The sequence below is a fragment of the Paenibacillus sp. VMFN-D1 genome (genome assembly GCF_003386155.1).
GTDB classification, from domain to species: Bacteria; Bacillota; Bacilli; order Paenibacillales; family Paenibacillaceae; genus Paenibacillus_AQ; species Paenibacillus_AQ favisporus.
In genome coordinates this window covers 629156-686062 of record NZ_QRDU01000001.1, presented here as the reverse complement: position 1 = coordinate 686062, position 56907 = coordinate 629156, and the positions used below count along the sequence as shown (strand labels likewise).

Annotated in this window: 61 protein-coding genes (2 of these 61 only partly in view); 10 read left to right on the top strand and 51 right to left on the bottom strand. The window is 54.0% G+C overall.

What is annotated here, in order from left to right; translation table 11 throughout:
• The 5 genes from C7820_RS03340 to leuC form a co-directional block, all read right to left on the bottom strand.
• Positions 1 to 188, bottom strand: partial view of an N-acetylmuramoyl-L-alanine amidase family protein gene (locus C7820_RS03340; protein WP_116229747.1) — the beginning only. Its footprint begins 1252 nt before the window's first position; only the first 188 of its 1440 coding nucleotides appear in the window; the start codon lies at positions 186 to 188; the stop codon falls past the left edge of the window.
• A 281-nt stretch (positions 189 to 469) separates the two neighbouring features.
• Positions 470 to 1144 (bottom strand): GerMN domain-containing protein, encoded by a 675-nt coding sequence (locus C7820_RS03335; RefSeq protein ID WP_116231609.1) that lies wholly within the window; start codon positions 1142 to 1144, stop codon positions 470 to 472.
• 31 nt (positions 1145 to 1175) lie between these two features.
• Positions 1176 to 2678, bottom strand: coding sequence for an N-acetylmuramoyl-L-alanine amidase family protein (locus C7820_RS03330; protein WP_116229746.1), 1503 nt, complete (start codon positions 2676 to 2678; stop codon positions 1176 to 1178).
• A 299-nt stretch (positions 2679 to 2977) separates the two neighbouring features.
• The gene (leuD, locus tag C7820_RS03325) at positions 2978 to 3580 is read right to left on the bottom strand and encodes a 3-isopropylmalate dehydratase small subunit (protein WP_116229745.1); all 603 of its coding nucleotides are present in this window, start codon (positions 3578 to 3580) and stop codon (positions 2978 to 2980) included.
• Between the two features lie 14 nt (positions 3581 to 3594).
• Positions 3595 to 5019: a 3-isopropylmalate dehydratase large subunit gene (gene leuC, locus C7820_RS03320; protein WP_116229744.1), complete on the bottom strand. Its 1425-nt coding sequence runs from the start codon at positions 5017 to 5019 to the stop codon at positions 3595 to 3597.
• 204 nt (positions 5020 to 5223) lie between these two features.
• Between leuC and C7820_RS03315 the strand changes: the two genes are divergently transcribed.
• The gene (locus C7820_RS03315) at positions 5224 to 6135 is read left to right on the top strand and encodes a LysR family transcriptional regulator (protein ID WP_116229743.1); all 912 of its coding nucleotides are present in this window, start codon (positions 5224 to 5226) and stop codon (positions 6133 to 6135) included.
• 78 nt (positions 6136 to 6213) lie between these two features.
• On the opposite strand, the gene C7820_RS03310 is transcribed toward C7820_RS03315, so the two are convergent.
• On the bottom strand, positions 6214 to 7032 hold the full coding sequence (locus C7820_RS03310) for a carbon-nitrogen family hydrolase (protein WP_116229742.1): 819 nt from the start codon (positions 7030 to 7032) through the stop codon (positions 6214 to 6216).
• A 176-nt stretch (positions 7033 to 7208) separates the two neighbouring features.
• Here C7820_RS03310 and C7820_RS03305 point away from each other — a divergent pair, with 176 nt between their 5' ends.
• The 7 genes from C7820_RS03305 to mtnB all read left to right on the top strand — a co-directional run bounded on the left by C7820_RS03305 (position 7209) and on the right by mtnB (position 14670).
• Positions 7209 to 8420: a pyridoxal phosphate-dependent aminotransferase gene (locus C7820_RS03305; RefSeq protein WP_116229741.1), complete on the top strand. Its 1212-nt coding sequence runs from the start codon at positions 7209 to 7211 to the stop codon at positions 8418 to 8420.
• A 383-nt stretch (positions 8421 to 8803) separates the two neighbouring features.
• Complete coding sequence (proB, locus tag C7820_RS03300) at positions 8804 to 9907, top strand: glutamate 5-kinase (RefSeq protein ID WP_116229740.1); 1104 nt, start codon at positions 8804 to 8806, stop codon at positions 9905 to 9907.
• Between the two features lie 37 nt (positions 9908 to 9944).
• Positions 9945 to 11192 (top strand): glutamate-5-semialdehyde dehydrogenase, encoded by a 1248-nt coding sequence (locus tag C7820_RS03295; RefSeq protein ID WP_116229739.1) that lies wholly within the window; start codon positions 9945 to 9947, stop codon positions 11190 to 11192.
• A gap of 46 nt (positions 11193 to 11238) precedes the next feature.
• Positions 11239 to 12099, top strand: coding sequence for a pyrroline-5-carboxylate reductase (gene proC / locus C7820_RS03290; RefSeq protein WP_234489343.1), 861 nt, complete (start codon positions 11239 to 11241; stop codon positions 12097 to 12099).
• Entirely contained in the window at positions 12096 to 13319 is a 1224-nt protein-coding gene (locus C7820_RS03285; RefSeq protein ID WP_116229738.1) for a 2,3-diketo-5-methylthiopentyl-1-phosphate enolase, read from the top strand. The genes proC and C7820_RS03285 overlap by 4 nt, the downstream gene beginning before the upstream one ends.
• Positions 13316 to 13990 (top strand): 2-hydroxy-3-keto-5-methylthiopentenyl-1-phosphate phosphatase, encoded by a 675-nt coding sequence (locus tag C7820_RS03280; protein ID WP_116229737.1) that lies wholly within the window; start codon positions 13316 to 13318, stop codon positions 13988 to 13990. The genes C7820_RS03285 and C7820_RS03280 overlap by 4 nt, the downstream gene beginning before the upstream one ends.
• Positions 13991 to 13992: 2 nt before the next feature.
• Complete coding sequence (mtnB, locus tag C7820_RS03275; RefSeq protein WP_116229736.1) at positions 13993 to 14670, top strand: methylthioribulose 1-phosphate dehydratase; 678 nt, start codon at positions 13993 to 13995, stop codon at positions 14668 to 14670.
• Between the two features lie 99 nt (positions 14671 to 14769).
• Here the strand turns inward: mtnB and C7820_RS03270 are convergent, their stop codons facing one another.
• Together C7820_RS03270 and C7820_RS03265 are read right to left on the bottom strand one after the other, a co-directional pair.
• A complete protein-coding gene (locus tag C7820_RS03270; RefSeq protein WP_116229735.1) occupies positions 14770 to 15312 on the bottom strand; it encodes a hypothetical protein in 543 nt (180 codons plus the stop codon).
• Positions 15313 to 15326: 14 nt separating this feature from the next.
• The gene (locus tag C7820_RS03265; protein WP_116229734.1) at positions 15327 to 15842 is read right to left on the bottom strand and encodes a hypothetical protein; all 516 of its coding nucleotides are present in this window, start codon (positions 15840 to 15842) and stop codon (positions 15327 to 15329) included.
• A 188-nt stretch (positions 15843 to 16030) separates the two neighbouring features.
• Between C7820_RS03265 and C7820_RS03260 the strand changes: the two genes are divergently transcribed.
• A complete protein-coding gene (locus C7820_RS03260; protein ID WP_116229733.1) occupies positions 16031 to 16411 on the top strand; it encodes a hypothetical protein in 381 nt (126 codons plus the stop codon).
• A gap of 134 nt (positions 16412 to 16545) precedes the next feature.
• Here C7820_RS03260 and C7820_RS03255 read toward each other — a convergent pair whose 3' ends face one another.
• From C7820_RS03255 to C7820_RS03125, 27 genes are all read right to left on the bottom strand, one after another.
• Positions 16546 to 17457 carry a phosphotransferase gene (locus tag C7820_RS03255; protein ID WP_116229732.1) on the bottom strand — a complete coding sequence of 304 codons (912 nt, stop codon included), beginning with the start codon at positions 17455 to 17457 and terminating at the stop codon, positions 16546 to 16548.
• Between the two features lie 291 nt (positions 17458 to 17748).
• Positions 17749 to 18975: a hypothetical protein gene (locus tag C7820_RS03250; protein ID WP_116229731.1), complete on the bottom strand. Its 1227-nt coding sequence runs from the start codon at positions 18973 to 18975 to the stop codon at positions 17749 to 17751.
• A 41-nt stretch (positions 18976 to 19016) separates the two neighbouring features.
• Complete coding sequence (locus tag C7820_RS03245) at positions 19017 to 19472, bottom strand: hypothetical protein (protein WP_116229730.1); 456 nt, start codon at positions 19470 to 19472, stop codon at positions 19017 to 19019.
• Positions 19469 to 20002: an RNA polymerase sigma factor gene (locus C7820_RS03240; protein ID WP_258875105.1), complete on the bottom strand. Its 534-nt coding sequence runs from the start codon at positions 20000 to 20002 to the stop codon at positions 19469 to 19471. Before C7820_RS03240 ends, C7820_RS03245 begins: the two co-directional genes overlap by 4 nt.
• Before the next feature lie 210 nt (positions 20003 to 20212).
• Positions 20213 to 21100, bottom strand: a complete 888-nt coding sequence (locus C7820_RS03235) for an NAD-dependent epimerase/dehydratase family protein (RefSeq protein WP_116229728.1) — start codon at positions 21098 to 21100, stop codon at positions 20213 to 20215.
• A 286-nt stretch (positions 21101 to 21386) separates the two neighbouring features.
• A complete protein-coding gene (locus C7820_RS03230) occupies positions 21387 to 22079 on the bottom strand; it encodes a DnaD domain-containing protein (RefSeq protein WP_116229727.1) in 693 nt (230 codons plus the stop codon).
• Between the two features lie 20 nt (positions 22080 to 22099).
• A complete protein-coding gene (gene asnS, locus C7820_RS03225; RefSeq protein ID WP_116229726.1) occupies positions 22100 to 23395 on the bottom strand; it encodes an asparagine--tRNA ligase in 1296 nt (431 codons plus the stop codon).
• 44 nt (positions 23396 to 23439) lie between these two features.
• Positions 23440 to 24648: an acetate/propionate family kinase gene (locus C7820_RS03220; RefSeq protein ID WP_116229725.1), complete on the bottom strand. Its 1209-nt coding sequence runs from the start codon at positions 24646 to 24648 to the stop codon at positions 23440 to 23442.
• Positions 24645 to 25517, bottom strand: a complete 873-nt coding sequence (locus C7820_RS03215; RefSeq protein WP_076170885.1) for a 3-hydroxyacyl-CoA dehydrogenase family protein — start codon at positions 25515 to 25517, stop codon at positions 24645 to 24647. The genes C7820_RS03220 and C7820_RS03215 overlap by 4 nt, the downstream gene beginning before the upstream one ends.
• Before the next feature lie 124 nt (positions 25518 to 25641).
• The gene (locus C7820_RS03210) at positions 25642 to 27144 is read right to left on the bottom strand and encodes an AAA family ATPase (protein ID WP_116229724.1); all 1503 of its coding nucleotides are present in this window, start codon (positions 27142 to 27144) and stop codon (positions 25642 to 25644) included.
• The gene (locus C7820_RS03205) at positions 27144 to 27668 is read right to left on the bottom strand and encodes a hypothetical protein (protein ID WP_116229723.1); all 525 of its coding nucleotides are present in this window, start codon (positions 27666 to 27668) and stop codon (positions 27144 to 27146) included. Before C7820_RS03205 ends, C7820_RS03210 begins: the two co-directional genes overlap by 1 nt.
• A 466-nt stretch (positions 27669 to 28134) precedes the next feature.
• Complete coding sequence (locus C7820_RS03200) at positions 28135 to 28653, bottom strand: cell wall elongation regulator TseB-like domain-containing protein (protein WP_076170879.1); 519 nt, start codon at positions 28651 to 28653, stop codon at positions 28135 to 28137.
• Positions 28654 to 28694: 41 nt separating this feature from the next.
• Positions 28695 to 30029, bottom strand: coding sequence for an amidohydrolase (locus C7820_RS03195; protein ID WP_116229722.1), 1335 nt, complete (start codon positions 30027 to 30029; stop codon positions 28695 to 28697).
• A complete protein-coding gene (locus C7820_RS03190; RefSeq protein ID WP_116229721.1) occupies positions 29983 to 30669 on the bottom strand; it encodes a redox-sensing transcriptional repressor Rex in 687 nt (228 codons plus the stop codon). The genes C7820_RS03195 and C7820_RS03190 overlap by 47 nt, the downstream gene beginning before the upstream one ends.
• A 116-nt stretch (positions 30670 to 30785) precedes the next feature.
• A complete protein-coding gene (gene dinG, locus C7820_RS03185; RefSeq protein WP_116229720.1) occupies positions 30786 to 33647 on the bottom strand; it encodes an ATP-dependent DNA helicase DinG in 2862 nt (953 codons plus the stop codon).
• Between the two features lie 153 nt (positions 33648 to 33800).
• Positions 33801 to 34430 carry a tetratricopeptide repeat protein gene (locus tag C7820_RS03180; RefSeq protein ID WP_105442119.1) on the bottom strand — a complete coding sequence of 210 codons (630 nt, stop codon included), beginning with the start codon at positions 34428 to 34430 and terminating at the stop codon, positions 33801 to 33803.
• A 134-nt stretch (positions 34431 to 34564) separates the two neighbouring features.
• Positions 34565 to 34948, bottom strand: a complete 384-nt coding sequence (gene panD, locus C7820_RS03175) for an aspartate 1-decarboxylase (protein WP_116229719.1) — start codon at positions 34946 to 34948, stop codon at positions 34565 to 34567.
• A 3-nt stretch (positions 34949 to 34951) separates the two neighbouring features.
• A complete protein-coding gene (panC, locus tag C7820_RS03170; RefSeq protein WP_116229718.1) occupies positions 34952 to 35839 on the bottom strand; it encodes a pantoate--beta-alanine ligase in 888 nt (295 codons plus the stop codon).
• Positions 35836 to 36708, bottom strand: a complete 873-nt coding sequence (gene panB, locus C7820_RS03165; RefSeq protein WP_116229717.1) for a 3-methyl-2-oxobutanoate hydroxymethyltransferase — start codon at positions 36706 to 36708, stop codon at positions 35836 to 35838. Before panB ends, panC begins: the two co-directional genes overlap by 4 nt.
• Positions 36709 to 36980: 272 nt before the next feature.
• Complete coding sequence (locus C7820_RS03160; protein ID WP_116229716.1) at positions 36981 to 37955, bottom strand: biotin--[acetyl-CoA-carboxylase] ligase; 975 nt, start codon at positions 37953 to 37955, stop codon at positions 36981 to 36983.
• On the bottom strand, positions 37942 to 39207 hold the full coding sequence (locus C7820_RS03155) for a CCA tRNA nucleotidyltransferase (RefSeq protein ID WP_116229715.1): 1266 nt from the start codon (positions 39205 to 39207) through the stop codon (positions 37942 to 37944). The genes C7820_RS03160 and C7820_RS03155 overlap by 14 nt, the downstream gene beginning before the upstream one ends.
• A gap of 31 nt (positions 39208 to 39238) precedes the next feature.
• The gene (bshA, locus tag C7820_RS03150; protein WP_116229714.1) at positions 39239 to 40402 is read right to left on the bottom strand and encodes an N-acetyl-alpha-D-glucosaminyl L-malate synthase BshA; all 1164 of its coding nucleotides are present in this window, start codon (positions 40400 to 40402) and stop codon (positions 39239 to 39241) included.
• A 199-nt stretch (positions 40403 to 40601) separates the two neighbouring features.
• Positions 40602 to 41315, bottom strand: a complete 714-nt coding sequence (gene bshB1, locus C7820_RS03145; RefSeq protein ID WP_116229713.1) for a bacillithiol biosynthesis deacetylase BshB1 — start codon at positions 41313 to 41315, stop codon at positions 40602 to 40604.
• On the bottom strand, positions 41312 to 41734 hold the full coding sequence (gene mgsA / locus C7820_RS03140) for a methylglyoxal synthase (RefSeq protein ID WP_116229712.1): 423 nt from the start codon (positions 41732 to 41734) through the stop codon (positions 41312 to 41314). The genes bshB1 and mgsA overlap by 4 nt, the downstream gene beginning before the upstream one ends.
• Positions 41735 to 41752: 18 nt before the next feature.
• Entirely contained in the window at positions 41753 to 42553 is an 801-nt protein-coding gene (gene dapB / locus C7820_RS03135) for a 4-hydroxy-tetrahydrodipicolinate reductase (RefSeq protein WP_116229711.1), read from the bottom strand.
• A gap of 115 nt (positions 42554 to 42668) precedes the next feature.
• Positions 42669 to 43205: a tetratricopeptide repeat protein gene (locus tag C7820_RS03130; RefSeq protein ID WP_116229710.1), complete on the bottom strand. Its 537-nt coding sequence runs from the start codon at positions 43203 to 43205 to the stop codon at positions 42669 to 42671.
• A 50-nt stretch (positions 43206 to 43255) separates the two neighbouring features.
• The gene (locus C7820_RS03125; RefSeq protein ID WP_076170120.1) at positions 43256 to 43585 is read right to left on the bottom strand and encodes a nucleotide pyrophosphohydrolase; all 330 of its coding nucleotides are present in this window, start codon (positions 43583 to 43585) and stop codon (positions 43256 to 43258) included.
• A 187-nt stretch (positions 43586 to 43772) separates the two neighbouring features.
• Between C7820_RS03125 and C7820_RS03120 the strand changes: the two genes are divergently transcribed.
• Entirely contained in the window at positions 43773 to 44642 is an 870-nt protein-coding gene (locus C7820_RS03120; RefSeq protein WP_076170119.1) for a YitT family protein, read from the top strand.
• 85 nt (positions 44643 to 44727) lie between these two features.
• Here the strand turns inward: C7820_RS03120 and C7820_RS03115 are convergent, their stop codons facing one another.
• The 16 genes from C7820_RS03115 to trpB form a co-directional block, all read right to left on the bottom strand.
• Positions 44728 to 45609, bottom strand: a complete 882-nt coding sequence (locus C7820_RS03115; protein WP_116229709.1) for a sporulation protein YpjB — start codon at positions 45607 to 45609, stop codon at positions 44728 to 44730.
• A gap of 61 nt (positions 45610 to 45670) precedes the next feature.
• Complete coding sequence (locus C7820_RS03110) at positions 45671 to 46294, bottom strand: DUF1405 domain-containing protein (RefSeq protein WP_116229708.1); 624 nt, start codon at positions 46292 to 46294, stop codon at positions 45671 to 45673.
• Positions 46295 to 46446: 152 nt separating this feature from the next.
• The gene (locus C7820_RS03105) at positions 46447 to 47322 is read right to left on the bottom strand and encodes a menaquinol-cytochrome c reductase cytochrome b/c subunit (protein ID WP_076170116.1); all 876 of its coding nucleotides are present in this window, start codon (positions 47320 to 47322) and stop codon (positions 46447 to 46449) included.
• A gap of 19 nt (positions 47323 to 47341) precedes the next feature.
• Positions 47342 to 48013 (bottom strand): menaquinol-cytochrome c reductase cytochrome b subunit, encoded by a 672-nt coding sequence (gene qcrB, locus C7820_RS03100; RefSeq protein ID WP_076170115.1) that lies wholly within the window; start codon positions 48011 to 48013, stop codon positions 47342 to 47344.
• A 15-nt stretch (positions 48014 to 48028) separates the two neighbouring features.
• Entirely contained in the window at positions 48029 to 48571 is a 543-nt protein-coding gene (locus tag C7820_RS03095) for a Rieske (2Fe-2S) protein (protein ID WP_181908922.1), read from the bottom strand.
• Between the two features lie 170 nt (positions 48572 to 48741).
• A complete protein-coding gene (locus C7820_RS03090; protein WP_116229707.1) occupies positions 48742 to 49182 on the bottom strand; it encodes a DUF2487 family protein in 441 nt (146 codons plus the stop codon).
• Between the two features lie 151 nt (positions 49183 to 49333).
• Positions 49334 to 49513, bottom strand: coding sequence for an IDEAL domain-containing protein (locus C7820_RS03085; protein ID WP_076170113.1), 180 nt, complete (start codon positions 49511 to 49513; stop codon positions 49334 to 49336).
• A gap of 24 nt (positions 49514 to 49537) precedes the next feature.
• The gene (locus tag C7820_RS03080) at positions 49538 to 50044 is read right to left on the bottom strand and encodes a gamma carbonic anhydrase family protein (RefSeq protein ID WP_116229706.1); all 507 of its coding nucleotides are present in this window, start codon (positions 50042 to 50044) and stop codon (positions 49538 to 49540) included.
• A gap of 44 nt (positions 50045 to 50088) precedes the next feature.
• On the bottom strand, positions 50089 to 51216 hold the full coding sequence (locus tag C7820_RS03075) for a hypothetical protein (protein WP_116229705.1): 1128 nt from the start codon (positions 51214 to 51216) through the stop codon (positions 50089 to 50091).
• Between the two features lie 93 nt (positions 51217 to 51309).
• The gene (locus C7820_RS03070) at positions 51310 to 51897 is read right to left on the bottom strand and encodes a histidine phosphatase family protein (protein WP_116229704.1); all 588 of its coding nucleotides are present in this window, start codon (positions 51895 to 51897) and stop codon (positions 51310 to 51312) included.
• Between the two features lie 38 nt (positions 51898 to 51935).
• The gene (locus C7820_RS03065; RefSeq protein ID WP_116229703.1) at positions 51936 to 52538 is read right to left on the bottom strand and encodes an anti-sigma factor; all 603 of its coding nucleotides are present in this window, start codon (positions 52536 to 52538) and stop codon (positions 51936 to 51938) included.
• Positions 52535 to 53128 carry an RNA polymerase sigma factor gene (locus C7820_RS03060; RefSeq protein ID WP_076170192.1) on the bottom strand — a complete coding sequence of 198 codons (594 nt, stop codon included), beginning with the start codon at positions 53126 to 53128 and terminating at the stop codon, positions 52535 to 52537. The genes C7820_RS03065 and C7820_RS03060 overlap by 4 nt, the downstream gene beginning before the upstream one ends.
• Before the next feature lie 496 nt (positions 53129 to 53624).
• Positions 53625 to 54722, bottom strand: a complete 1098-nt coding sequence (locus C7820_RS03055; RefSeq protein WP_116229702.1) for a prephenate dehydrogenase — start codon at positions 54720 to 54722, stop codon at positions 53625 to 53627.
• A 24-nt stretch (positions 54723 to 54746) separates the two neighbouring features.
• Positions 54747 to 55847 carry a histidinol-phosphate transaminase gene (gene hisC / locus C7820_RS03050; protein ID WP_116229701.1) on the bottom strand — a complete coding sequence of 367 codons (1101 nt, stop codon included), beginning with the start codon at positions 55845 to 55847 and terminating at the stop codon, positions 54747 to 54749.
• A gap of 28 nt (positions 55848 to 55875) precedes the next feature.
• The gene (gene trpA, locus C7820_RS03045) at positions 55876 to 56682 is read right to left on the bottom strand and encodes a tryptophan synthase subunit alpha (protein ID WP_076170106.1); all 807 of its coding nucleotides are present in this window, start codon (positions 56680 to 56682) and stop codon (positions 55876 to 55878) included.
• On the bottom strand, positions 56679 to 56907 hold the 3' end of the coding sequence (trpB, locus tag C7820_RS03040) for a tryptophan synthase subunit beta (RefSeq protein WP_116229700.1). 971 nt of this gene lie beyond the right edge of the window; only the last 229 of its 1200 coding nucleotides appear in the window; its start codon lies beyond the right edge, outside the window; its stop codon occupies positions 56679 to 56681. The genes trpA and trpB overlap by 4 nt, the downstream gene beginning before the upstream one ends.

Below are 56907 nucleotides of genomic sequence, written 5' to 3'. Positions count from 1 at the left end.
CTCTCTCCGACCACACGAAATGGGATCATCGTATTACCCTTCACATTTTCAACCACTGCATTACCTGTTAGCTTCAGCTCATTGTCATTCAAAAAAATCTTTGTGCTCCCTGCCGCAGCCTGTCCATTATGAGGAAACGCCAAAATGAAGACAAATATAAACGCAAACAAAAAACCAAACTTCTTCATTATTCACCCCTACCATTCTCAAATTTTTCAACTGCTTTTTGACGTTTCGGCTTCGGCATCTTCGACATCACCAGACATTTATTAGACGCGAGCACCCCTGAAAAGTTGCGAATATATTCCTCTATATGCAAAAGTTTTACTATGACTTTGGATGGACAAAACCGGGATTTTATGTATTATCGATTCAAACACCCCTGCTGAAAAGCATGGTTTCCGCAAAAAAAGCATGCCGACTCCCAATAGGAATCGGCATGCTTGTTCGTTATGATTGAAACGATGATCTACTCGCCTCTCTTGATCGGATGGTCGAGATCCATGTGGCCCATCAGACTCTCCACGGCTTGGCCGTCGACGAGGATGTCGATCGCTTTGATTTCGTCGAATTGAAACATCGTTTGCTTGAGCGAGTCGAGGGCAAATTGTTCCCCGCCCGATCCCAGCCGGGCTTCGTCCGGGATATGAATATCCATATGAAGGAGTCCCGTATCCGTGTCCAGCGACATTTTGGTCAATTCGATTTTATTCCACAGCGGAACGAGGTCGGGGCTGCCGCTGTCTTGAAGCGCTTTGAACGCCTCAACGTATTTCTCAAGAGGAACCTGGTATCTGATCTCCTTCTGGGCTTTCTTCAGCTCCATTTCCTGCGGGTCGGTGTAATATACATCAACGGTCAATTTCTGAAAACTGGGCTGATCCTTAGCTGCCTCACCGGTTGATTCACCCTTGGTTTCCCCGGTCTCTCCACTGCTGTCATTGCCCGAATTGCTGCCTGCCGTGCTGTCATCCGGAGCAGTACCTTCCGTAACCGGCGGCGATGTGCTCTCGTCCGCTTGAATTGAGCTCGGTTCGGAAGCGCTCGCTGGCGGAGGAGGAGCCGTCTTCGCTTTCTGACCGCAGCCTGCTCCCACAATCATCACGGCGGACAGAAGAACTGCGCACCATATTTTTTTATTCACCATAACACTCCTTTCTGACAAGTTCCGAATTCTATAAACCCAAATATTCCTTAATGCCGTTCACGATCCCCTGCGCGACGGACTGCTGAACGTTTTCGGAGAACAAGGTTGCCTCATCCTTCGGATTGCTCAGATAACCAGCCTCCAGGAGAACAGCCGGCATTTTGGTCTCCCGAATGACGTGGAAGTTGCCGTATTTCACTCCCCGGTCCGCCAGGCCGGTAGCCTGAACCAAATACTTGTGCAGCACGTTCGCCAGCGATTTGCTTGCATCACGCTGATAATAGGTTTCGCTGCCGCTCGCCGCAGACGAGCCCGCGCTGTTCGCATGGATGGATACAAATACGTCGGCATTCAGATCGTTGGCTATTTTAACACGGTCCTTCAACTCGAGGAAAGTGTCATCACTTCTCGTCAGAACAAAATCGATATTCGGCTCGCTCCCGAGAAGCTGTCCGACCTTTAGGGCTACCGCCAGGTTGAAGTCCTTCTCTTTCGTTTTCGAATAGCCGATCGTCCCGGGATCCTTCGCACCGTGCCCGGCGTCGATCACGACGACCTTCTTCCCGCTGCCCCCGACCGGAACCGTCGGCGTCTCCGAAGCTAAATTCAAGTCGACGATAAACATCCCGCTTCCGGACGGATCCGGGTATGCGGCATAGTTTTTGGCATAGTTCAAATCAATCACGATCCGAACGGTGGACGGACTGCTGCTGAACAACGAATACCGGATCCCGGAAACGTCGGGATACCCGCTGACGTCCAGCTTCCCTTGAGCGTCGGCGCTCAAGGGAAGCGTCTCGCCGAGTGCTCCTGAGAATTGGGTCTGCGGCAGATCCACGACGATGCGGTCCGGATTTTTCATCGTAAACACTTTCGGGACCACATTTCCGTTGCCGGAGGTAGCGATCATCAGGCGGTTGTCGCTAAAACTGATGCCAGTCAACTCGGCAATCCCCTCCTGGTCGGTCACGCCGGATCCTTCAGAACCGCCTGACGGAGCGGTGCCTTCCGGATTGCCGCTCCCCGTATCAGGAACCGGTATCGTGCCTCCACTGCCTGCTCCTGTTCCCGGATCGGCTCCCGACGGATTCGATCCATCCGTCGACAGGTACACAGTTTTGTTGACGCTATCCCAACTGACCGCAAGCCCCATCTGTTCGCTCACGAACCGGATCGGCACAACGACGCTGCCCTTCTGCAGGAGCGGCGGCTGATCCAGGCTCACCTTTTTGCCGTTCACGGTTGCCGATTGCTGCTTCACGACAAGCAGCATCTTGGTGCTGCCTTTCTGAATCGTGACCTTCTGCGACTTCTGCTCCCAATCTACGGCAAATCCAAGATTTTCACCGACCACGCGGAAGGGAACCATAATGCTCCCGTTCACGTTGACAACCCCTGCGTCCGCAGGCATGTCCAGTTGTTTCCCGTCCAGCACGATCTCCGTGCCGCTTGCCGCCGATACCGACGGCGCCTGGGCGCCGACAATAAAGGCGAACATCAATAAAAACAGTAAAAAGCCGAATTTCTTCATGTTCCACCTCTGACAAACTGATTTTTTGCTGCTGCTCGTGACAAGCCGCAGAATGTATGTATGAAAAAAAACATTAACGGTATTTGACCTGTAACAATTTCTGTGTGCTCATCTTATATTCCTGCTTGATTTTACAAATTTTTACCTGTTTTCTTTCCCGATTTATCCAAATATCGACCTCCCCTGTCTCCTTCGGCTCCTCGGGTATACTCCAGCGCCCAGCAAAAAAGCCCCCACACTCCTTATCGGAGCATGGGAGCTTATAATGAAGGGCAGTGTTGCCCATCCGGCTGGATAAGTTACGCGAACAAGCGATCCGCGTGCTTTTGCTCATAGGCGGAGATGGCATCTTCATGCTGAAGGGTCAGGCCGATATCGTCCAGGCCTTGCAGCAGGAACTGACGGCGGTGCTCATCCAGGTCGAAACCGATACGCAGACCTTGGGCATCCGTGATCGTTTTGTTTTCCAGGTCGACGTTCAGCTCGTAGCCTTCATTGGCTGCCGTACGCTGGAACAGGTCTTCCACCTGCTCTTCCGACAGTTTGATCGGCAGAATGCCGTTCTTAAAGCAGTTGTTGTAGAAAATGTCTGCGAACGATGGAGCGATGATGCATCTGAACCCGTAATCCATGATCGCCCATGGCGCATGCTCACGGGAAGAACCGCAGCCGAAGTTCGCTCTGGAGATCAGAATCGAAGCGCCTTTATAGCGCGGCTGGTTCAGCGAAAACTGCGGGATGTCGTTGCCCTGCTCATCGAATCTCCATTCATAGAACAGAAATTGTCCGAAACCGGTGCGTTCGATCCGCTTCAAAAATTGTTTAGGAATGATGGCATCCGTATCCACGTTCACCCGGTCTACCGGAGCGACGAGACCTGTTAATTTCGTAAAAGCTTCCATGTTTATTCTCCTCCTTAGCTGCTGACCGCTTCCGTTTTGAAGTTCCAATCACGGACATCCGTGAACCGACCCTTGATCGCTGCTGCTGCAGCCATTGCCGGAGACACGAGGTGCGTGCGTCCGCCGCGGCCTTGACGGCCTTCGAAGTTCCGGTTGGACGTCGATGCGCAGCGCTGTCCCGGCTGGAGAACGTCCGGGTTCATCGCCAGGCACATGCTGCATCCGGCATCGCGCCATTCGAAGCCCGCTTCGGTGAAAATTTTGTCCAGTCCTTCCTTCTCCGCCTGGATCTTGACGCGTCCCGAACCCGGAACGACGATCGCCGTTACCCGGTCGGACACTTTGTGCCCCTTGGCTACCTGGGCCGCAGCGCGCAGGTCCTCGATCCGGCCGTTGGTGCAGGAACCGATAAACACGTAGTCGATTTCGATTTCCGACATCGGCGTTCCCGGCGTCAGGCCCATATATTCAATCGCTTTTTCAGCTGCTTTGCGTTCGTTTTCGGTCGGCAGTTCCGCCGGCACCGGCACGCGGGACGTAATGTCCGTACCCATCCCCGGGCTCGTTCCCCAGGTCACTTGCGGGATCAGGGTCTCCACGTCAAATTCCACAACGCGGTCGTATGCTGCGCCTTCGTCGGTGACGAGCTGCTTCCACTGCTCCACCGCTTGGTCAAAGTCGCTGCCTTGCGGCACGTATTGGCGTCCGCGCAAATATTCGAATGTCGTTTCATCCGGAGCGATCATGCCCGCTCTGGCACCGCCTTCGATCGACATGTTGCAGACGGTCATGCGCTCTTCCATCGACAGCTCGCGGATCGCTTCGCCCGTGTACTCAATAACATAACCTGTAGCAAAATCCGTGCCGTACTTGGCAATGACGCCGAGGATCATGTCTTTCGCCGTTACGCCGGGATTGCGCTTGCCGACGAAGCGCACTTCCATCGTCTTCGCTTTGGCCTGCTGCAAGCATTGGGTAGCCAGCACGTGTTCCACTTCGCTTGTGCCAATCCCGAACGCCAGAGCGCCGAATGCACCGTGAGTCGAGGTGTGGCTGTCGCCGCAGACGATCGTTTTGCCCGGATGGGTCAGACCGAGTTCCGGCCCCATAACGTGCACGACCCCTTGATCAATCGTATCCAGATCAAAGAGGGTGACGCCGAAGTCGCGGCAGTTCTGCGACAGCGTGTCGATCTGCTGCTTGGAGATCGGGTCTGTAATGTTAAAACGGTCTTTCGTCGGTACGTTATGGTCCATCGTTGCGAACGTCAGCTCCGGACGGCGCACCTTGCGGCCGCTCAGGCGCAGGCCCTCGAAGGCTTGCGGGGACGTTACCTCGTGGACGAGGTGCAAATCGATGTACAAAATGCTCGGCTTGCCTTCTTCCTGATGAATCACGTGGTTATCCCAGATTTTCTCAAACATCGTTCTTTTACTCATCACTGTCACCTCTTCATGGTTTCGTTCCTTGGAAGAGACGCCGGACAGAAGTCGATTCAGCCCGGCAGCCTCTTGAATTACACTAAATATAGCATTTGCAGCTTAATTGATCCAAGATATAATATCTATAAAAGTAATAGGATTTAACTATCAAGAAAAGCGTGTTTTATCCGCTACTTTATAGAAAGCAAAGGAAGGTGTCTCATGGAACTTAGACAGCTGCAATACGCACTCCAAATCGCCCAAGAGCGAAATTTCTCCCGAGCCGCCGAGAAGCTGCACATCGCCCAGCCCTCCTTGAGCCAACAGCTGTCCAAGCTGGAGAAAGAGCTCGGGGTGCTGCTGTTTCAGCGCAATACAAGCACAGTGGAACTGACGCATGCCGGGGCTTCCTTCATGGAGCAGGCCCAAAAAATTATGGACGCCGTGGAGCTGCTGCGCCAGGAAATGGCTGATATCTCCCAGCTGAAGAGCGGCAAGGTGGTCATCGGCAGCATGCCGATTACAGGCGCGCACTTGCTTCCGCATGTGCTTCCCACATTCAGACGCCAGTACCCTGACATCGAAATCACTCTGCTGGAGGACTCCTCCATGAACCTGGAGAAGCTTACGGCGGGAGGCAAGTCGGACCTCAGCCTGCTCTCCCTGCCGCTGCAGGAGCCTTCGCTGACATACGAGGTGATCGGCGAAGAAAAGATTGACCTCGCCGTACCGGAATCGCATCCGCTCGCTGCCAGAGCCAAAGCCGGGAAGCCGGTTCCGGTCCGGATCGATGAGCTGAGCGGGGAATCGTTTATCGTGCTCAAAAAAGGACAGGGCTTCCGCAAAATAACCTTTGACCTGTGCCAGCAGGCCGGTTTCGAGCCCAAGGTCGTCTTTGAGAGCAACAACATGGAGACGATCCAGTCACTCGTCGCCACGGGCATGGGCATCACGCTGGTACCGCGGTTTATCGCGCGGGCGCCGCGAAGCGAATTCGTGCCGGTATACCTTCCCCTTGCCGAGCCGGTGCCGAGCCGTACGCTTGTGGTCGCATACCGGCGCGGACGGTATTTGTCCAAAGCGGCGGAGGCTTTTATCGAAACGTTCAAGGAAACGCTGAATGATCTGGTCTAAAAAACGTGCAAAGGCCCGGGCGGAGAGCCCGGACCTTTTTCCATGTGCGGTTACCGGTTTGAAGATTGAGGTTTGAGATTACGGTTTACGGTAAATATCGGGGCGGCGGTCCTCGAACACCGGAATCCGGCCCCTCACTTCATCGACCAGCCCAAGATCCAGTTCACCGGTCACGATCTCTTCGCCCTCGCCGCCCTCAGCCACAATCTCGCCCCAGGGGTCGATGATGAGCGAATGGCCGAAAAACTCGGTGCTTCCGCTCACCCCGACGCGGTTGCAGGCGATGACATACATCTGGTTCTCGATCGCCCGGGCCATCAGCAGCGTGCGCCAGTGGTGCAGGCGCGGATGCGGCCATTCGGCAGGCACGATCAGCACCTTTACGCCGTTCAGCGCCTGGGTGCGGGCCAGCTCCGGAAAACGGATGTCGTAGCAGATCGAAGCGCCGGCCTGAAAGCCCTCACGCAATGCAAAGCTGACGATTTCATCGCCAGCCTCAAGATGCTTCTCCTCGTCCATCAGCCGGAAGAGGTGAATCTTGGAATATTGGGCCGTCGTGTCACCTTGTTCGTTAAAAACGTACATCGTGTTGTAGATGCTGCCGTCCTTCTTCTCCGCGATAGAGCCGCCAACGATCGTCACCCCGTGCCGCTTGGCAAAAGCCGATAACCATTCCCGGCTCTCCCTGCCATCCGGATCGGCGAGCTCCTGGATCTGCTCCAGCGCGTAACCGGTATTCCACATTTCGGGCAGCACTAGCAGTTCCGGCTTCGGCTCCGCAGAAACCGCCTTTTCCAGCAGGTCTTCCATATGGCGGCGGTTCGCCTCCGGCTGGCCGATTTGAATATCGGCCTGTATTAAAGCGGCTCGCAGCACCGCGCGTTCAGTTAAAGGCATGATTGGTTTCCTCCCCTGGATCATGGCGCGAACGGCTTGATCCGCAAATCTCATTTGTATACCATCATAGTCGCTGCCCATTCCGCGTGCAAGCAGTCATTTCCCTCTATACAGCCCGGATAAATCGTGATAGATTTAAACATATTATTCTCGAGTCCAGACCGGAGTGATTTGATATGCATTCATCAGAGGACAACGCACGTCCGACATCCGCTTTTCCCATCGTACCCGCCGAAGTGATGACCCAGCTGCCGACCCAGTTTTTCGCTACCCTCGTGCAGAAGGTGAACCGGGAAATCGCCGCTGGGCATGACGTCATCAATCTGGGGCAAGGCAATCCCGATACACCGACGCCGGGACACATCGTGTCCGCGCTGCAGGAGGCGGCAGCCAACCCGCTCTATCATAAATATTCGCCGTTTACCGGCTTTGCCTTTTTAAAGGAAGCGATCGCAAAGCGCTATCTCGAGGATTATGGCGTGGAGCTTGACCCTGAGAAAGAAGTTGCCATTTTGTTCGGCGGCAAAACGGGCCTGGTGCAGCTCCCGCAGATTTTGCTCAATCCCGGTGATCTGTGCCTCGTTCCGGATCCGGGATACCCCGATTACTGGTCCGGCGTAGCGCTGGCCAAAGCCGAAATGTCGTTTATGCCGCTGCTGGCGGACAACGCCTTCCTGCCGGATTACGGCCGGATCAGCCCGGCGGACCGGGCACGCGCCAAGCTGATGTTTCTGAATTATCCGAACAATCCGACATCGGCCGTCGCCCCGCTAAGCTTCTATGAGGACACGGTCCGCTTCGCCAGAGAGAACGGCATCGTCGTCGCAAGCGACTTCGCTTACGGCGCCATCGGCTTTGACGGCGAGCGCCCCGTCAGCTTCCTGCAGGCACCGGGCGCCAAGGAAGTCGGCATCGAATTTTACACCCTGTCCAAAACGTACAACATGGCTGGCTGGCGTGTCGGATTTGCGCTGGGCAACAGGGACGTGATTTCGCTTATCAACAACCTGCAGGATCATATCTACGTCAGCCTGTTCGGCGGCATCCAAGCCGCGGCCGCTGCGGCGCTCACCTCCTCCCAGGACTGCGTACAGGAGCTCGTGCAGCGGTATGAATCGCGGCGCAACGCCTTTTTCGACGGTCTCGGCCGCATCGGCTGGACGGCGGAGAAGCCGGGCGGTTCCTTCTTCAGCTGGCTGCCGGTGCCCAACGGCTTTACGTCGGAGTCGTTTGCCGACCTCCTGCTGAAAGATGCCAAGGTGGCGGTTGCTCCCGGCATCGGTTTCGGCCGGCATGGCGAAGGCTACGTCCGGGTCGGGCTGCTGACCTCCGAGGAGAGGCTGCAGGAAGCTGCCGAGCGGATCGGACGTCTGAATCTGTTCGTATAACCTTTTGCAAAGACCGCCGCTTCGTGGTATTCTAGGTGAAAATAAAGCGGAAGAACCAAAGGAAGCATATATAGAAACATAATGAAACGCGTTGACGGGACCAGTAAGAACGGCCACTCGCGCCCAGAGAGTAAATTCCACCGGCTGAAAGAATTTACCGCGAGCCCTTCCGAAACCTACCCCTGAGCGGCCTGCCTGTGTGCAGGACAGTGCCTTCTGTTACAGGGCCCAAAGCCGGATGATCCAATCATCAATAAAGGTGGTACCGCGGAAGTATAAACTTTCGTCCTTTACTCCAAAGGACGAAAGTTTTTTTGTTGTACCAGGATGTTTTTATGAGGAAAACAGAGCAGTCTTATATTAGAAAAGGAACGTGATATCCTATGCCATCTCGAGTCGTCGTCAAAATCGGCAGCAGCTCGCTCACTAGCGTTGAAGGCGGACTGAACCGCGATGCGGTCGCCTTCTTTGCGGACGAAATTGCAGCACTCATCAAAGCCGGATGCGAAGTGCTGCTTGTCACCTCCGGAGCCGTCGCCGCCGGTTTCCGGGCGATCGGCTACAGCTTCCGGCCCAAGCTTCTGCACGAAAAGCAGGCCGCGGCCTCCGTCGGCCAGGCGCTGCTTATGCAGGCGTACCAGGAAGCATTCGCCTCGCACGGCATCACCGCCGCGCAAATCCTGCTAACCCGCACCGACTTTTGCAGCCGCAAGCGCATGAACAATGCCAGCATGACCGTCGAGGAACTGCTGAAGCAGGGGGCGGTCCCCATATTCAACGAGAACGATACCGTTTCGGTTGATGAGCTGAAATTCGGCGACAACGACACGCTGTCGGCGCTCGTCGCCAATCTGGTCAAAGCCCAGCACCTGCTGATCCTGACCGATACGGACGGTCTCTATACGGCCGATCCGCGGAATAATCCGAATGCGATCCGGTTTGACCATGTCGGGGAAATTACCGAGGAGATCTACTCCATTGCCGGCGGTGCCGGTTCTTCCGTCGGTACGGGCGGCATGCGTTCCAAAGTGGATGCCGCCAAAATCGCCACCCGCGGCGGCGTGCCGGTCTTCGTGGGCCGCGTGACCGAGAACGGCGATCTTCGCAGCGCCATGGAAGGCCGCGGCAAAGGAACCTACTTCGACACCGAGCTGCACTCGCTGCCGATGAAGAAGCAGTGGCTCGGATTCATGTCCACACCGCTCGGCACTCTCTACGTGGACCGGGGAGCGGAGGAAGCGCTCGTTCATGGCGGCCACAGCCTCCTCCCCGTTGGCGTGAAGCAGGTCGAAGGCCAGTTTCATGCCGGCGACGTCGTCGAGGTGCTGAACCTGGAAGGGACGGTCTGCGGCCGCGGCATCGTCAATTATGACGATGAGCAGCTCAGGCGGATTCAGGGCTTGGGCAGTGCTGAAGTGATCCGGACGCTGGATACCGTTCACCGGCTCGAAGTGATTCATAGGGATGAGTGGATTACCTTAAAATAGGTTACTCACATAATAAGGACAAGGAGGCATTTATGATATGAGTGAAGTAAGATCAAAAGCAGAACGCGCCGGCGCTGCCGCCGCCGTATTAAACCGGCTGAGCACCGCCGAGAAAAATCAGGCGCTGCTTCGCATGGCTGAGGCGCTGCGTCAGAAGCAGGATGAAATTATCGCGGCCAACGTCGAGGACCTTGAGCGCGGCCGCCAGCAGGGAACTTCATCCTCGCTCCTCGACCGCCTGGCGCTTAATCCGCAGCGGATCGACGCCATCGCCGCAGGGCTCGAGCAAATCGTCGAGCTCCCCGATCCGGTCGGCGACGAGCTGGAGAATATCGAACGGCCAAACGGGCTCCGCATCCGCAAATACCGTGTACCGCTTGGCGTTATCGGCATCATTTACGAAGCGCGCCCGAACGTGACCGTCGACGCTGCCGGCCTGTGCCTGAAGACAGGCAATGCCGTCGTGCTGCGGGGCGGTTCCTCAGCCCTCTCCTCCAACCGCAAAATCGTCGAGGTGCTCCATGGCGCCCTCGCCACTACCGCCATTCCGCCGGAGGCGCTGCAGCTGATCGAGGATCCGAACCGTTCCTCGGTTGACGAGATGCTGAAGCTGAACGGCCTGCTCGACGTCGTCATTCCACGCGGCGGCAGCTCGCTCATCCGCACCGTAGTGGAAAACGCCACCGTGCCGGTCATCGAAACGGGCGCCGGCATCTGCCATACGTATCTGGATGAGACGGCCGATCCCGTGATGGCCGAGGAGATTTCGATCAATGCCAAGGTACAGCGTCCGTCGGTCTGCAATTCGATGGAGACGCTGATCGTGCACCAGGCGTATGCCAAGCAACATCTCTTGGCACTGGCCGGAACGTTCAAGGAAGCCGGCGTCGAGCTGCGCGGGGATGAAGAAACCCGCAGAATCGTCGACTGGGCTCTCCCGGTCACAGAAGAAGATTATGCAACGGAGTACAATGATTACATTTTGAACGTAAAAATTGTAGAATCGATAGATGAGGCCATGCAGCACATTGCTGCTTACGGTACCAAGCATTCCGAATGCATCGTTACCGCCGATCAGCGCCATGCCGAACGTTTCCTTCAGGAAGTGGACGCTGCCGCCGTATACCATAACGCATCCACCCGCTTTACGGACGGCTTCGAGTTCGGATTTGGCGCAGAGATCGGCATCAGCACGCAAAAGCTGCACGCCCGCGGCCCGATGGGCCTGCCGGCTCTGACTTCCACGAAATACATCATCCATGGAAATGGACAAATTCGCGGGTAATACCGGAGCTCTACGATACCGGCTTACCGCGCAAGGAGGAATTATAATGAGTCAACAACAGGCCATGATTGCCCAGCCCATTACCTTTTACGGTGCAGGAGCGATGGCGGAAGCCATCGTCAGAGGATTGATCGGAAGATCGGTCGTCAATGCCGGAAGCCTGACCATGCTGAACCGCTCCAACTCGGGACGGCTCGAAGAGCTCAAGCACCGCTACAATGTCAAAACGAACAATGATCCGGCAGAAACCACGGAAATTTTGCGTGAATCTCCGATTATCGTGCTCGCTATCAAACCGAAGGATGCGGCTAACGTGCTGCGCAAACTCGGTCCGCTGCTCTCCGATAACACGCTGATCGTATCCGTCATCGCAGGGCTCACCATCCGCACGATCCAGGATCTGCTCGGACGCAAGCAGCCCGTCGCCCGCACGATGCCAAACACCTCCAGCTCCATCGGCCTCGGCGCAACCGGCGTCTCCTTCTCCAAGGAAATCAACGACCAGGACCGCCAGACGGTCATGACGCTGTTCCAGGCCGTAGGTACGGTAACGGTCGTGGACGAAGAGAAGCTGGAAATTCTGACCGGCATCTCCGGCAGCGGCCCCGCTTATATCTATTACATGATGGAAGCGATGATGGCTGCCGGCATCCGCGGCGGCCTGACGCCGCAGCAGTGCAAGGAACTTACGGTGCAGACGGTTCTCGGCGCCGCACGGATGGTGCAGCAGACCGGCGAGGAGCCTGCCGCCCTTCGGGCGAAGGTGACGTCGCCGAACGGCTCCACCCAGGCGGCACTGGAGACGCTTGACAAAGGCGATTTCTTCGAAACGGTGATCGCCGCCGTGAACCGCTGCGCGGAACGCTCCCGGGAAATGGGGGCCGCGCTGAAGGAGGGAATTTCATGAGCCGCTGCACAGCCACGTATCGGCTGTATGACGACAAGGCCGACTTTCGTAAAAAGGCCGAATCGATCGCTGTCGGCATGACCGTCGGCAGCTGGACCGAGCTTCCCCAAGCGAAGCGGGAATCGATGCAGAAGCATCTTGGCGAAGTGCTCCAGGTGGATGTTCATGAGCCGGAAGGAGCCGCTCCCGGCGAGCGGTACGCCGACGTCACCATCGCTTACCCGGACATCAACTTCAGCCGCGACATTCCGGCCCTGCTCGTCACCGTTTTCGGCAAAATCTCGATGGACGGCAAAATCAAGCTGAACCGCCTCGGCTTTTCAGATCAATTCGTGCAGGGTTTCCCCGGCCCCAAATTCGGCATCGCCGGCATTCGGGACATTCTAGGCGTCCATGACCGGCCGCTTCTGATGAGCATTTTCAAGTCCGTCATCGGCTTAAGTGCGGACGAGCTGCGCGAGCAGTTTCTGAGACAAGCCCTTGGGGGAGTCGACCTGATTAAAGACGACGAGATCCTGTTCGAGAACGAACTGACGCCGATCGAAAAGCGCGTGGAAGTATGCCTGAAGGCGGCGGAAGCGGCACAGAAGGAAACAGGCAAGAAGCTGCTGTATGCGGCCAATTTGACCGGACCGACGTCCAGCTTGAAGAGCCAGGCGAAGAAGGCAATCGGCGCCGGCGCGAACGCGCTGCTGTTCAACGTCTTGTCCTACGGCTACGACGTGCTGCATGAACTGAGCAGCGATCCGGAGATCAACGTTCCGATCGCCGCGCATCCGGCCCTCGCGGGAGCCTTCTACCCGTCGCCGCATTATGGTATCTCTGCCTCGGTGCTGCTCGGCCAGCTTATGCGGCTCGCCGGCGCGGATCTGGTGCTCTTCCCTTCCCCTTACGGATCCGTGACGATGCCTAAGGCGGAAAACATGGCGATCCGTGACGAGCTGATCAGCCGGGAACTGCCCATGAAGGCCAGCATGCCGGTGCCTTCGGCGGGAATTCACCCCGGACTCGTGCCCCTCATCCTGCGGGATTTCGGAACCGACGTGGTCGTGAACGCCGGCGGCGGCATTCACGGCCATCCGATGGGTACGGAGGCCGGTGGACGGGCGTTTGTGCAGGCGATTGCTGCGGCGCAGCAGTCCATTCCGCTCGCCCAGTATGCCGAAGACGGCCATCCTGAGCTGAAGGCCGCCCTGGACGCCTGGGGAGGCGAACGATGACAGCCAAGAAACGCGTAATCTTTTGCGATTTTGACGGCACGATCACGCTGTCGGATAACATCGTGGCGATCATGAAGCATTTTGACCCGGCGGGGTACAAGCCGATCATGGAAGATACGGTGAGCCAGAAGATCACCCTGCGTGAAGGCGTCGGCGCCATGTTCGCTCTGCTGCCTTCTTCGATGAAGGACGAAATTGTCAGCTACGTCTTGAGCCGGGCAGGCATTCGCGACGGCTTCCGTGAATTTCTGGACTATGCCAAAGAGGAAAATATCAACTTTTACGTGACCAGCGGCGGCATGGACTTTTTTATCGATCCGCTCCTCGAGCCGTTCGGGATTCCGTCCGACCATATTTTTTGCAACAGCGCCGATTTCAGCGGAGAGCGGATCGAGATCCTCTGGCCGCACCCTTGCCAGGATCCCTGCCATAACGGATGCGGGATGTGTAAAACGACGGTCATGCGCCGGTTCCCGGAAGACGAATACGAGCGGATTCTGATCGGCGACAGCCTGACCGACTTCGAAGGCGCCAAAATCGCCGACCTCGTCTACTCCCGCTCCATCCTGACGGATAAATGCGCGGAGCTTGGCGTGAAGCATGTTCCTTTTGAAACCTTTTTTGACATTATCGAGGACATGAAGAAGAAACAACGACAAGGAGTGCTGTAGATATGACCTTTGCCGGCATTAGCCTGGAGCATAAGCAGCAGGTTCTCGGGGAGTTGAGCCTGATCAAACAGCAGTTTGCTGCGAAGAACTGGTTTCCGGGAACCAGCGGCAATCTTTCGATGCGGGTGGGCGAATTTGACCCGGAGGCCTTTTATTTCGCCATTACGGCGAGCGGAAAAGACAAGTCGCTGACGACGCCGGAAGACTTTTTGTTCGTGGACAAGAGCGGCCGGGCGGTGGAAACGACCTCGCTGAAGCCCAGCGCGGAGACGCAAATCCACTGCGAAATATACCGTCTCACCGGCTGCGGCGCCGTGTTCCATGTGCATACGATCTTTAACAACCTGATCAGCGAATGGTTAGGGGAAGCCGGAGCCGTGCCGGCTCAGGGCATCGAGTTGATCAAAGCGTTCAACATTTGGGAGGAGAATGCTCCAATTTCCATCCCTGTGCTCCCGAACTATGCGGATATTCCCCGCATTGCCGAACTCGTGGAAGGCGTGCTGAACCCGGCCGTACCGGGAATCCTGCTGCGCAACCACGGCATTTATGCCTGGGGCAAAAACGCGTTTGAAGCGAAAAAGCATCTGGAGGCATTTGAATTCATTTTTGAATATTTGTACCGCAGTATGCTTCTTCAGAACAGTGCCGCCCCGCTTACGCTGGATGGCCGTCGTTAATCAGCGGCGGAAGCAGTCCTGCTGCTCATGATGAAAAGAGCAAAAATCCTTATTCCATACCGGATCTGCCGGCGTCGGAGTAAGGATTTTTTTGTCCGGTTAAATACCCGATTCGATTGTTTTGAAAAGGATGGTATAGGCATTCTCCAGGTTTGAGAAAGGGTCGTTTTGTTCGTCCAAGACCAAGGAAAATGTTTTATTCTGCTCTCCCTTCTTCACATAACCTAACGCAAATTCATTGGATTCGGGAGTATTCTTCCGGAGCAAGCCCTTTCCGCTCAACAGAGGATCCGGTATATTCGAAGTTTGTAAAAAAAAGATCGGAACGCCGTCCTCTAAGTTCAGTTCATTATTTTCCATGAGAGCTTCAAAATGAGACACATGCTTCTTCATGATAAACACGGCATCATAACGGGTTAAATTCGCGGCACCTTTCTCCAGATCTGCTTCTTTTAAGGTTACAAAGGTAACGTTGTTCTCCCTTACGGAAGGCGCCCCTCCAACCACCCCGATCGTTAAGCTTCTGCCCTTATACTCAGGCATGCTGTAAGATTGGGGGACGGAAGCACATCCGGTAAGTAACAGTAGAAGCACTAACAGCGAGCAACCGATGATTTTCAGGACATGTTCCTCCTTATTCAATACGATACAATCATCTATAGCCCGGTTTCGATCTGCCTGAAGATATCGGAGTAAGCGCTTTTGACATTCGTTTCGTTTTTGGTGTCGTTATACAAACCGGTGCCAAACTGGTGCCGTGTCCCTCCGTCGTATCCAAGCACGAAGAAACCGGGCCCCATGTCAGGCCAATCCTCGTAAGAAATCGTAGCATCTATATAGGTGGTAAGATTTTTGGAAGATTCGAAGAAAAAAAACGGAATTCCAGCAAGTTTATAGATCTTGGCGTACTGCGGTGATGCGGCTGTCGGCAGCTCCTCTTTCATGATAAAAACGGCGTCGTATGAGGATAAGAACGAGTCTCCTTTTTCCAAATCGTCAAACGTGATTTGCTTTAAAGTAACATTACTCTCCCGTACCGTCGGAACTTCGCCGATCACTCCGATCTTCAAGCTTCGGCCTTGATACAGCGGGGAGCTGAACGTATCCCTCTCTGGGCTGCAGCCCGCTAAGATGAACACAACCAGCAGGAAAGCAGTCATTATACTTTTCAAATCGAGCGCCCCCTTCAAAAGATGTTACATTATTTTCTCTATTTATAACGCTTCAAGTGCAAGGAAAGTAACGCCTGATCCTTTATGTAGGCCTGTAAGACATCGAAAATCCGGGCTATAATGGAATCAAGGATAAAGGAAAGTTTTAGCATACTAGCTTCATCTGATAAACAAAGGGGAAATATATCGTGTTGAAAACATGGTTTATCGGCGCGTCGGCAGCCTTGGTTCTGCTATCCATATTGTTGTGGATCATGCTTCAAACCCACCTTCTATACCCGGCTTTTCCGCTACAAGGAATCGACAAAAAGACGGCATGGAATCAGGGCATGCAGTCCGGCGATAAGCCTGCTGTCCTGTTGTCAGATGAAAAAAATACTTGGTATATCAGCCGGCTCAATTCACAGCAGAATGGTCAGCGCATCATTTCCATGCTGGAGAAGCAGGGGTGGGACTATAAGGAGCATGAAGGGAGCGGCTATTTTTTCACGAAAGGTGACCGCACCCTCATCGCCACTACCCAAAGATGGGGCAGCCGGTTTGAGCTAACCAAAATCCCCAGCGATTAAGCCATGTTTACTGCCTTGGCATTCGGGCAGCTGGCGCCGTCATCCCTTACTGGTTCGGTGGCGCTTTTCAAAGTGTTTCGTCCGTTCCCGTTGGACCACGACCATACGCTCCCCGCGGATCATTATCAGCCGATTCAATCACCGGATAGGGCCCGGCGAATACTGGCCCGCGCTTCTTCCGCCACCCTGGCATCCTGGATTTGAACCGCCTGAGCCAAAAGGAGCATCGGAATAAACACGCCGATCAGCCTGGCCAGCAGCCTGGTTTCCTCATCCACTTCGCCGTACTGTTCGAAGAACAGCTGCCTCTCTGCCGGCCCCAAAAAGCTGTAAGCGATATTGAGATCGCAGCCTGGATGGCCGACATTCAGGTCTCCCCAGTCGATCACGCCGCTGATTTGTCCGCGCTCGTCTGCCAGCATATTTTTAAAGTGCAGATCGCCATGGAGCATCACTTCCTGCGGGATAATCCGGTCCACGGTAACACGGTGGTTCAAATAGTTATGGATGGCATCATGCTCCTCCCTTGGCAGATGAGGCTTCAGGCTGGACAGGATGTCTACCATTTTCATCTTGCGTGAAGTTACGTCCGTCAGGTTCCGGTGGTCTTCCGAAGCCCCTGCTTCCCTTGCCGTTTCTACAGGAAACGAATGAAGTTTACGTAGAAAGCTTCCTAAAGAAGCCGCCGATAAACGCCGCTGTTCATCAGTCAGTCCAACGGGAAACGTTCCGGGAATATAAGTGTAACCCAGAAACGGAAATGGATATGCCTCGCTTTCCAGTCCGTAGAACACCGGTTGGGGATAGGGAAGCGTAATGTGATTGCGAAGGAGCGGCAGCAGCCTCCCTTCTGTGCGCAGAAGTTCTACGGCGATGCTTCTTCTTGGAAAACGGAACGTATAGCGGTCTCCCACGCGATAAACGGCGTTGTCCCAGCCTTCACCAATCCGCGTGATCCGTAGTCCGGCCAGATCCGGGAACTGGCTTTCGATCAGCTCGCAGACCAAAGCGTCCGTGATGTGAATATCGGCATCCCACTGGTTCATAAGTACGATAACACCTCCTTCTCAGTTTATGTCCTGAGCAAGCTGCGGACTTCCACGGTAAAAACCTTCATACCCGATTCCGACCCGAACTCATGCTAGAGCATGGGCTATCATAACATTTCCTGAAACAGGAAAGCAATCGATATCGTGCTCCATTGGTTACCGCTTTAAGTCCTTTGTGCGTAAAGACCCGGTGTCACCATGCTTATCCTCATTAATCCCCATAAAAAACAGCCTGACTCAAGTCAGGCTGCATGAAGGGCCGAACAATATCTTAGAGTGAATATCCGTTTAAAAATCCCCGTGGCTTCTCTCCCGGCCGCTCGGTCTGGGCCCGGTTAACAGCCGGATGCCTACGCCGATCAGCAGCAGGGCCACGATAGCTGTTTTCAAGTAATGCGAAATCCGGTAATCGATATGGAACTCGGGAAAACGTGCTTCAAGCTCGGGAATGATCAGGCTCGTGGCGATATAGTACACGCCGAGTGCCATCAGGCCAACGCCAAGCCACTTCTGGTGCAGCTTGATGCCTTCAATGACAGGCCGGTCGATGAGGGGCTCCCGCCCGTATCGGCTCGTCTGCTGCAGCCCGTCGAAGAAGGCGTAAAACCAGATGAGCGGAATGAGAAACATGAACAGGGACAGACGCAGCAAATCCAAAATGTAGACGCTCCCCAGGAATATCACCATCAGCTGTAGCCCTCTTCTTTGCAGGCCCAGATACATATGTCCGGCTCCCGGAAAAGCAGACAGCAGCGTGGCGAGCACTTTGCTGCGGCGTCCTTCCGCACGGCCGGCCTCCATCTCGTCGAACAGCGTGCGGTCCTCAACCCGTTCGCCGGCCTGCTTGCGGTGGATCAGCTGCACGGCGTCAAACATGCAGTACAGCCAGATGATCGGCAGGATGCCGAGGAACAGCATAAAGAACGCATGGCTGGTCAGGCCGGTCAGGAAGAACATGACGGTCCCCAGCCCAAAAAAGGCGATCAGGAACGACAGGCCCCGCTGCATCAGTCCCATATGAAGATGTCCAAGCCCCGGAATAAAGGAGAGCAAAATCGTAAAGAAGCGCTCGGTCTCCAGGCTGGGCTGCGGATAAGGAGGGTACGGCTGCTGCGCATACATTCCTTCCTGGGCAAATTCGGGTCCATTCCCTGGAAAACCAGGCTGCCCCTGCCCGCTATACCCTCCCGGATAAGGACCGGCCCCCGGTTCCCAATGCGGAGGATACGGCTGCGGCGGATATCCGGGTTGCGGAGCAGGCATGCGCACCAGATACACGATCAGGTCCAGCATGCAGATTCCCCACAGTATAGCCGCACACAGCAGGGTAAAAGCAAAAAACATGCCGCCTTCATTCAAGGCCATCGCCACCATCACCCCAAACAAAATGCCTCCAAAAAACAGCATAGGGTAAATAACCCCTCTCATCTTCCGTCCCATGTAATAGTGGCCGAGGCCCGGGATGAAATTGAGAATAAAAGCAGCCATCTTACTGCGTTGTGGATACAAAGTCATCGTTCCTTTCCTTTATTCTGATTGGTTATCTATTCCGTTATTTATGGCTTCAGCCGGTCCAGCCAGCCTGTCGTCACGTTAACGAGCTTTTCACCATACGTCGGTTGGCCGCCTGGCTCCGCCTTTTGCAGCGTTCCCGGGCCCAGCTTTTCGAACCATCCGGTCGACAGGAATACAAGCGTAATGCAGGCCGCCACGGCGTAATGGAACATGCGATGTTCGTACCATCGCCGGCGCCAATTTTCGTTTGCTCCGCGCTCCGCATCCTTGTCTTCGGAAGGAAGAGCATCCATGACGTTGTCGATGAACCGCTGCTCATATTCGAGACCGGGCAGCTTCGGTTCCAGATCATTCATGACCTGCATGTATGCCGCCAGGGCCGAATCGTCCTCCAGCAGCAGCGATTCCAGCGAATCCGCTTTTTCCGGGGGGCAAGCCCCCTGAATGTAATCCACCCAGTCCTGCGTCACCGGCTGGGAGCGTCCTTTATGACTCATTTCCACTCCTCCTCCTTCCAATGGTTGCGGACCCAGCTTCTCGCCCGGTACAGCCGGGATTCCACCGTTTTGACGGCAATTCCCTGCTCCTTGGCGATCTGCTCGTAATTTTTTTCCTGAATATAAAAATGAATCAAAATTTCGCGGTGCTGCTGCGGCAGGCAATGTAACCTCCGCTCCAGCGTCTCCTTTTTCTCCTTCTTGACCAGCTGGGCCAGCAGATCCGCTTCACCGGATGGCCACTGGTTCAGCTGCTCTGCATCCGCAAGCTGGTCTTCCCTGCGCCTCCCCAGCTTTCTTTTCGCATCGATGGCTTTATGTAAAGCAATGCGGGTCAACCACGTCTTGAACCCTTGGGACCGGTATTCGGAGAGAGATTTATACACTTGTATAAAGGCTTCCTGGGCCGCGTCCTCGGCTTCCTTGGCATCTTTCAGCACCGAGTAGGCCGTATGGAACACATGCTGTCCGTAACGCTCCACGAGCGTGCGGAACGCGCTTTGGTCGCCATCACGAATTTGCTCGATCAATGCTTCCTCGTCAATAACTCTCTCCTCCTTCCCGTATCTATAGACGCCGGCCCTCCGGGTTAACCCTGCATGTTTTTCAAAAAAAATTCATGCCAATATCATCCAAAAGAAAAACAGCCCCTCCCCGAAGGAAGAGGCTGCCCTAAATGGCCTGTTGAATGAATCCGTGCCTGGCTGCCCCAGGCCAGCTGAAGCGCCGCAAATGATTTGCTAAACATTCTCCTGCTGCGATAGCTGCTTGATCAAAGCCGGAACCCACGAGCGGATCGGCTTAAACGAATATCCCAGCCGCTCGGCTTTGGAGGTATCCATCGTCCAGGACTCCGGCACGCCAAAAGGAGAAGCATTTTCTTTCGCCGACTCCCGCTGGATGATGGCTTTGCGTCCCGTTTCCTTTTCGATCCAGCCGATGATGTCCGACAGTTTGACCTCCCCCTGCGAGCAGGCATTGATCGGACCCTCCACACGCTGGGTTCTCAGCCAGCTCAGGAATGAGGCGGCCTCTTCAGAATCGATCAACGACAGCTTGGCGCTCAGATTTGGCATGCCGATCGGCGTACCGCTTTGGATCCGCCGGATATGGAATTCAAGCCGCTCCGTGTAATCATCCTCCCCCAGCACGATCGGGAAGCGGACGGCGCATACCGGGAAATCGGCCTTTTGGAAAAAGACAGCCTCGGCGAGCCGCTTGCCTTCCGCATAGGAGAAATCATCCTTGCCTCCCATCGTGATCGGATAAATGTACGGGTTGACGTCCTTCTCCTGATTCTGGTGCGAAGAAGGATCGTACACCGACAGGGACGAGGTAAGTATGTATCTTTTGACTTTTCCCTGAAATACGTCACAGGCATCCTGGGCCGCTTGAGGGGAGTAGCAGATGTTGTCGTATACGACCTCCCACACCCTGCCGTCTGCCACGGCCTTGGCCAGAGATTCCTTATTTTCGCGATCCAGCACCAGCCGCTCTACCCTGTCGCCAAAGGGATCCGGTGTGTTTCCTCTTGTCGCGATGGTGACTTCATGCCCATCCTCCAGCAGCCGCTCAACAAGCCGTTTGCCGAAAAAACGGGTACCGCCAAGGATCAGTATGTTCTTCATGGATATCCTCCTTTAACGTATAAAAAGCTTACAGCCCAGCTTCTTGAACACTATGAAATATTGTACCATACTCCTGCCTGCCGATCATGTTCCCGCCGCTCGCTGATCCGCCTTTTTTATATAGAAACGTCCATCGAATCGGCGCGTATTCAGACCGAAACCAATCCGCTTCGAAGCAGCAGCTGTCCTTACCTGATTCAAATACACGGCCTAATCGTTCTGTTCAGACGCTAAAAAAGCGTACCCTTCCGTTTAACCGGAAAGGCACGCTTTAAACTCTCTGATGTCAGGCTCTGCCGCCGCCGCGGAACTTCTGCGTGTAGGCTCTGGCGTCCTCGGCACTACGCACCCGGTTGCGGCTCCATTCCAGCAGGATCCGGTCTATGTACCGAAAATGGACCTTGCCGGCAAAGACCGCCTCCTTCAGCGCCATGCGTATAAGCTCTTCAGGATAACGGTCCTGGTCCATCCAACCCGAAATCGTTTCGCATTCCATCGGTGAGAGAGGACGGCCGAATTCCTTTTCGAAAACGGTAAACATATTGCTGCTGTCCGTCTCCGGCTTGGCCGCCTTCTTCATCCGTCTGTTCGCAGCCTGGGTCCGCTGCTTCTCCTCGCTCGCCAGGCACAGGCTCAGCTGATGATACAGGCCGGACAAGTTGTACCGTTCATATTGAATGCCGCGCAGCTCGTCCAGCTCCTCATCGATGGCGATAAACCCTGCCCTCATCAGCTTCTGCAGCGACTCCGCAATCGACTGGGCACCGGATCCCGTAACCTCCTCCAGCTCCTCCATCGTCGGAAAGTCCTTCTGCTCGACCTGCTTGAACGCAATCAGGTGCACGAGCAGCATCGCTTCACTATCGGTCAGCTTCAGCTTGCGGTAATGGCGAAGCAGCACATACGGAATGACCGCCATGCCTGCCCCGAGTCCGGATGATGCTCCCTCGGCCCATGTCTTCCAACCTGCATTGTCCATGAGCTCCACCTCTTCCGGCATTATGGGTACAAGCGGTACAGCGTCCGCGGGAACGGAATCGTCTCGCGCACATGATCCAGACCGCAAATCCAGGCTACCGTCCGTTCCAGTCCGAGGCCAAATCCGGAATGCGGCACGGTTCCGTATTTACGCAGGTCCAAGTACCATTGGTAGGCGTCCGTGGACAGCTCATGCTCCTTGAAGCGTTCCTCCAGCAGCTGCGGGTCGTCGATCCGCTGCGAGCCGCCGATAATTTCGCCGTATCCTTCCGGAGCGATCATGTCAGCACACAGCACGACGTCCGGACGGTTCGGATCCGGCTTCATATAGAACGCCTTGATCCCGACCGGATAGTGCGTAATGAACACCGGCTTGTCGTAATTTTCGGCAATCGCCGTTTCATGCGGAGCGCCAAAATCCTCGCCCCAAGGGATATCGAAGCCTTGTCCCTGCAAAAATTCGATCGCTTCATCGTACGTGATGCGCGGGAACGGCGCCTGGATGTTCTCCAGCTTGGAGACATCGCGTCCTACCGCTTCCAGCTCTGCGCGGCAGTTTTTGACGACGGACTGCACCACGTGCGTAATGAACTGCTCCTGCACACGGAGGCTCTCTTCGTGATCCGTAAATGCCATTTCCGGCTCGATCATCCAGAACTCGATCAAATGGCGGCGGGTTTTGGACTTCTCGGCACGGAAGGTCGGTCCGAACGAATACACCTTCCCGAGGGCCATCGCCGCGGCTTCCATGTACAGCTGTCCGCTCTGTGTGAGATAGGCGTCCTCCTCGAAGTATTTCGTATGGAACAGGTTCGTTGTTCCTTCGGCCGACGTCGGCGTCAAGATCGGCGGGTCCACCAGGGTGAAGCCGTTCTGGTCAAAGAACTCCTGCACAGCGCGGATAATTTCGGCGCGGATCACCAGGATCGCCCGCTGCTTCGACGATCTGAGCCACAGGTGGCGGTGATCCATCAAGAAGTCGACGCCATGCTCTTTCGGCGTAATCGGGTAGTTCTCCGTCAGATGAATGATTTCTACATCCGTTACGGTCATCTCGTAGCCGGACGGACTGCGAGGTTCCTCGCGCACGACGCCTGTGACATACAGGGAGCTCTCCTGCGTCAAGCTTTTCGCGTCTTCCCACACTTTATCGGTGACTTCGCTCTTGACGACGACGCCCTGGATGTATCCGGTGCCGTCGCGCAGCTGCAAAAATTGAATTTTACCGCTGGAACGCTTGTTGTTGATCCAGCTGCCAATCGTGACGGTTTCACCCACATGCTTGCTTACGTCACGAATTACACATTTGGTGGCCATGCCTCAATCTCTCCCTTAACTTTACTTGCCTGTATCCCTTCAGCCTAGGCGTTCAAGGATTGAACGATCCGGTTGGTATCGCGGGCGATCACCAGTTCCTCGTTCGTCGGAACGACCAGCACTTCCACCTTGGAGTTCTTGGAAGAAATGCGGCGCGGTTCGCCGGAACGGACGGCGTTCAGCTCTTCGTCCAATTCCACGCCCAGGTAAGTCAAATTTTCGCATACTTTTTTACGCAAAACAACCGAATTCTCACCGACGCCCGCCGTGAAGACGATCACGTCCACACCGTTCAGCGCGGCAGCGTATGAACCGATGTACTTGCGCAGACGGTATTCGTACATGTCAAAGGCCAGCTTGGAATGGGCATCGCCCTTCTCCATCCCTTCGGTAATTTCGCGCATGTCGCTGCTGATGCCGGAAATGGCCAATAGACCGCTGTGCTTGTTCAGCATGGAGTTCACTTCGTTGACCGTCAGCTCTTCCTTGTTCATCACGTAAGGAACGATCGCCGGATCCAGGTCACCACTGCGTGTACCCATCATCAAGCCTTCTAGCGGCGTCATGCCCATGGACGTGTCGACCGATTTTCCGCCATCTACGGCAGTTAGGCTAGCCCCGTTACCGATGTGGCAGGTAATGATCTTCAGATCCTCCAGCGGCCGGCCCAGGTACTCCGCTGCAGCTTTGCTGACAAAATCATGCGAGGTGCCGTGCATACCGTACCGTCTGACTTTGTATTTGTTGTACAGCACTCTCGGAATGGCATATAGATAAGCCGTCTCCGGCATGGTCTGATGGAAGGCGGTATCAAACACGACAACCTGCGGAACGCCAGGCATATTCGCCTCCGTTGCTTTGATCCCCAGCATGGATGCAGGGTTATGAAGCGGCGCCAGATCGAACAGCTGGCGGATTTTAGACTTGGCTTCCGCATCCACCAGAGCGGATTCCTTGAAGAATTCTCCCCCGTGCACGACCCGGTGGCCGACCGCCTGGATTTCATCGACGGATTCGATCACGCCGTTCTCTTTATCCGTCAGCAGTGCAAGCACTTTGCGGATCGCCGTCGTATGCTCCAGAATTTCGCTGACCTCAGTCACGTCCGGACGGCCGGTGGGTTTATGGGTAACGATGGATGAGTCCATGCCGATCCGTTCTACGAGTCCTTTTGCAAGTACGCTTTCGTCTGTCATATCATACAGCTGGTATTTCAGCGAAGAGCTGCCAGCATTAATTACCAAAATTTTCATACGCGGTCACCATCCTTGTCATACTTGAAGAAGCCTACTCCCGTTTTCACGCCCAAATGCCCGGCACGAACCATTTTCTTCAGCACTATGGACGGGCGGTATTTCAGTTCGCCGAACTCGCGGAACATGCGCTCCAGAGCGGCCAGGACCGAATCCAGACCGAAGCGGTCCGCCATTTCGAGCGGTCCGTGCTGGAACGAATAGCCGATCCGCATAGCATCGTCAATATCTTCCGCGGAGGCGACGCCTTCCTGCAGGATATGCAGCGCTTCGTTAATCATCAGGCAGATCATGCGGCTCGTTACAAAGCCTGGGGACTCATATACCATGATCCCTTTCTTGTCCACGACTTCCTCCACAAAACGCTTCGTTTCCCCGAACGTGGAATCAGAAGTCTTCAAGCCGCGGATAATTTCCACGAGATCAACTTTGCTGACAGGATGGATAAAGTGCAGGCCGATGACACGCTCCGGATACATCGTCGTGCTCGCAAGCTCCGTTAAGCTGAGCGTAGAAGTATTGCTGGCGAGAATAATATGATTAGGACACACTTGATCCAGCTGGGCAAATACTTCCTTCTTCGCTTCAAGATCCTCCGAAATGGTCTCAATGACCATATCGCAGCTTCCCAGCTCGGCAAAATGGACCACCTTCTGGATCCGGCCCAAAATGAGCTTTTTCTCCGCCTGGGTGATCGCCCATTTCTCAAGCTGCTTATCGAGACTCGTTTCGATCATGCTGTACGAATAATCGAGTTTCTCCGGCGTTTTCTCGACCAGCAGAACGTCCAGGCCTCTGGCGGCCAGCATTTCGGCTATGCCTTGGCCCATCGTCCCCCCGCCGATAACACCAATTTTTTTAAAGTACATGTTTCTGCTCCACCTTCCATGGTCTTCTATATTTATTGTACCCTTCTTGTCGAAAAATACATTTACGACCCAACTTATAATAATAACGCAGCATTAAAAAAAAGTAAAAAAAAGAGCCAGCGCATCAGGCTGGCAGTAGTGAAAACTCATGAAACAGCTTGCGGAATTGTTCGCCGGACAGCGTTTCCTCTGCCAGCAAAATGTCCAGAGATTTGTCGAAAATGATCCGGTGGTTCTCCAGAAGGCTGCGGGTTCTGCCCATCAGGTCTTCCAGAATCTCATTGTTCACCTTCATCAGCTCTTCTGTCGTAACCATATCCATGTTTACGATGCCAAGAGACGTAAGGCCGGATCTCATCATCGTCTTGACGATGTCGAGCGCCTGTTCAAAGTCGTTGCTCGAACCGGTGCTGCGTCCGCCGTAGAAAATTTCCTCCGACGCCGCGCCGCCGAGAGCGATCATGATCTGCTCTTCCAGGAACGATTTCGTGTACAGGTACTGCTCCGACTGCGGATTGTGGCGTACGTAACCGAGCGCCTTGCCGCGTGGGCTGAGGGCCACCTGGCTGACACTGCCCGGACGCACCAGCTCTGCCATGATGGCATGTCCAAGCTCATGGATGGCGACGCGTTTCTTCTCTTCGATCGTCGATTCACGGTCGGTGCGCTCACCCATCATCACCTTGTCGATGGACATGGACAGATGGCGCTGCTCGATCTCTTTCAGACCTTCGCGCATCGTGTAGATCGCGGCTTCGTTCATGACGCTCTCCAGCTGGGCGCCGGAGAAGCCGTAAGATTCCTCGGCGATTTTATCGAGGTTGACATCCTCGTGCAGCGGCTTGTTCTTCGCATGCAGCTCCAAGATGTGCTTGCGTCCCTTCTTGTCAGGCAGGTCCACCTGAATATGACGGTCGAACCGTCCCGGACGAAGCAGCGCGCTGTCCAGCATCTCCTTACGGTTGGTCGCCGCAATCAAAAGGATTCTCGGGCTGTCCGACGAATAAATGCCGTCCATCTCGGTCAGCAGCTGGTTCAGCGTCTGATCGTATTCGCGCTGCTGCCCGCCTTCGCGCTTGCCGCCGATGACGTCAATCTCATCGATGAAAATGATCGCGCTCTGCTTGTTCTCCTTGGCTGCCCGGTTTCTCGCATCGCGGAACAGATCCCGGACGCGGCCCGCGCCGACGCCGACGTACATTTCTACGAACTCACTGCCGGATGCGGCAACGAATACCGAATCCGTGTAATGTGCGGCCGCCTTGGCCATCAGCGTCTTCCCTGTTCCGGGAGGTCCTGTCAGCAGAATTCCTTTCAACGGGCGAATGCCGAGCTTCTGGATTTCATCATGACGGATCAGGAAGTCCAGTGCCTCGCGCAGCTCCTGCTTGGCATTATCCTGGCCGCCGATTTCTTCAAAAGTGAGCTTCTTCGGCCCGCCCTTTTTACGCTTGCGTTCCGAAGCAGCACCTACCGTCAGTCCGCCTCTCATGTTGGTCATAAACAGGAGTCCGCCGATCATCAGGCCGGCGATAATGAGAGGGATGACATTGACCCCTACAAAAGCTAGAAAGATGAATAATACCGGCACAAATCCGATCAAAATTTCCTTCAGCAATTTAGGCATTATTCCCACACTCCCATCTTGCCGGGATCACGGGGCAGAACAAGAAACTTGCTTGAGCTGCCGTCCGTCAGCGTGATATAGACGTTTTTCGTGTCCATTTCGGCTTTCGTCTGAATTCCGGTACCCTTAGCCAGATCCTGCAGCTTGACCGGAATTTCCGTATAGCGCTTGTTTTCCATCGCTTCGGCTACAGAGAACATCGCTTTATCCCAATACTGGTTCAGCTTGTCCGATGAATGATCCACAAAATCGAACTTCAGCGTCCGGGTGCCGACGACGGATTTACCTTCGGTGGAAATTTTATCCGCCAAATCAGCCAAATTTACATTCGGCTTCAAATCGAGTTTCAAATCCACCTGATCGCGGGTAATATTAAAATGTGCGTTATTCACGCCCTGATAATTGCTGACGATTTTTTGCAGCGGACCCTGCAGGGTCGTTTGCCGATAAAAGAACCAGCCGCCAAACAATACGGCAACCGATACAACAACAGTTATAATAATAGGCAATGGACGCAATTTCACTTGTTGTCCCCCTTTCGAAATGGTAAAGCAAAAAAAAAAGTAAACTTTAGATGACAAAAATAAATATTTCGTTAGCGGTTCAAGTCCATTGGTCGGCCATCATGCTTCTGTTCCAGTCCGATTCGATGGATGGTTTTGCGCTTGTCGCGAAACACAAGCATCTCTTCGTTTGATCCACGCATCTGACCGCACTTCTATATACCATGTTTTTCAATAAAGGGCAGAAAAATCTTCTTCCAACCTGAAGCGGGCTTCTGAATTTTACTGAAAAACGCTATCCTCTAATTATAGTACAATCCGGGCTGTTCGTCATATATATCTCTTCAATACAAATAAGAGTATATCACATTGTATATACTAAATCGAAGGTAAAGTGTGAATATATTTTAAATATTATCCTTTGTAAGCCAAAGAACCCCATTTGAGGATGGGGTTCTTTCTGCATGATATGGCCGTTTAAACAAAATCATCGATTGGGCAGCGTGAACGGGCTGCCGATTTCCGCTCCGTCGCTGAACCGGTAAAATTGATAGTAATAGTGATCTTTCACCTTGTAGAACAGCTGCCATACGTATTCTCCGTTATAAACACCCGGTACGAGGCGCATGTCTTTGATGCCGGGAATGGAGCTTTTGATTTTGGCCTTCATCTTCTCTTTGGACATACCGCTGCTCAAAAGCTCTTGATGCACAGTATTCTGGCCTTCCTTGGGTTTTCCCTGATCGGTGAACTGCACCCAGACCATGACCTCCTGGCCCGTCTTGTTCGTCCCTTCCACGACCCAGTAGATGCTGTTCTGGTCCCACACAGACTTTTGGGCATCGGCGACCGACACGATTCCGGCTTCCTGCTTCGCTTTGGCAATAGCGGTGTCCTTTTCGCTCCATTGATCCTGCAGCACGTAAATAAAATAACGGTAAGCGCCGAATATGATCAGCAGCAGGGCGACAATGCCGAGAAAGATCCATTTTTTCTTGTTCTTCAACCTGAACTTCCTTTCTGAAAGGTGAGCTAATCATCCCGGTCTTAGCGGGAGAGAAGACCTTCAAAAGCCGCTTGGGCTTCCCTGCGGATGCGTTCCTCGTCCAAAGTGAGACAGCTGCCGTGCTTCACGACCTGCTTCCCGTCCACCCAGACGTGCTCAACGTCCTTCGCGCTGGCCGAATAAATGACGTGTGAAATGAAGTCCGTACGCGGCAGAAAATGAGCCTGATCCGTATTCACGGCAATAAAATCCGCCTTCATCCCGGCCTCAAGTGCACCGACTCCCTCCAGGAACAAGGATTGGGCTCCGTAGATCGTGCCCATACGCAGCGCTTCCGCGGCGGGAACCGCCGTCGGATCTCCCGAGACGCCTTTATGTATCAAAGCGGCAAGGCGCATTTCTTCAAACATGTCCAAATTGTTATTGCTCGCCGCACTGTCGGTTCCCAGGGAAACCGTAATGCCTGCCTGCATCATGTCGGTAACGCGGGCCACACCGCTCGCCAGCTTCAGGTTGCTGCCAGGGTTGTGTGATACCGTCACGTGATGCTTCGCCAAAATGTCGATTTCCTCATCTGTCAAATGGACCGCGTGTGCCAGAATCGTCGGCCGTGAGAACATGCCGAGCTTCTCCAAATGAATCGCCGGACGCGTTCCATAATCGCGTACATTCTGCTCCACTTCCGCCTTGGTCTCCGACATATGCGTATGCATCGGCAGATCCAGGTCATGCGCCGCCTGAACGAACTTCTCAATAAAATCAGGAGGGCATGTGTACGGGGCATGCGGAGAAATCATCGCTGTGATCCGGCCGTCTGCCTGCCCGTGCCAGTCCTTGGCGAACTGAATGGCTTCGTTCAGCTTGTGCCGCTGCACATCCTCCGGGCACAGACCGATGACACCGCGGGTCAGGGCTGCGCGCATGCCGGATTCAGTCACCACTTTGCCTACCTGATCCATATGATCGTACATATCGAGGAACGTCGTCGTGCCGCCCTTCAGCATTTCAAGCACGGACAGCGAAGTCCCCCAGTAGACGTCACTGGACGTGAATTTCGCTTCCATCGGCCACATTTTTTCCTGCAGCCATTCCTGGAGCACCATGTCATCTCCGTAACCGCGCAGCAGCGACATAGCGGTATGTCCATGGGTGTTGATCAGGCCCGGCATAAAAAATAAATGCGTGCCGTCGACGACCTGTACGCCCTCCTCCAGCTGCGGCTCCTCTTCACCGATATAGGTGATGCGGTCGCCCTCAATGACCATCCAGCCATGCAGTACAGGCTGCTCCGGCCGCAAAACGGCAAAGCTGCCGTTCTTGATTGCCCATTTAGGATTGTTTCTCCGGCTGCTCGAGCTCTTCAAATTGTCCGTCATCTTCCGTGTCGTCCTTTCCGTTGTTCAAATAATAAGCGAGGCTGAGCAAATCCGTCGTAAAATCGGCGGCGTGTATCCGAATGCTTGCCGGTGCCTTCAGAATCGTCGGTGCAAAATTCAGAATCGCCTCGATCCCGGCCGCGATCAGCTGATCGGCGACGTTTTGCGCTTCGAAATCCGGAACGGTAATAATCCCGATCCGGATATTTTTACTTTGTATCGTTTCTTTCAGCTCATCCATAGCCTGTACCGTCAAGGTGTTGATGCGCGTGCCGATTTTGGACGGATTGGCGTCAAACACGGCCACGATCTTCATATTTTCCTTCAGGTAAAAGTTATAGTTGGACAAAGCTTGACCAAGATTCCCCGCTCCGACCAGCACCGCGTTGATCTGCTGGTCCAAATTCAGAATTTGACGGATCTTCTCGATGAGATAGGACACGTCATACCCTATCCCCTTACGGCCAAAATCCCCGAAATACGCCAAATCCTTGCGGATCTGCGCCGGGTTGAGATCCAGCTTCTGCCCGAGCTCCTGGGAGGAGACCGTGGCCACCTCCCGTTTGTTCAGCTCATTTAGATATCTAAGATATATAGGCAATCTGCGGACAACCGCCTCGGATATTTTCTCCGATTTCATGCATGTTCCCCCTATTGAACGGCTTGAATATTTATTTGGTTATATAGATTGAACTAAAGTTTTGCATTGAACTTCCTGTTCTAACCGCTTTAGTTCATTCTATCTAATGGACTCATTTAAGACACACCGTCCTGATGAAGCCATTCAGAGATGCGCGGAACCATCTGGTCTGTCTGCATATGCTCCATTTTCGGTCCAGGCAGCGAGTACAGGAAGTATTTCCCGTAATACGATTCGATGACGCGTGTATCGTATACGATAACGATGCCCCGGTCATGGGCGGTGCGGACCAGCCGCCCGAAGCCCTGCTTGAAGCGGATGACGGCCTGCGGGACCGACAGCTTCATGAACGGGTTCTTCTTCTGGCGCTGCAGCAGCTCGCTCTTCGCTTCGACCAGCGGATGGTTCGGCGGCTGGAACGGGAGCCGGACGATGGCCAGGCACGTCAGCGCTTCACCCGGGATGTCCACGCCTTCCCAGAAGCTGCTCGTTCCAAGCAGCACCGAAGCGCTGCTGTCCGTAAACCGCCGGATCAGCTTCGTGCGGCTGCCGCTGTCTACGCCCTGTCCAAGCACGGCGATGTCGCTTTGTGCAAGGGCTTCTTTCAGCGGCTCGTATACCTGGCGCAGCATGCGGTACGAGGTGAACAGCACCAGCATCCGGCCGTGGGTCGCGATCGCGGCGTCCGCCAGTGAGCGGGCCAGCGTTTCGACAAACAGGGCGTCCCCGACACTTCCCTTCACGCTTGGAAAATCCCGCGGAATGACGAGCAGCGCCTGGTCCCTGTACCGGAACGGGGACGGAAGCTGGACCGTCACAAGGCGTCCGCTGTCCTGGTCCTCCTGCAGTCCAAGGTTATCGATCATATACTGGAACGATTTATCTACGGATAAGGTGGCGGACGTCAGGATGACGCTCTTTTTCTTATCAAAAAACAGCTCCTTGAGCTGCTTGCTGACGTCAACCGGAACAGCGTACAGCTGGAGCGATTTACTGCGGAAATGGCCGCTTGCTTCCATCCAGTACACGACGGTTTCGTCGTTCAGCGTCATAAAGAACCGGAGATTCTCCCGCTCGGAGCTGAGGTCCTTGAGCAGCCCGCCGATATCGGTGATCAGGCTGTCGGAACCGTAATCATCCTGCTCCTCCTTGTACTCGGACAGCATCTTTTCGCCTTTGCGGACGATTTCCCCTACCGTGACAAAGATCTGGTTTTCGAGCGCTGCCAGCGTCTCCCACTCTTTCGGCTTTTTCCCCGGTTGAAGGCGCAGCGTATACTGGCCGCCGTCGCCGGGAGCAGCGTCGCTCCGTTCCGGAAGCAGGCCGAAGAGCAATTCGCTCAGCTTGTCCCAGTGCTCTTTGACATCGACCAAATCCTCGCTCATCCGGTCGATTACGGCGGTCCATTCACCGGCCTGCTCATAGGCCGACGATTGAAGCAGCTGGCGAAGCGCCGGCAGCTGCCCGCTCCGGGCGTCCTTATAGAGCCGTGTCAGCGTATGGACGACCGTAAAGTACTTCAAATGTAGTCCGAGATGCTTGCCGGCAACGTCTTCCAGGTGATGGGCTTCGTCGATCACGAGCCGCTCGTAGGAAGGCAGCAGCTGATGGCCTGCCTTGACGTCCGTAAACAGCTTGGAATGGTTCGTTATGACGACATCCGCGATTCCGGCTTCATGCTTGGCCCGGTGGTAATAGCACTTGCGGAACCAAGGGCAGGCACGGCCCTGACAGGAGTCCGAGTCGCTGCTTACCGTCTCCCAGAAGTCTCCCGCACGGCCGCCGAGGCTCAGCTCCTCGTCATCACCCGATTCGGTCTGGGCGAGCCAGACGATCATCTGGGCGGCCGTGATGGTGTCTTCCTTCGGATTGATAAAGTCTCTTCTGTTTATTTTATGTTCAAATTTTCTCAAACACAAATAGTGCTGTCTGCCCTTGAACACGGCTGCCTTGAAAGGAAATGGCACGACCTGCGTCAAGAGTGGGATATCCCGCTCCCGGAGCTGCTCCTGCAGGTTGATCGTATGCGTGCTGACCATCACCTTCTGGTCCTGCTTCACGCTCTGATAAATCGAGGGGATCAGGTATCCGAGCGACTTGCCCGTCCCGGTCCCGGCTTCGATCAGCAGATGCTTGTCCTGATCCAGCGCATTCATCACCTGGTCGAACATGATCGTCTGCGGCTCACGTTCCTCGTAATGAGGCATAATATCGCGCAGCCGTTTTTCGATCTCGGCCAAATATTCCTTAAACTCGACGCCTTTGAGCGGATTGTCGTCCACTTCGTCGCGCGGCGGGGCCATTTCGGTCCAGTCATCCACCTTAAGCGCCAGCTGGCGGTAAAAGGTGTGGCTGTTCAGATCTTGAGCGGGTTCCCGCTCCTTTTCCTGGCAGAGGCCGTCGAAATACCAGCCGAGGTCGCTGTCCTCATCGGCAAACAGCTCGGCCAGCCGCTGCAGCGTAATCAACGGCAGGCTGTTCAGCTCATCCAGGCACTTCAGCAGAACGTATGCCGTTGCCAAAGCGTCGCTGTCGGCCTGATGCGGCCGGTCATGCTGAAGACCGAAGTGTCCGGTCACCATGCCCAGCTGATAGGAAGTCAGCGAAGGGAAGCATATTTTGAGCAGGTCGAGCGTGTCCAAAATCCGCCCAGAGAACGGCAAATAGCCGCACCGGTCGAGTGCGTTTTGCAAAAAATTAAAATCGAATGCTACATTATGCCCCACCAGGACCACGTCGTCGAGCAGCGGCACGAGCTCCATCATCATTTCTTCCAGGGCCGGAGCAGCGGCCACATCCTCATTCGTAATGCCGGTAAGTCCCGTAATAAACGGAGGGATTTCGATACCCGGGTTGACATAAGAGCCATACACCTTTGAAATCGTCCCATCCTCTTCTATAATGGCAAGTCCAACTTGAATAATTTCGTCTGCGGACTGGTTGCCTGTCGTTTCGAAGTCAAGTACGGCAAATTTCATGATTCCTAAATCCTTTCGTCCAGTCTCCTTAACAGCATAACAGAAGATTTCACATTTGAAAATTCAAGGAAGGAAAAACTTGAACTTCCGGTTCTATAGAAAAAGACGACACCCGGCGCTTTCCGTGCAGCGGGCATCGTCTTCTCACATGCATTACATCAGCGATATTAACTGGCTTCCATACTGAAGCTGACCGCACTGTTGCTGGCAAACCTGCAGATTCATTAGCGGATCCGGGAACGAGGGATCATGCGAAAGCGCCAGCGTAAAATAATCCTGGGCCTTGCCAAGCTGGCCCTGCATCGCCTCGACACAGCCAAGCGCATTCAGCACCATCGCCTTCAGCTTGGGATGCTGGGCAAGCGGCAGAATCCACTGGAAATGATGGCGGGCTTCCGCCGGCTCCTCCAGGTGCAAATACGCCATGGCCAAGTACATCCGGGCCAAAAAGCTGTCGGGGAATTCGAGGATCACCTGCGCAAATTGCTGGGCCGCCTGCCTGTACATCAGCAGCTTGAAATATCCCTGCCCCCGGATAAAGGAATCCATCTCGACCTCGGGCGTTTCATGCTGCGGAAATACAGGTGCGATCTTGGCCTGCTCCCGGAAAGCGCCCATTTTCTCTTCAAAAGACAACCATTCTTCTATGATGCCGTCGCTCATCGTTTTGAGCAAATTCCACTTTTGGATCAGCTGATGCTTTTGGGCCTCCTGCGCTGTGGGGTAATGTTTCACGATTTCGTCTAACATGTTGTTCATTTCCGCGAATACATGCTGAAACATGGCTGCATCCCACCTTAACAAAAATGAAATCAGTGCGGTCACCTGAACTCATTTTTTGTTAACCCGGGCTTTTTCATTCCCGCTCCGGGCTGCCATTCCTTGTCTTAGCTTCCCCGCGCATACATGACCAGTCCTTAAATAATCGTGGCGTGAACCTCTTTGCTCATCGTGTTCATCGGCTTGTTGGATTCATTCACAAAAACTACCGTCGGCTTGTGGCTTTTGATTTCCTCATCGGACATGACGGCGTAGGATATAATAATGACGGTGTCGCCGGGCTGAACCATGCGGGCTGCCGCCCCGTTCAAACAAATCACACCGCTCCCGCGGGGACCTGGGATGACATAGGTTTCCAGACGAGCCCCGTTATTGTTATCCACCACTTGGACCTTTTCGTTCTCCAGCAGGTCGGCGGCTTCCATCAAATCTTCATCTATCGTTATGCTTCCCACATAATTCAAATTCGCTTCGGTAACGGTCGCCCGGTGGATTTTGGATTTCATCATCGTTCTGAACATCGGTCAATTCGCCTCCTTGGGATTAAATAAACGGTTATCGATCAGGCGCGTCCGACCGAAACGGACGGCTAGGGCCATCAGGACGGCCTCGTCCTTCCCGCTGATTTCTTCGTCATCGGAATAAGGCTGAAGCCCAGGGAAAGATACGACCTCGGCGTATTCGATATCGGCCAGCGGAGACTGGCTGATGACGCGCTGCAAGAGGTTTCGAATGTCCCCGGCGGTTACTCCCGTCCCCTCGCTCACAGCGGCCGCAGCCTCGCGCAGAGAGCGTGACAGCACGAGCGCCTGCCGGCGTTCCTCTTCGCTCAGGTACACGTTGCGCGAGCTTAGAGCCAGGCCGTCTTCCTCACGTACGATCGGGCAGGGAACAATCTCCACGTTCATGTTGAGATCCTGTACCATCTGCTGAAGCACGGCGACCTGCTGCACGTCCTTCATGCCAAAATATCCTTTATCGGGCTGAACGATGTTGAACAGCTTGCTCACCACCGTCGTCACGCCGTCAAAATGTCCCGGACGGGATGCGCCGCAAAGACGGGTCGTAATGTCCGATACCATGATTTTGGTCTTGGTCGGCCGCGGATACATCGTCTCCACCGACGGAAGGAAGACCAGGTCCGCTCCTTCCGCTTCGGCCAGTGCCAGATCTCTTGCTTCGTCACGCGGATAGGTTTCATAGTCCTCACCCGGACCGAACTGGATCGGGTTGACGAAGATGCTGACGACGACAATACCGTTATCTTCGCGGGCACGGCGGATTAAGCTGGCATGCCCCTCATGCAAATAACCCATCGTTGGAACCAGGCCGACCGTGGCTTCCGGTCCCAAATTTATTTGTAGCGCCTTTATACTGCTGCGCAGTTCTTCAATCGTTCTTACAGCTTTCATGCGCGTGCCACCTTCTCCTTTCCTTTGCCGTACAAGTTCTCGACGACCTGATCGTCTGCCGTAAATACATTGGTCTCATCCGGAAAAGAGCGGCTCTTCACGTCATGAACGTACTGGCTGATCCCGTCGCGAACGATCGTTCCGATGTCACCATAGGTTTTGACAAAACGCTTGTCGCGATACGGGGATGCGTACTTAAACAAATCATGGAATACGAGCACCTGGCCGTCGACATACCGCCCGGCGCCAATCCCGATAGTCGGAATCGACAGCTGTTCGGAAATAAAGCGGGCCACTTCCTCCGTTACCAGTTCAAGCACGACGCCAAATGCCCCTGCTTTTTCTAGAGCCTTCGCATCTTCCAGCAATCTGGCGGCATCCGCCTCGTCTTTACCTTGAATCCGGTAACCTCCGATCTGGTTCACCGACTGCGGCGTTAAGCCGATGTGGCCAAGCACGGGAACGCCGGCTTTGACGATCGATTCCACCGCGGTGCAGATTTCGCGTCCGCCTTCCATTTTCACGGCATGGGCATGACCGTCCTGCATCAGGCGTTTAACGTTGTCCAGCGTGCTGTCGATGCTTCCGTGGTACGTCATAAACGGCATATCAGCCACGATAAATGTATGCCCGGCGCCTCTGACAACCGATCTCGTATGGTACACCATGTCGTCGATCGTCACCGGCAGCGTGGAATCATACCCGAGAACCACGTTCCCGAGCGAATCTCCGACCAGGATCATGTCTACGCCAGCTTCCTCCGCCAAGCTCGCCGAAGGATAGTCATAGGCGGTTACCATGGAGAGCGGAATGCCATCCGCCTTCATCTTTTTCATTTTCACGATATTCAGTGGTTGTTTGTTTGCCATTGTGCTTCTTCCCCTTTCGATGAGTGTGAAAAATAGGATAAAAACAAAAAAACCTTTTAGTGTGTCACTAAAAAGGTCCGAAAGGGCATAAAGGGTCACTTGCGATCGTCCCTTCTGTCTCGGTCCTTCCGGCTCAGAGCAGAATCCAACGTAACGGCAATATTCCATTTGCAGTTATGAGGGTGTTCTTCAAACAAAAACATGCAGAGTGCAGTTCGATCATCCGTCGATACCGCCTCTACATGTCAGTATACCAAAAGTTCATTATTTTTTCATCGTCTAAGTTCGACATCTCCGGAAAAAACAGGAATCTGCTCGCCCGAATCGGTACGAACCCGAAGCGCGCCGCTTGCATCGAGCCCGTCGGCCATTCCCTCGATCGGCCCGCGTGCGGTCTGAATCGACACACGCTTGCCCAGCGTTACCGACAGCGCCTCCCACAGCGAGGCGACTGGCTGAAATCCGTCTTTGCGGTACAGCTCGTACAGCATTTCAAACTCCTCCATCACCGTAGCGATGAGCGACATCCGGTCGATCGGCTCACCCGCCTCGATCTTCAGGGAAGTTCCGATCCCGGTCAGCTCTTCCGGATAATCGCCAGGGTCCAGGTTGGCGCTGATTCCGATGCCGGCAATGCAGTAGCGGACATGCTCGTCCTCCGCCGCCGACTCCAGCAAGATGCCGCAAATTTTCCGCCCGTCGACCAGCAGGTCGTTCGGCCATTTCAAGCCGGCCATGACGCCGGTTACCTTGCGGACCGCCCGGCACACCGCCACTCCGGTCAAGAGCGTAAGCTGCGGTGTGTAATGAAGCGGCTGCTCGGGCCGAAGGACCAGGCTCATCCAGATGCCTTTTCCATAGGGCGAAAACCATTTGCGGCCCATCCTCCCCTTCCCGCCGGTCTGTTCTTCGGCAATGACGAGGGTGCCTTCCGGCGCCCCCTCCTCAGCCAGGGCTTTCGCTTCTTCCTGCGTTGATACCGTCGTCCCCAAAATTTTCAGCTGCGATCCCATCACTTTAGACTGTATCCGCTGCGCCAGCTCCTGCTGATCCAGCAAGTCCGGTTTGCTGACAATCCGGTAGCCTTTATGAGGAACCGCTTCAAATTCGTACCCTGCCTCACGGAGCTTGTTGATCTGTTTCCAGACCGCGGTTCTGCTGACCGACAGCCGCCGGCTGATCTCCTCGCCCGAAACAAATTCTTCCGCATCCAGCAGTATATCCAAAAGGGTCTCAGCCTTTTTCATCGGTAACCATCACCCGTCTCACTTCTTCTGTCAAATCCAATTTCGTATTGGGCATCATGCCTGCCGCCGCTTTAAACAGCAATTGCTTCAGCAGTTCTCCCACCCAAGGTCCGCCCCTCTTGCCCGAAATCGCGATCAAATCGGAGCCGCCGATCTGGAGCTCGTGCAGGTGGAAAATCTTCATTTCGTCCATCCAATCCAGCCCGTGGGCCAGCAGCTCATCCGCTGCCGTCCCCCTGTTCTCCTGCGGCAGCACCGAGCAAAGCAAGAGCCAGCGCCGAACAGTTTCTTGACCGTACTTTAGCACCAGGCCTACCCACTGCTCTCTAAGATGGGTGTCGCGACTCAACCCTTTTACCTCTTCGTCCAAATACAAAAGGGCTTCGACCCTCTCGCGGGCATCGTTGGAAAACGTATACTGGCGCATCAGGTTTCCGGCTTCCTGTCCGGAAAAGCCGCAGGCCAGCATAAGCAGGGCCCATCTAACAGTGGTCTCCTTGGAAGGGATGTCGCCGATCCTGGACAGGAAGCCGTCCACGGCAGCAGATGTAAACGGTACCCGGGCTTTTTCCAGCAATCGGCTCCTTCCCAGCAGGCTCAGGCCGAGATAAGGATGAGGTCCCTCCATCATTTTATCGAGCTCCGCCCGAATCCGCTCCAGCGCGATATACTGAATACCGTCTCTTTCCAGGAGAAGGCCTTTCCAGGTGTTAAAGGCAATGCGGTAGCCGAACACCGAGGCAAACCGGATGCATCGCACCATCCGCAGGGCATCCTCCTGAAAGCGGACGCGGGCCTCTCCAACGCAGCGGATGATGCCTTTTCGAATGTCGTTTTCACCATGGTAAGGGTCAACAAACCGTCCCTGCCGGTCACAGGCTATCGCGTTCATCGTGAAATCCCGGCGGCGCAAATCCTCGGACAGATTTCGCACAAAGGCCACTTCTGCCGGCCGGCGGTGATTTTCGTAAGAACCTTCCACCCGATATGTAGTAACCTCAAAGGCGTAGTTTCCAACCAGAACGGTGACCGTTCCATGCTCAATCCCCGTAGGCACCGTCCGTTCAAAGAGCCGTGTCACTTCATCAGGGCGGGCCGAAGTCGTGATATCCATGTCGTTGACAGGCCGGCCCATCAGTTCATCACGCACGCATCCGCCGACCCAATACGCTTCATGCCCATGCGCTTCGAGGACGGACAGCACCTGCTCGGCGCAGCCCGCCATCCCGGCATCCGCCTGCTTCCATTTCATAACTTTCCATGACCCCCTAAATGACTACCTCTTATCTGCACACCGCATCCAGCTGGGGCACCTCGCGTCCGAGAACGCGATAATAGATCTGTTCATACTTGCGTGTGATCAATGCGTCGGAAAATTCCCGGCATGCCCGGGTCAGACAGGCCTCGCGGAACCGTGCGGCAAGATCGCCGTCCGACAGCAGCCGCAGCACCTGATCGGCCATCTGGTCCGTATCTCCGATCGGGGACAGGAACCCGGTCTCGCCGTGAACCACCAGCTCGGGAATTCCTCCGGCGAGCGATCCCACCGTCGGAACGCCGCATGCCATCGCTTCAAGCGCTACCAGGCCGAAGCTTTCTTTTTCCGATGGAAGCAGAAGCACGTCAGCCAACGAGATGACTTGTGCGATCTCGTCCTGCTTGCCTAAAAAGTGAACTTTATGCTCCAGTCCGAGCTCCCTGATCTTGCATTGGACCTTCGGCAGCTCCGGGCCTTCCCCGACGAACAGCAGCTTGGAAGGCATCCGCTCGTTGACTTTGGCGAAGATGTCCACGACGTCACCGACGCGTTTGACCGGGCGGAAGTTGGAAATATGCATCAAAATTCTCTCGTCCGGTTCGGCATAGTCGCCGCGAAGCGAGGACGTATCGCGCGGATAGTAGATGCGCTTATCCACAAAATTGTACGTCAGATCGATATCGCGGCTGATATCCAGCACTTCACGGGTTTCTCGGATCAAGTCTCCGGATACCGCCGTGACCGCATCGCTTTCATTGATCGCCAGGCGGATCAGGTCCTTTAATGATTCGTCCTGCGCCAGTACCGTAATATCCGTGCCATGAAGCGTCGTGACCACCTTCAGGTTGCTTCCTACCATCTGCTTGGCCAAGAAGGCGCACACCGCGTGAGGAACCGCGTAATGGACATGCAAAATGTCCAGCTGCTGCATATTGGCCACTTGTGCCATTTTGGTCGCAAGGGATAAGTCATAAGGAGGATAGCGGAATACGTAATAATCACTGACTTCAACCTCATGATAGAAAATGTTTTTATGGAATTGCCCTCCCAGCCGGAATGGAATGCTGTGGGCAATAAAGTGTACCTGGTGGCCCTTTTCGGCCAGCAGCTTGCCGAGCTCGGTCGCGACTACACCTGAGCCTCCGAGTGACGGATAGCAGGTGATGCCAATTTTAAGTGATTGACCCAAGCTTCGTGTCCCCCCTTCTTTACATGCCTTCTCTATATTATGTACCCAGAGAATATTAAAAACGTCTCGCGACGTTTCATTTTACAGCGGACAACCGCTCAACCGGGTATTTCGATTGTGCGCTTTCAGCTTATAAAAAGTCAGAACTGAAATCAAGCCTAAAGATTGGGCGCTTGACTTCAGTCCTGTCTATCGGTCATTATTCGGATCCTGAAATGAACATGTCCACGACGTAAGGCGACTTGATCGCAAAGCCTTCCGCGTAGGGAATGAGCCTGCGCTGGCCGGTCAGCCGGTCGCGGGATCTGACGCGTTCGATATATCCCTGATTCAGCGGGGTAACCACCGTTTCTCCTTCACCCGGAGTCATCTCAAACTGCGACCGGTAACACAGGAGCGCCTGTTCCTTCATTTCCTGCTGTTCGGTAATATCCACCATCAAATCGGCTCTGCCCATATCATTAATGAAGTAAAAATACAGCTGCTCCACCTGTACAGGCGGCTTGTCCGGCATGTACCGGCGCAGCTTGGCGTTGAACACCGCTTCTTCAACCAGCTTGCTGCAGGCTACATGATCGGGATGGCGGTCTTCCCAATACGGAGCGAAAACGACCCTCGGCGCATGACGGCGGATTTCCGCAGTGATGGCTTCCACATGTTCCGGTGTGATGAACAGTCCACGGTCCGGCAGTCCAAGGCTGCTCCGCATGGAAAGGCCAAGAACACCAGCCGCGGCTGCCGCTTCCTGCTTCCTGCGCTCAACCGTTCCATTAGATGACATTTCCGCATAGGTCAAATCGCAGATCCCCACTTTAAGCCCGGCCTGCACATGCTTGATGATCGTGCCGCCCATCCCGATTTCGGCATCGTCCGCATGGGCGCCGAAAATCAGAATATCCAGCGTTTCACTCATATTTCAGCACCCGGCTTATATTTATGTACCAGCTCGCGCCAGGCAAAATCCCCTCGGTCCAGCGCCTTGACCAAAATTTCGGCTGTTGCGATGTTGGTCGCAAGCGGAATCCCTTGGACGTCGCAAAGACGGAGCAGCGCATTGATATCCGGCTCGTGAGGCTGAGCCATCAGCGGATCCCGCAGGAAAATAATGAGGTCCATCTCATTCTCGGCCACGAGCGCCCCGATCTGCTGGTCACCGCCGAGCGGACCCGACATGAACCGGTGGATTTTCAGGTCGGTGCCCTCCATAATCCGCTGTCCGGTCGTTCCTGTGGAATACAGTTGGTGTCCCTCAAACACATGCTCATAAGCCGTGACAAAGTTGACCATCTCGTCTTTTTTTCGGTCATGTGCGATGAATGCGATTTTTAGCATGTTGTAACCCCTCCTGAACTACTCTATAAAATGGTCAAACCCGTAAACCATACCCTCGTACGTCATAACCTTCTCGACAGCCATTTTGACGCCAGGCATATATCCTGCCCGCTCATAGGAATCGTGGCGGATCTTCAGCGTTTGGCCAAAGCCTCCAAACAATACCTCCTGCTGGGCGAATACGCCGGGAAGGCGGACGCTGTGAATGCGGAAACCGTTATAATATCCCCCGCGCGAGCCTTCAATCGTCTCTTCCTCGTTCGGATTTCCCTGGCGGATCTCCTGGCGGTTCTGGGCAATCATCTCAGCCGTTTTGATGGCGGTGCCGGAAGGCGCGTCAAGCTTCTGATCCCCATGGAATTCCATGATTTCGAGATGCGGGAAATACTTGGCCGCCTGCGCCGCAAATTTCATCATCAGTATGGCCCCGATGGAGAAATTCGGTGCGATCAGCCCGCCGATCCCCTTCTCCTTGCACTGCTTGTCCAACTCTTCGATTTGTTCCGGGGTGAAGCCCGTCGTGCCGATCACGGGACGAACCCCGTGGTTTACGGCCAAGACCGTATTGGGGTATGCGAACTGCGGCGTCGTAAAGTCCACAAGCACGTCCGGCTTACCTTTGACCAGTGCCATCTCCAGATCGGAGGTCAGCTTCACGCCGCATTCCGGAAGCCCGGCCAACGTGCCCGCGTCCGTCCCCTCTCCGGACCGTCCGACAGCGGCAACCAGCTCCAGATCGGGATCCTCGAGTACCAGTTTGACGACTTCCTTGCCCATTCTGCCGGCTGCTCCTGCGACGGCTACTTTGATGGTTGACATGTTAGCTCCCCACTTTCTCATGATTTATAGAATGAACTAAAGAAAGTCCTTTTCTGACACGGAAAAATGACCCGGGGATCCAGACATTACATGAGAAACCTTTAGTTCATTCTATTTAGGTCGATGAATCGTATAAATACGAGTTTAGCCGGCCTTTTAACTGCTCCAGCATATCCTGCAGGCCGTGGTCATGGGGTTGAAGGGCGATGACTTCCTTGATAGCCGATATGGCAAGCGCATGCTCGTTCAGCTGGCTGTAGGCAAGCGCAAGCCAAATATACGCCTCCCCGTAGAGCGGGTCGAGCCGCACCGCTTCCTTCAAAATAGATACCGTTTCATACAATTGATTGGCAGGTGCTACATCGGGAGAATCGATCGTTTTCTTCGCATCCTGCACGATGCGCATCGCCTGCAAATGCTGAACATACAAACCGTATTCCGGCTTATCGGGTGCAAGCCTGGAGGCTTCTAGCGCACGTTCCATGGCCTTATCCAGCCGGCTGCTTCTTGCATAGGTTACGGAGCATCTATAATGAATTTCTGCATCCTCGGGGTTTTCGGCGATCGCTGCTTCAAACCAATGAAGTGCTTCTTCAAAATCGTTCTGCAAAATACAATGGTAAGCCTTTTGGACAAAAGGTTCGGACTGCATAGCTGCTCCCCCCGTTCAGGCGGTTTTCCTACAGCATATGTTCATTCCGCCTAATCGGTGTCCTTTTTCGTCCAACGGTCCTTATCACGCGTATTGAATTTGTGCATGACCTTGTCATGCGCTTCCGTCAGGTCGATCCCCAGCGAATTCGCAAAGCACATCGTTATGAACAAAATATCTCCGAGCTCGAGCTCAATGGAATTATCCGCTTCGGAAGGCTTCTTCGGCTTTTCCCCAAACCGGTGGTTCACCTCGCGGGCCAGCTCCCCCACCTCTTCGGACATCCTTGCCAGCATCGATAACGGACTGAAATACCCTTCTTTAAACTGGGAGATGTACCGGTCGACTTCCCGCTGCATCTCTGCCAATGACTTCTCCATGATACCGAACCGTCCCCCTCTTTCGTATGTACAATGCTTCACGTCACGCCGGACGCTAGTTTACTCCATATGTTATCGCAAAGCGGAAATGAAAACAAATATTTTTTAATCGCCGGGGAAAAAGGTATACTATGGAATGGAGCGAAGAAAAACCTTTCTTCCTACTTCTGGTATTGCGGGGGATTTCATGAGTTCATCCAAGTTGTTTATTCAGCTCAAGCTCGTATTGCCCATCATTTTGGGCTCTGCCGTATATGCCTTCGGCCTGCTTTATTTCATTATCCCTAACCAGCTGATGGAAGGGGGCGTTACAGGGGTAACCGTCCTCCTGAATTATGCATTTTCCATTCCGCCGTCCCTGTCGACTCTGGTGCTGAACATCCCGCTCTTCCTTCTCGGCTGGAAAATCCTTGGCGGCAGACAGATGATTTATACGGGCGTCGGGATCGCATCGCTGACGTTTTTTCTGTGGTTCATCGAAAAGCTGATTGATGCCGGGTGGATCACGCCGTTTCAAACGGAAAGAGACTACATATTGGCTTCCCTGTATGCAGGCGTCACTCTCGGAGCCGGACTGGGCGTCGTATTCCGCTTCGGCGGGACGACCGGCGGATCGGATATCATTGCACGCATTTGCAACCGGCGATTTGGCTGGAGCATGGGACGGGTCATCCTCGTGATCGATATTATCATTATCGGGGCTTCCCTGTTCTTCATCCCTAGAGAGCGGATCCTATACACCTTCGTAGCCGTCTTCATTGCCTCCAGGGTGATTGACTTTATCCAGGAAGGTGCCTATGCAGCCAAAGCCTTTACGATTATTAGCGACCACGCCCAAGAAATCGCCGACCAAATCACGGTCGAGATGGAGCGGGGCGTTACGCTGATTCCGGCCATAGGCGCGTACTCCAAGCAGGCCAAGCATATGGCCTACTGCGTCGTCGGACGCCAGGAGATCCGCAGGCTCCACGATATTGTAAAATCGGTGGACCCGCGGGCATTCGTCATCATTAGTGATGTGCATGACGTTCACGGCGAAGGGTTTAAGGAAGAATAATCGGAAGCACAGAAAAAGCCCGCCGGCTCTTAAAGCTGGCGGGCTTTTCCAATGGACAGCATATGCGGCCCAGTCCCCCTATGAACTACAGCTCTTTGGGCTTCACGCTTTTAAAGCTGTCCCGCTCCCCTTTATATTTCCGGTAACCGGTATAAGTCAGGATCAGGATGATAAACGAGCCGGCCCAGAAGGTCCACGGCCACAGTCCGTTGACCTCGTCAATGGGGGCGAAAGCCGGGTTATCGTCTTTTTTCTTACCGAATAAGCCGTTAAACACTTCCTCGCCGGAAGTCACGACATCCTGAATTTCGGCAGCCGAGGACGATGAAGACTGAACCAAGCCGCCTGCATAAGATACCCAGGCATCCGCTGCTGTGATTTCCTCCGGCTTACGCTGAATGATCACAGCCGGGCGGATGATCTCATAATGGTTCTGCAGGCTCTCGTAAGCCGCTTTCATCCCCCGGGAGTCGGCAGCGGCCGCCCGGGCCTTCATTTCGCTCAAATCCTCACGAAGCACTTTGTAGTACTGCATCCACATCGGCTGCTTAGGGTGACTTAAGCTGTCCGCGGCCAACCGGAATTTGGCCGAAGCGGTCTGCCATTGTTCCTGCTGGATTTGCGCCTGATTCGTCGCTTCCTTCATTTCCACCAAGCTCTCCGACAAGGCATGAAATCCTTCCACACTCGTCAAGCCTTGAAAAGATGAATGCTCAAATATATCGCTGGCCTGCAGAATTTCCTGCCGGACGAGATTGATGTTACCTTCCAGTACATGCTGATATAGCGAGTCGGCCAGCGTATCGAGCTGCTCCGCCTGCTTCACCGCCTCCGCATTCCCACCTGAGCCTCCTGCAGCCGACAGCGTATCGGCGTCCGCCGCCACCCAGGATAGACTGCAGCCGAGTCCAAGCAGTACCATGATGACCGCCAGGCTCCATCTGGCAGCCGTGCCTCTACGTAACATGGGACATCCCTCCTACCGTATATGTATGGCAGAAGGGATGTCCCTAGAACTGAACTTGAAGTCAGCGCCTTGCCTGTCTGATGACAAGCCAAGCCAGCAGCGCGCTGAACAGCGTCAAACCGAAAGTAAAATATTGTACGCTCGCGATATCGTCCATCAGCTGAACGGGCAGCCAAGGAAATACCCCGTATGTATAATCCACCGTATCATTCAGGAACGTCCAGGCCGCAGCCGGAATCAGCATCGTCTCGCCTAACTTGAACAGGCGGACGTACAGCAGCGCTTCAATGGCCATCGCCGAATGGGAGATGACCAGCATCCAGTCCTGCCATACCAGCGGGGATCCCTGTGCATATCCGGCAAATATGATGCTCACCGCCCAGATGCCGTATTTCACCGACGTGACGACGGCCAGCGCCTCAATCAGCAGCCGGAATCCGTGGCCGAACTTCGTCTTAGGCGGATACAGCAGCATATAGATTGCGATCGTAAAAAATAAGCTTGCCGTCGGACTGTCCGGAACGAAAATGACCTGCCAGAAGGGGTTGTTCGCCACGGTATATTCCATTTGTTCCGCATACCAATAGTAACCGTATACTGTTCCGAGCAGGTTGCACCATAACAGGAGCCATAAAAATCCCCGGTTTCCGTGGAGCGAACGGCTCCAGAAATAAGCGATCGACACGCTTGTCCCTCCTTGTACTCCCACGATCCCTTTGCCGCTAAAGCTGGGTTATTGAGGTTCGTACATCGTGTTTTTAGTATGTAATCCGTACTTTCTGATCTCTTAAAAAAACCTGATCGTAAATACGATCAGGTTTTCATACGTATGGCCGCTTATTGCTCTGCCTTTTGCTTCGAAAGCCATTCTGCTAAATGATCGATGTCTTTGTCGGTCAGGCCTGCAGCGATTGCTGAGTCGTACATGGCAGGCATCTTACCTTCATAGCCCTCTTTGATGATTTTCAGAATGTCTTCTTTGTTATGTTTGTCGCCGACTCCACGGAGAGACGGACCCGCAGCACCTTTCATATCCGCTGCGTGGCAGGTAATGCAGCCTGCTTTTTTATAAGATTCCATTGCCGGATCTTCTTTATCGACGATCGCGATCTCTTTTTGCTGGTTCGCGCTGGTCGTCGGAAGTCCTTTTGCTTTGTTTTCGGCAGCTTTCTCTTCACGCTGGATGTTCTCCGGAATTTGACCGGTTGCAGCCATTTCTTCTTTGTAGTGGTGCCATGCGGAGTTCGTCAGGTACACCACGGCGATCAAAGAAAGAAACATCAGCGAGGAAGCGATCGGTCTGCGGTAAAAACGGCGCTCTTTGCCAGTGTCCAGGAAAGGAGCCAGCAGCAGTGAACCAAACGCTACACCGCTTACACCAATCGTGCCGAGAACAACGTAACTTCCGGATGCGTACGGCAATTTCAGATATTGGTACAAGAACAAGAAGTACCAGTCAGGCATCGGGATAATGGACGCACTTGGGTTCGCAGGGAACCACAGTGGAGCCGGCTCCGCAATGGTGAGCACCAGAAATCCGACAAGTACGACAACACCGACCATCCATTCTTTCAAAAGAAAGTTAGGGATAAACGCTTCCGATTTGCCTGGATACGACGTGTAGTCCGGCGGTGTAATGAACCCGTTGCCTTTACGGACGCGCGAGTCGCCGACATACACCACTTTTTCTTTTGAATTGTTACCGTGTGCCATCGATATTCCTCCCTTCTTATTATAGTGGACCGGAAATGCCCTGTCTGCGGATCATGATAAAATGTCCGACCAGAAGAATGAGCAACACGGCCGGGAGGAAAAAGACGTGAAGTGCGAAGAAACGCGTTAACGTCTCGGCACCTACAATCGTACCGCCCTGCAGGAATTCCTTAATGATCGGCCCAAGCCATGGAACGGAATTCGCAATTTCCAGCGTAACCTTTGTTGCAAAGTAGGCTTTGTTATCCCAAGGAAGGAGATAGCCTGTCAGGCCCAAGCCCAGCATGATAAAGAAAATCAGCATACCCACAACCCAGTTCATTTCGCGAGGCGCCTTATAGGAACCTGTGAAGAACACGCGCATGGTATGTAGGAACATCATAACAATAACCAAGCTCGCCCCCCAGTGGTGCATACCGCGGACGATTTGCCCGAAGGCTACTTTCGTCTGTAGGTACTCAACGCTGGCGTAGGCGTTAATGATGTCCGGAACGTAATACATGGTCAGGAACATCCCCGACAGGATCTGGATGACCGTGATGAAAAACGTCAATCCGCCAAAACAGTATACAAACGCAGAGAAATGATGCGCCGGGTTAACGTGCTCCGGCACTTCATGGTCCGCCACGTCTCTCCAAATCGGCGTGACATCAAGACGTTCATCAATCCAGTTGTAGACATTCTTAAACATCCGATTCTACGCCTCCTATTTCACTTCAGTATTCGGTTCGACTCCGCCAAGGTACACCCAACCGTTTTCAATCTTTAATTTGTAAGTGTCGAGCGGCTTCGGCGCAACGGCCAAGTTCTTGCCTTCTTTGGTATAACGCGCCCCGTGGCATGGGCAGTGGTATTCATCCGGGAAGCTTTTATCATTGTTCCAGCCGACCGTACAGCCCAAATGCTTACAGATCGGGGACAGCGCATAGATTTTTCCCTGTTCATCCTTGCGTATCCAAGCAGTTAATGTAGCAGTGCTTGCATACCATCCATCCTGCTGCTTCAGCTCAAAAGAGAATTCTTGAGGCTCGTCGGTAATTTTGCTTTCTTCGACAACTTTAATGAACTCTCCCTCGCCCTTCTTGTGCAGGATCGGATCCACAGCAAAACGCACCATCGGCAGGACTGCACCGGCTGCCATGTAAGCAGTGGCACCGCCCAATGTATAAGTCAGAAATTGTCGACGGGACATTTCTTTACGACCGGGTGGTTTGTGAGATGGTTCATGGTGCTCATTTTGGTTGCTCATAATGTCTTCAACCCCCTTTGTCAACCAAGTCTTAAAGTGCTTTCAATGATTATTATCACACGACTTACTAGGACATAATAATAATATATTAGCCTTATAAGACCGTCAAGAATATCCAACTCTTTTATCAGGCGGAAGAAGATTTAGCCAATTAAATTGTTGAATTTCTGTCACATTTCCATCTTGCTGTCACGCTGCCACATTTCCTGTATTTTATCCTTAATCTGGGCTGCTATACCTGCTCCGCCCGTTTCCTCATTGAATCCTTTCCGGGACAGAACCAAATCGCAGCCCTCAATCTGGCCTTGGATCAACTCGATGTCCGCCGTCATGACAATGACGTAAGCAAAGCCCGCTTCCCTTACATTGCGACAAACTTCCTGCAATAACGACAGATCCTCCCCTTGGCCGTATTGTACGGCCGGATATGTAATGATCCTCCCTTTAAACGGGATCTCGACCAGGTCCATAAAATCCCGCAGCCGCGCCAGCGCCTCCGTCGCTTCTATGGGAGACTCTTTGCCCGACAGGCCGGTGTAAGGGATGAGGCAGGTGTCGAAATAGGGGGAGAGCTCACTCCAGGTTGCCTCTTCCACTTCGCTGAACTTCATTCAAGGGTTCACCCTTTCCATTATTTTTCACCATTCCATTCTATAATATGCTTGTTCCCGTGTCAGCAATTTGTAAAATTCATTGGCGCAGGCCGGCCCAACAAAAAAGAAATGCAGCATGGATGTCTGCATTTCTTTTCATTTATTCCACTTAATTAAGCAACTTCAGTTCATCCGTCAGGTTACGGAAAGCCGCCTCGTCTCCGGATGCCAGAGCCCTGTCTATTTCGCGGTAAAGCTCTTCGCTCCGGTGTTTTCGCAACGCTTCGTCCCATACCATTTCAGCCGCCAGCCCCAACATGACTTCATAAGTAGCTTTCATCTTATCCATTAGGATGCACCTCCGAACCTTTGATTAGAACATCCTATACTCTTTACCCTTGTCCACATAGTTTTGAGTGGTACGATACATTCTGCGCAAGTCTTCTTCGGTTAATTCACGGACCACTCTCGCCGGCGAACCCAGAGAAAGCGTATAGGGTGGTATTTTTTTATTTTCAGTAACGATAGATCCTGCCCCTATTAAAGCATATTCACCAATCTCGGCCCCGTTCAGTACGATGGCCCCCATTCCGATTAATGTACCTTTGCCTATTGTGCAGCCGTGAACGATGGCGGCATGTCCGACCGAGACGTCGTCCTCCAGAATCAGCGGCTCGTCCGTATTGACGTGGCCTACCGCTCCATCCTGAATGTTGCACCGGTCACCGATCACGATGGGTGCCATATCACCCCGAAGCACGGCGTTAAACCATACGCTTGATTCCTGTCCAATTTGAACGTCACCGACAATTTTGGCACCCTCCGCGACATAGACGGACGGGTGGATCTTTGGCAGATGCTGGCCGTAAGGTAACAGCATGTTTTCATCACCCCTTAACTTTGGGAGTGATTGTAACAAGGCGGCTATGACTTGTCAATGAGCGGTTCCAGCTCGCCGCTTCCGAGGTTCAGGCTTTTGCTGGCCAGCTTTTGTCCAAAAGCGGTCATCTTCAGAACCATGCCGCTCTCCGGACTTTCTCCGATGCGGATCAGCCCAAGATGCATCATCATCGCGATAATTCTTTCATTTAATATCGACTCTGCAGTGTCGTAATAAAACGGTTTGATCAGCCAGCCCAAAGCATCATGCAGGGAAGCGGCGGTTACCCATTCCTTGGCGCATTCCCCGGTCCAATATACGAGGGATGCCAAGTTAGGTATGGCGCTTTTATAAAGTTTTAACCAAAAGCGGAAAATTTGTACCATGCTTTCTTTCGTCCCGCTTTCCAGCAGCTCAGCGCCCTTGCCCGACAGCTCCAGCCGGCTGCCGTTTTCTTCGATATATCTGTGGTAGAAAGCATAGTCATACAGAAGCGCCATCCGGTTGGGGTATGCATTGAAGCTCCTGCCGTAGCCAAAGCGCCATCCCCCTTTGGTCAGCAGGGGCTCGCTGACATGGAACATGTCCATTAACTGCTGCTGGTATCGCTTGTACATCACGAATTCCTGATTCAGCTCGATCTCCTGCTGGTTCACATACTTCAGCATGTACATCAGATCCTCGGCGCACAAATCCTGTTCTTCCCGGTAAACCGGAGGCTCTCCGGCTTTAACGACCTTTCGTTTCAGCGTGTGTCCAAGCTCGGCCCGGAACCGGTCCTTCAGATCGCTCGGCATTTGAAACAGATACTTGGTGCTGGATGTCATCCCGTTGAACAGCCAGCCGCTGCGCTTATAGCGGGCGATAGCTTCCCTCGGGGTCTCATGCACCTCGTTTGCCGGGAGGTCAAAAGTCGTCTGCCGGACGACAGCCGCCAAATCTTCTACGCTGTAAAACGATCTGCTGTCAAACAAAACCGAATTCAGAAAACGTAAATCTTGAAGGGAAACCGTGTTGACCTGCTGCGCGATAAACTCCCTCCGGTTCAGCGTGACCAGGATGCTCTGGATCAGTTCATGCTTGGAATTCCGTTTGCACTGGCATTGGTAGTGGCTTGCAATGGTAGTCAGCTGGCCGATATCCGCATACGAAAGCATATCCGCTAAATTCATGTCATCATCGCCTCGCCGTTTTACTACCATTATGGGAATTATTACAATTTTTATTCGATCCGGGCAAAAAAAATAACCCGGCGCTTGTCCGAGTTATCCGTTCTTTTCCGCCAAATGGCGAGTGCAGTTATAGAGGAGCGGCACCCAGTCGATATCCTTTTTCTCCAGGATCGTAAGCGACAGGTTGCCAATCCGTTCCGTATATTTATCCCTGTACAGTGACTTGTACAGCTGTGCCAACAGCCCGCCGTGACTCACGACGAGCATGTTTTTATCGGGGTAAGCCGTCCACATATCCTCCATAAACGCCAAAGCTCTAGCCTCAATCTGCTCGATCGTCTCCTGGCCCAGGTCATGAACATCCCACTGCTTGCCCCAGCGGCTTTCCCGTTCATCGGCCGTCAGTCCCTCCGCTTGACCAAAACTCCGTTCATTCAGCCGCTCATCAGGCTCAAGCAGTGGAATGTTGAGCTTGTCGGCCAGAATTTGCCCGGTTTCCCGCGCGCGGGAGAGCTTGCTGCTGATGATAAAATCCCAGCGGTACGGTTCGTGAAGCAGCCTTTCCCCAAGACGCTCCGCCTGCTGCCTGCCCTCTTCATTCAAAGGGATATCGCTCTGTCCCTGAATTTTGCCGAGCTTATTCCAATCCGTCAGTCCGTGGCGGATCAAACCGATCATCATACGCGTACCCCCTTTCTTCTATATATATGTGAAAGAACCTATTTCCTGATACGGCTGACCCTTCCCAATGAAAAGAGAGCCATTCCTACCCCGAGTACCGACAGAATCATCCAGTACTGTGGATGGGTCGGACCCATACCGGCGACAAGCGGCTCGATAATCCCGCTGTTCGTCTTCGGGATCACATAACTGACCTGTTCCGTCACCACGGACGAACCCGCCACGCCGGTCGGAAGAATCCCGGTAGGTACAGCTTCGGCTGTCTCTTTAACAAACGGCTTATCCATGATGACCCAATACAGAAAGCTCACCAAAAATACCATGACAAACCCGGCAATCCACCAGGACATGCGTTTTCGGGTAGATGCAGGTACAGCAAAAGGTTTGCTCTGGTCCGGAATCAGCCACGGAGACTCCCGGTATATGCGGTCCATGACGTTCCGGTTGATTTCCTCTGCCTGTTCTTCGGTCGGCTCCTCCTGCAATTCCATCATGAGAAGCCGGCTTTCCTTCCATAACGCCAATTCTGCTTGGCAATCACTGCAAGTGGCTGTATGCTGTTCGAGCTCAATCCGTCTCGGATCGTCTTCTTCCAAATCCAAAACGATGCCGAACAGGCTGTGAGCCTCATCGCAATTCATTTGCTTTTCATCCCTTCATATTCTTCATACGTCAGCTCGTAAAAATACGGCTCCAGCTGAACTTTTACACTGGACCTTGCCCGGAATAGAAGAGATTTTACAGAGCTGACGCTTTGACCTAAAATGTCGGCAATCTCCTGGTAATCGAGCTGATCGTATTCCCGTAAAATGAGCGCGGATCGCTGCTTTTCCGGCAGGTTGTTAATGGCCTCGCGAACCAGCTCCACCTTCTCGGTGCGCAAGATGGCCTGCTCCGGCGCCACCTCCATCGGCGCAACCGGCGTAACCCCGCTCTCCTCCAGCGGCACATTGGCGCTGCGCTGCTTTCTCAGCTCGCTGAGCACCGTGTTCCGGGCAATCGTATAGAGCCATGTGGAGAACGACGCGTCGACCTCCCGAAACGAATGCAGGCTCTTGAAAGCCTTGTAAAACGTCTCTGAACACAGGTCTTCCGCCATTAACTCCAAATGTGAACTTTTAAGCATATGATATACAAAAGCCAATATTTTCCGCTGATAACGGCGCATCAATTCAGAGAAGAGCTCAACATTGCCCTTCTTGATGTCCTGTATCATCTGCGAATCCGTCATTTCCATTGTGACCTCCTCGACCGTACACAAGCATCCCCGTTCGATTCAGTTATATGTTTGTACTGAACAGGTGATGAAAAGTTGCGGTATTTACGCCACCGCGCGGCAGTATAAACGTCCAAAAAGCTATGTATTCGGCAAAATCGGCAACGATTCTACAAATATATCATTTCCATTGTAACATATTAATTCCTGCTAGTCAGTCGAACCTCAAACAAAATTGCCAAATCCAAGGAGATATTAACGCTTTTTGGGACACAGTGAATCGTCACTAATCTCTTAATAGACGAATTTCGCCCCGTAAATGTTGCTAGATTATAGAAAAAAAAGGCCGAAAAATAAAAAAGGCAAAAAAAACCACCCGCATCGGGTGGCTGCACAAAGTGCCATTTATTTGGATAGGAGTGGAGAGAAACCATACTGTACTTTTATTATATGTATACGTTTTCATTTTGTCAACACTAAAGTAAGCGTTTTTTTGTAAACGTTTTAAAATTTACTGCGATACCTGATAACTCATGGATTGCAGCAGTTCCTTGGCCCGCTCCAAATCATGTTCCTGCCTGAAGGACAGGCGCAGAATGCCCGGGACGTCCTCCCGGCTCTCGATGATCTGCATATTGCTGAGGTTGATGTGCCGAACGCCCAGCTCTGTGGCGATTTTCCCGATAATACCGGGTGTATCCGGTACGTCGAGGTACAGATCAAAACTAGGTGTAATCATGCCTTTGCGGCGTTCCGGAAGCTCGCTGCGGAAATCGTTCGCTTTGGCAAACGCCTCTTGAATCCCCTGTCCATCGCCCTCTTCCAGCATCTCTACGAACGCGGCGATGCCTTCATTCCAGTCCTTGAGCTGTCTGAGCAGCACGTTTTTGTTGCCCAGCAGGATGTCGCGCCAAATCAGCGGATCGCTGGATGCAATCCGGGTAATGTCACGAAAACCGCCTGCCGCGAGCAGCCGGTATAAGGAATTGGAATGATTGTAATCGCACACCTGGTTCACCAGAGCCACCGCGATGATGTGCGGCAGATGGCTGATCGCCCCGACGATTTCATCGTGCAGGACCGGATCCACCTTGACGATTTGGGCGCGGGTGTAAGACAGCAGCTGCGCCAGCGCGTCATAAGCATGGTCAGGCGTGCCCGGGGGTGGAGTCAGCACATAATACGCATTCTCAAACAGCAGCGGCGTGGCCGCCTCTACACCGGAACGCTCGGAGCCGGCCATCGGGTGCCCGCCGATGAAGTAGAAGTCCTTGAAATCATGCGCACGCGCCGCCTGTGCGATGCTTGCCTTCGTGCTGCCCACATCGGTGATGATGCAGCCTTTTTTCAATGGGAGTGTGCTTAACCGGTCCAGGTATTCTTCGAGCATACCTACAGGAACGCACAAAAAAATGAAGTCCGCATCAAGTGCGGCTTCTTCCATGGACAGCGTCGCTGCGTCGACGACGCCGCGGCTTATATATTTGTCGGCCAATTCTGGGAGATGGGCATGGCCCACGACGGTTAAGCCGGGCTTCCCTTTAAAGCAAAGCGCCAGCGAACCGCCGATCAGACCCACTCCAAATATAGCAATCTTCGTTGTATTCATGTTCCCTCACTCGTTTGTTCGCACTTACTGCACTTGGGCCTTATCTTCGCTCAATACCTGCTCCAATGCGTGAATAAATGCTTTATTTTGTTCCTCGGATCCAACGGTCACACGAACATGGTTCGGATACTTGCCGAATCCGGCGCGAACGATGATCCCCTTCTGAAGCAGCGATTGGAACATTTCCACCGCAGGCTTGCGCACATTGACCATAATAAAGTTGCCGTGCGCCGGGAAGTAATCGAGGCCCAGCCGGTCGAACTCAGCCTGCAGCTGCTTGATGCCCTCCGCGTTCGCGATGCGACAGTTAGCCACATATTCCTGATCGCCAAGCGCCGCTTTGGCCGCTGCCTGGGCTGCCCGCGTTGTGTTGAACGGTTCGCGCACCCGGTTGATCAGCTGAATGACTTCAGGCTGAGCCACGCCGTAGCCGATCCGCAGGGAGGCCATGCCGTAGATCTTCGAGAAGGTCCGGAGAACGACCAGGTTTGGATATTGGGATAGGAGCTTGCTTCCGTCCGGGTAGGAGAGGTCGGTTACATACTCGAAGTAAGCCTCATCCAGCACCACCATCACATCCGATGGAACTTGATCCAGGAAACCGGTCAATTCAGTTTCGGAGAGAATCGTTCCCGTCGGGTTGTTCGGGTTGCAGATCCAGACGATCTTCGTCTTGCTGCTGAGCTTGGCGAGCATCGCTTCAAGATCATGCTTTCCGTCCACCAGCGGAACCTCGATGCTGACGGCCCCTTCGATGTCGGCGTTGCTTTTATACACGGAGAAGGTTTGATCCGCCATGATGGTCTCGTCGCCGGAAACCAAGAACGCGCGGCAGATCAGGGCGATGACTTCGTCCGATCCGCAGCCGAAAATGATTTGCCCGGGCTCAACACCCAGGAAGCGGGCCACTTCAGCCGTAAGCTCCACCGCGCCTCCGTCCGGGTACAGACTGATGTTGTCGAGCTCGGCAAGCACCGCCTCCTTCACACGCGGCGAAGCGCCGTAAGGATTTTCGTTGGAAGCCAGCTTGATGACTTCGCTGAGACCAAGCTCCCGCTTGACTTCTTCAATCGGTTTCCCCGGCTCATAAACCGGAATGTTCACTATCTGGGATTTTGGTTTCACCGTATCCCCCCTCACTTTCAACTCAAGATTATGGTTTTAATTGTGCCACAAATTCACGGATTTGCAAAAGCCCCTGTTCATGCGTATCTCCGCCCTGCAGCAGCGGAATGGCCTCTTCGACCTTGCGGACGATGGCGCTGCCCACGACGACCCCGTCGCAGATCCGGGAAAAGCGCACCGCCTGCTCCCTGTTCGAAATACCGAAGCCGATGGCCACCGGAATGTCCGTATACTTCTTCACGCTGGCGATGAAATCTTCCACGCCTTCGTGGAAGCTCGCCCGCTCACCCGTTACGCCGAGCGAGGATACGCAGTAAATGAAGCCTCTGGCTCCTTCCACGATCGATTTGATCCGCTCATGGGAGGTCGGAGCCACCAGCGGCACGACATGGATATCCGAGCGTTCGGCCCGGGCACGCACGTCGGCTGACTCTTCGATCGGCAGGTCCGGGATGATGATGCCGCTGATGTCATGTGCTTTGACCTCTTCAAAAAAGCGGTCCAGCCCGAACTGAAGCACCGGATTGTAATAAGTAAACAGGATGAACGGCAGCTTCACCCCGGCCTTGCGCGCTCTTACCGCCGTTTCCATGCAGGTCTTGATCGTCACCTGATGCTTCAGCGCCCGCTCGGAAGCCCGCTGAATAACCGGCCCGTCGGCCAAGGGATCCGAATACGGCACGCCCAGCTCGATCATGTCGGCTCCGGCCGCTTCGAGACCGGCTATAATTTCAACCGACGTATCGGGATCCGGGTCACCGATGGTCAGAAACGGAATCAGCGCCGTTTGATTCTCCTGTTTGAGACGGGCAAACGTTTGATCCATCAAATTCATGCCTGTTTACCTCCCGTATAAGCCATGATGGACTCCACGTCCTTGTCTCCCCGTCCGGACAGGCAGATGACGACGATGTCATCCTCTCCGAGCCGCGGCGCCATCTTCACGACTTCAGCGATCGCATGCGCGGATTCCAGGGCCGGAATGATCCCTTCCGTCCGGCATAGCAGCTGAAGCGCGTCGAGCGCTTCCTGGTCCGTGATCGGAACGTATTGGGCGCGC

Excerpts from the sequence above, each read along its gene's own strand:
- C7820_RS03330 (WP_116229746.1), bottom strand. The coding sequence starts at position 2,678 with ATGAAGAAATTCGGCTTTTTACTGTTTTTATTGATGTTCGCCTTTATT.
- leuD (WP_116229745.1), bottom strand. The coding sequence starts at position 3,580 with ATGGAAGCTTTTACGAAATTAACAGGTCTCGTCGCTCCGGTAGACCGG.
- leuC (WP_116229744.1), bottom strand. The coding sequence starts at position 5,019 with ATGAGTAAAAGAACGATGTTTGAGAAAATCTGGGATAACCACGTGATT.
- C7820_RS03315 (WP_116229743.1), top strand. The coding sequence starts at position 5,224 with ATGGAACTTAGACAGCTGCAATACGCACTCCAAATCGCCCAAGAGCGA.
- C7820_RS03310 (WP_116229742.1), bottom strand. The coding sequence starts at position 7,032 with ATGCCTTTAACTGAACGCGCGGTGCTGCGAGCCGCTTTAATACAGGCC.
- C7820_RS03305 (WP_116229741.1), top strand. The coding sequence starts at position 7,209 with ATGCATTCATCAGAGGACAACGCACGTCCGACATCCGCTTTTCCCATC.
- proB (WP_116229740.1), top strand. The coding sequence starts at position 8,804 with ATGCCATCTCGAGTCGTCGTCAAAATCGGCAGCAGCTCGCTCACTAGC.
- C7820_RS03295 (WP_116229739.1), top strand. The coding sequence starts at position 9,945 with ATGAGTGAAGTAAGATCAAAAGCAGAACGCGCCGGCGCTGCCGCCGCC.
- proC (WP_234489343.1), top strand. The coding sequence starts at position 11,239 with ATGAGTCAACAACAGGCCATGATTGCCCAGCCCATTACCTTTTACGGT.
- C7820_RS03285 (WP_116229738.1), top strand. The coding sequence starts at position 12,096 with ATGAGCCGCTGCACAGCCACGTATCGGCTGTATGACGACAAGGCCGAC.
- C7820_RS03280 (WP_116229737.1), top strand. The coding sequence starts at position 13,316 with ATGACAGCCAAGAAACGCGTAATCTTTTGCGATTTTGACGGCACGATC.
- mtnB (WP_116229736.1), top strand. The coding sequence starts at position 13,993 with ATGACCTTTGCCGGCATTAGCCTGGAGCATAAGCAGCAGGTTCTCGGG.
- C7820_RS03255 (WP_116229732.1), bottom strand. The coding sequence starts at position 17,457 with ATGAACCAGTGGGATGCCGATATTCACATCACGGACGCTTTGGTCTGC.
- C7820_RS03250 (WP_116229731.1), bottom strand. The coding sequence starts at position 18,975 with ATGACTTTGTATCCACAACGCAGTAAGATGGCTGCTTTTATTCTCAAT.
- C7820_RS03245 (WP_116229730.1), bottom strand. The coding sequence starts at position 19,472 with ATGAGTCATAAAGGACGCTCCCAGCCGGTGACGCAGGACTGGGTGGAT.
- C7820_RS03235 (WP_116229728.1), bottom strand. The coding sequence starts at position 21,100 with ATGAAGAACATACTGATCCTTGGCGGTACCCGTTTTTTCGGCAAACGG.
- C7820_RS03230 (WP_116229727.1), bottom strand. The coding sequence starts at position 22,079 with ATGGACAATGCAGGTTGGAAGACATGGGCCGAGGGAGCATCATCCGGA.
- asnS (WP_116229726.1), bottom strand. The coding sequence starts at position 23,395 with ATGGCCACCAAATGTGTAATTCGTGACGTAAGCAAGCATGTGGGTGAA.
- C7820_RS03220 (WP_116229725.1), bottom strand. The coding sequence starts at position 24,648 with ATGAAAATTTTGGTAATTAATGCTGGCAGCTCTTCGCTGAAATACCAG.
- C7820_RS03215 (WP_076170885.1), bottom strand. The coding sequence starts at position 25,517 with ATGTACTTTAAAAAAATTGGTGTTATCGGCGGGGGGACGATGGGCCAA.
- C7820_RS03210 (WP_116229724.1), bottom strand. The coding sequence starts at position 27,144 with ATGCCTAAATTGCTGAAGGAAATTTTGATCGGATTTGTGCCGGTATTA.
- C7820_RS03195 (WP_116229722.1), bottom strand. The coding sequence starts at position 30,029 with ATGACGGACAATTTGAAGAGCTCGAGCAGCCGGAGAAACAATCCTAAA.
- C7820_RS03190 (WP_116229721.1), bottom strand. The coding sequence starts at position 30,669 with ATGAAATCGGAGAAAATATCCGAGGCGGTTGTCCGCAGATTGCCTATA.
- dinG (WP_116229720.1), bottom strand. The coding sequence starts at position 33,647 with ATGAAATTTGCCGTACTTGACTTCGAAACGACAGGCAACCAGTCCGCA.
- C7820_RS03180 (WP_105442119.1), bottom strand. The coding sequence starts at position 34,430 with ATGTTTCAGCATGTATTCGCGGAAATGAACAACATGTTAGACGAAATC.
- panD (WP_116229719.1), bottom strand. The coding sequence starts at position 34,948 with ATGTTCAGAACGATGATGAAATCCAAAATCCACCGGGCGACCGTTACC.
- panC (WP_116229718.1), bottom strand. The coding sequence starts at position 35,839 with ATGAAAGCTGTAAGAACGATTGAAGAACTGCGCAGCAGTATAAAGGCG.
- panB (WP_116229717.1), bottom strand. The coding sequence starts at position 36,708 with ATGGCAAACAAACAACCACTGAATATCGTGAAAATGAAAAAGATGAAG.
- C7820_RS03160 (WP_116229716.1), bottom strand. The coding sequence starts at position 37,955 with ATGAAAAAGGCTGAGACCCTTTTGGATATACTGCTGGATGCGGAAGAA.
- C7820_RS03155 (WP_116229715.1), bottom strand. The coding sequence starts at position 39,207 with ATGAAATGGAAGCAGGCGGATGCCGGGATGGCGGGCTGCGCCGAGCAG.
- bshB1 (WP_116229713.1), bottom strand. The coding sequence starts at position 41,315 with ATGAGTGAAACGCTGGATATTCTGATTTTCGGCGCCCATGCGGACGAT.
- mgsA (WP_116229712.1), bottom strand. The coding sequence starts at position 41,734 with ATGCTAAAAATCGCATTCATCGCACATGACCGAAAAAAAGACGAGATG.
- dapB (WP_116229711.1), bottom strand. The coding sequence starts at position 42,553 with ATGTCAACCATCAAAGTAGCCGTCGCAGGAGCAGCCGGCAGAATGGGC.
- C7820_RS03130 (WP_116229710.1), bottom strand. The coding sequence starts at position 43,205 with ATGCAGTCCGAACCTTTTGTCCAAAAGGCTTACCATTGTATTTTGCAG.
- C7820_RS03125 (WP_076170120.1), bottom strand. The coding sequence starts at position 43,585 with ATGGAGAAGTCATTGGCAGAGATGCAGCGGGAAGTCGACCGGTACATC.
- C7820_RS03120 (WP_076170119.1), top strand. The coding sequence starts at position 43,773 with ATGAGTTCATCCAAGTTGTTTATTCAGCTCAAGCTCGTATTGCCCATC.
- C7820_RS03115 (WP_116229709.1), bottom strand. The coding sequence starts at position 45,609 with ATGTTACGTAGAGGCACGGCTGCCAGATGGAGCCTGGCGGTCATCATG.
- C7820_RS03105 (WP_076170116.1), bottom strand. The coding sequence starts at position 47,322 with ATGGCACACGGTAACAATTCAAAAGAAAAAGTGGTGTATGTCGGCGAC.
- qcrB (WP_076170115.1), bottom strand. The coding sequence starts at position 48,013 with ATGTTTAAGAATGTCTACAACTGGATTGATGAACGTCTTGATGTCACG.
- C7820_RS03095 (WP_181908922.1), bottom strand. The coding sequence starts at position 48,571 with ATGAGCAACCAAAATGAGCACCATGAACCATCTCACAAACCACCCGGT.
- C7820_RS03090 (WP_116229707.1), bottom strand. The coding sequence starts at position 49,182 with ATGAAGTTCAGCGAAGTGGAAGAGGCAACCTGGAGTGAGCTCTCCCCC.
- C7820_RS03085 (WP_076170113.1), bottom strand. The coding sequence starts at position 49,513 with ATGGATAAGATGAAAGCTACTTATGAAGTCATGTTGGGGCTGGCGGCT.
- C7820_RS03080 (WP_116229706.1), bottom strand. The coding sequence starts at position 50,044 with ATGCTGTTACCTTACGGCCAGCATCTGCCAAAGATCCACCCGTCCGTC.
- C7820_RS03075 (WP_116229705.1), bottom strand. The coding sequence starts at position 51,216 with ATGAATTTAGCGGATATGCTTTCGTATGCGGATATCGGCCAGCTGACT.
- C7820_RS03070 (WP_116229704.1), bottom strand. The coding sequence starts at position 51,897 with ATGATGATCGGTTTGATCCGCCACGGACTGACGGATTGGAATAAGCTC.
- C7820_RS03065 (WP_116229703.1), bottom strand. The coding sequence starts at position 52,538 with ATGAATTGCGATGAGGCTCACAGCCTGTTCGGCATCGTTTTGGATTTG.
- C7820_RS03060 (WP_076170192.1), bottom strand. The coding sequence starts at position 53,128 with ATGACGGATTCGCAGATGATACAGGACATCAAGAAGGGCAATGTTGAG.
- C7820_RS03055 (WP_116229702.1), bottom strand. The coding sequence starts at position 54,722 with ATGAATACAACGAAGATTGCTATATTTGGAGTGGGTCTGATCGGCGGT.
- trpA (WP_076170106.1), bottom strand. The coding sequence starts at position 56,682 with ATGAATTTGATGGATCAAACGTTTGCCCGTCTCAAACAGGAGAATCAA.